The following is a 53,852-nucleotide window of genomic DNA, read 5'->3' as shown; positions in this document are numbered from 1 at the left end:
CTGGGCCAGCGCCTCGGGGTCTGCGTCGAACTCCTGCAGCAGCGCGAGCTCGTCCAGCGTCCAGTCGTACTCCATGACCTGAGCCGTGCGGCGGGTCTGCTCTGACAGCTTGCCCGCGGCGATGGCCTGGGAGACCTCCTCGCGGGTGCGGCCGGTGCGCCGGCGGATCTCGGTACGGGAAGCGCCGAGCTGGTGGGCCTTGAACAGGGCGCGGGACTGCTCGAACGGGGTGAGCCCGATGCGGAAGTCGTCGTCGTTTTCCACGACTTGGTCCACGAGCAGGCTCGCCTGGTCGTCGCCCTTGGTCAGGTCGATCAGGCACAGCAGCTTCGGCAGCTTGATCGTGATGGCGCCTTCCAGGCGGCGGTTGCCCTTGACCACCCACCAGCGGTGCTCTTGTTCTCCTTCGCCGCGCTGGTAGTCGTCCGGGATGGGGATGACCGTCACCGGGACCTGCAGCTCGGCCTTGAGGGAGGCGCAGAACTCCTGGGTGATGTGGTAGTCCTCCCGCACGTTGTCGGGAAAGTGGCCGAGCTGGCGCACGGGGATCCGCGCCAGGCGGAAGTCCTTGGGCGCTTCGAGGTCCGCGTCGGGGTCGGTTGGTGGGTGGGCTTCCGATGTGATGGACATGAAAACGGTGGCTCCCATCGAGGCTGAGGTACGAGAAGGGGTCGGACGCCCCCGCTGTCCGGGCCTCGGTGCGAGGCATGAGAGTCACCGGGCCTGCGACGAAGATCCGTATCCGAGCGACCCTGAGCACGGTGTTGAGCGAGGCCGTGCGGCAGGAGGTCATCAGCGTGAACAATGCCAAAGCGATCAAGCTTGACCCGGCGAAGCGGCCCAAGGCCTTGGTCTGGACCGCGCAGCGCGTAGCCGTATTCAACGAGAAGTTCGGCACGAAGCTCGACGACGTTCGGACCCAGAAGGGCGGTAAGAAGGTCAGCGCCGTACGGATTTGGGAGGCGGCCGAGCTACGGCCACCACCAGTTATGGTGTGGACGCCAGTCCAGCTCGGGAAATTTCTCGATCATGCCTACCAGCACCGGCTGTACGCCCTCTTCCACTTGATCGCGTTCCGGGGCTTGCGCCGAGGTGAGGCATGCGGAGCCAAGTGGGAGTTCCTCGACGTCGCGGAGCGCACCCTCGCTGTGGAGAAGCAGCTCGTACAGATCGGATGGGACTTCGAGGAGGGCGACCCCAAGACCGAGGCCACCGACGGCGTGACGGCCCTGGATACGGGCACGGTGGCGGTGCTGGAGGAGCATCGGGCGCGACAGCACGCCGAGCGCCTGGAGTGGGGTGAGGCGTGGCAGGACACGGGCCGGATCTTCACCCACGAGGACGGCTCGGAGCTGCATCCGGCATGGGTCAGCGAACAGTTCTCGATCCTGGCGTACGAAGCGGGGGTGCCGCCGATCCGGTTGCACGACCTCCGCCACTGCGCCGCGACGTTGGCGTACGCGGCCGGCGCCGACACCAAAATGGTCTCCACGATGCTGCGGCACAGCTCGACCTCGATCACGGAAGACACCTACACGACAGTGCTGCCGGAGCTTGCGCACGAGATGGCCGAAGCACTCGTGGCGATCGTTCCCAGAGAAGCGTCCGGAACTGGCGGTCTCCCCTCGGTCTCCCAAGAGGGCTCAGGCGGCCCTGTGGATTCCAGAACGGAGGCAAAGGCCCAGGTCAGAAGGGGAAAAAGTGGTAGGGCGCCCGGGGCTCGAACCCGGAACCTACGGATTAAAAGTCCGCAGCTCTGCCAATTGAGCTAACGCCCCCTAGCAACAGCCAAGCGTACCGAGGTTACCGCCAACCCCGCGACGCCCTTTACCGGTATGCCGCCAGCCCCGTCAGCGCCTCGCCCAGCACCAGGGTGTGGATCTCCTGGGTCCCCTCGTACGTGAGCACACTCTCCAGGTTGTTCATGTGCCTGATCACAGGGTACTCCAGCGTGATCCCGTTGCCGCCGAGAATGGACCGGGCCTGCCGGGCGATGTCCAGGGCGGAGCGCACGTTGGCCATCTTGCCGAAGCTGATCTGCCGGGCTTCAAGCTCACCCGCGTCCTTCAGGGCGCCCAGGTGCAGCGCGGTCAGCCCTGCCTGGGCCAGCCCCACGTACATCCACGCCAGCTTCTCCTGGGTCAGCTGGAAGGCGCCGATCGGCTTGCCGAACTGGACGCGGGTCTGGGCGTACTCGACGGCCGCCTCGACGCAGGCCCGCGCGGCGCCCACCGCCCCCCACAGGATCCCGAAGCGCGCCTCGGACAGGCACGACAACGGCCCTTTCAGCCCGCCGACCCCGGGCAGCACGGCCGACTCGGGCAGGCGCACGTCGTCGAAGTAGAGCGATGACGTGACCGATGCCCTGAGGGACAGCTTCTTGTGGATCTCAGGGGCGGAGAAGCCCGGGGTGTCGGTGGGGACGACGAAGCCGCGGACGCCGTCGTCAGTCTGCGCCCACACCACCGCGACGTCCGCGACGGATCCGTTCGTGATCCACATCTTGGAGCCGTTGAGCACCCAGTCGGAGCCGTCGCGCTTGGCGTACGTGCGCATGCTCGCGGGGTCGGATCCGTGGTCGGGCTCGGTCAGTCCGAAGCACCCGATCGCCTCACCGGCGGACATCCGCGGCAGCCATTCCGATTTCTGCTCGTCCGACCCGTACCGCCAGATGGGGAACATGGCCAGCGAGCCCTGCACCGACACGAACGACCGCAGCCCCGAGTCGCCGGCCTCCAGCTCGCGGCAGGCCACCCCGTACGAGGTCGCGTCCGTGCCGGCGCAGCCGTAGCCCTGCAGGTGCATGCCGAGCAGGCCGAGCGAGCCGAGTTCGGGCGCGAGCTCGCGCGCCGGGAACGTGGCCTCCTCGAACCAGTCGCCGACGTGCGGCAGGACGCGGTCGGCGACGAAGGAGCGGACGGTGTCGCGGATCAGCCTCTGGTCACCGTCGAGGCGGTCGTCCAGGCGCAGCAGATCGTCCATGACGTGCTCCTCTCCTCGTTATAGGGGGCTACCAGGGTTCTACCAGGGGCAATCCTGATGTGCGAATGCCAGGGTTGAGGGCAGTCTTGAGTCATGAGCGAATATCACAGCAGCAAGCAGTTGCGCAGGACCCACAAGGGCCGGATCCTCGGCGGCGTCTGCTCCGGCGTCGGCGAGTACGTCGGCATCGACCCCAACATCATCCGCATCGGCCTGGCGATCGTCACGCTCTTCGGCGGCCTCGGCATCGGCGTCTACGCGATCGGCTGGCTGCTCCTGCCCGAGGAGGGCAAGGACACCTCGATCGTGCAGGACCTGCTGGCCAAGCAGCAGCAGAAGAGCAGCAGCACCGGCAGCCCCTGGACCGAGGACGACCACAAGCCGCGGCAGTGATCAGACAGTGGCCTGCGCGCGCATCCTGGCGCCGCGCGCGTCGGCCCAGATCACGGTCAGCACGACGGCGGCCGTGAGGCCGGTGATGCCCGACAGGGCGACCACCGGCTCGGGGCCGAGCCGTTCGGCGGCGTAACCGCCGATCAGGATGGCGATCCCCTGCACCGCCATCAGGCCGGAATGCACCAGGCCGAACGCCTGCCCGCGCTGGCCGTCGGGCACCCGCTGGACGAACGCCGCGTTCGCCGCGAGCTGGTAGGCACCCCCGACCCCGGATAGAAACCATGCCGCCAGCACCACCTCCAACGGCGGCCGCATCGCGGTCACGACGAGGGGCGCGCAGCTCAGCATGGCCAGCCACCCCATCAGCCGCAGCCTGCCCGGCGGCGAGACGAACCGGCTGAACAGGAACGCGCCCACCACGGTGCCGGCCGGCATCGCCGCCATCAGCAGACCGGTGATCACCGGGACGGGCATGACGCCGGTGTAGAGCGCGACCGCGTACGGCACCGCGATGCCTTCGGGCAGCACGTAGAAGCCGCACAGCCAGGCGAAGAGCACGAGCGTGCGCAGCTTGCGGTCACCGAAGACGAGTCTGGCTCCGGCTCTGGTCATCGCCCACATGGACGGCCTGGCTCCGGGACGGCCCGGAGCGGGCCGCCGCCGCACGCCGGTGACCAGGATCAGCGCCGACGCCAGGAAGGTGGCGGCGTTCAGGGCCAGGGCGCGGTACGGGCCCATGGCGGCGATCATCGCGCCGCCCGCGGCGAAGCCGAGCATCTGCACGGCCTGGTTCGTCATGTTCTGCAATGCCGAGCCGACCACGTACCGGTCGCCTGCGAGCACCTCGGGCAGCACGGCCGCGCGCGCGGCCGAGAACGGCGCGCTGAGCAGCACGACGAGGAACACCAGCGCGCACAGCACAGGGAAGGGCATGAACGGCAGCGCCATCACGCACACCAGCCCGGCCCGCAGCAGGTCGCAGACCAGCATCACGCCCCGGCGCGCGAACCGGTCGGCCAGCCCTGCGAGCAGCGGCCCGCCCAGGATCGACGGCAGGTAGGTGAGCGCGTAGACGGCGGCGGTGGCCAGCGCCGACTTGGTGCGGTCGTAGACGAGCACGGCCAGCGCCACCTGAGCGAGCTGGTCACCGAGCAGCGACAGGCCCTGTGCGTACCAGAGCGCTCTGAACTCTTTGACGGCGATGACCTCGCCATAGGTGGCCTGGCGCTCAGTGGATCGCCTGTGCCGCCCCGTCAGCCGTCGCGCCCGCATGGCCCCCACTGGACTCCGCTGTGCCTGACTCACAGTGTTGAATATGTCACCTAAGGTGCCCGATCAATCGGCAACGTGCAACCCAAAGCAGCGCGTCCTGTGCAAAGAGTTACCAGCCCAGCTCGTGCAGGCGGGCGTCGTCGATGCCGAAGTGGTGGCCGATCTCGTGAACCACCGTGATCCGTACTTCCTCGATCACTTGCTCTTCGGTGTCACAGATCTGACAGATCGGATTGCGGTAGATCTCGATCCGGTCGGGCAAAACGGCTGAGTACCAGTCGCCGCGCTCGGTGAGAGGAATGCCGGTGTACAGGCCTAGCAGGTGGGGTTCTGGTGGATCGTCGACGACGGTCACGACGACGTTGCTCATGACCCGGGTCAGGTCGGGCGGGATCGTGTCCAGCGCCTCGGACACGAGCTCATCGAACCTCTCCGGCGAAACCTCGATCACAATTGTCATTCTGCCTCTCGGCTCGGGTATCCAAGAAAGCGTATGAACTTCTCGGACGTGCTCAAAAAGGTCATCCAGTCGAGAGTGACCAAGGCTGCGGCGGTGCTCCTGGTGGCCGCGGCCGGCGCCTGGCTGGGCATTTTCCTGAGCGGCACCGTACGAGCGCAGATCGGCCCGGTCGAGACCGGCATGACCGTCCGGCCGTCGTGGACCGGCGAGACGATCGTGGACGCCAGCCCGCTGGGCACGCTCACGTTCCGCAGCCACGACGCGCCCCTGACGCTCCGCATCACCCTGGAGAACATCGACCAGGAGCGCGCCCGCCTCCTCCTGGAGGACCCCAGGCTGACCGACCGGCTGCCCGGCATCATCGAACGCGACCTGATGGACGGCGTGGGCGAGCTCGCGATCCGCTCACTGCTGTGCGCGGGCGCCGGCGCGCTGCTCGCGGTCCTGATGGTGTTCAGGCGCCCGCTGGTGGCCCTGGCGGGCCTGATCGCGGCGTCGGTGGCCCTGGCCGGCACGGGGATGTTCGCGGTCCGTACGTTCCAGCCGAGCTCGCTCGTCGAGCCCCGCTACTCCGGCCTGATCGCCGCCGCGCCCTCCCTGGTGGGCAGCGCGGAGGCCATCGTGACCAGGTTCGAGTCGTACCGCGCGCAGCTCACCAAGCTTGTGACGAATGTCTCAAAGCTGTACGAAGCCGTCTCGACCCTTCCTCTGTACGACGCCGACGACCGGTCCATCCGGGTCCTGCACGTCTCCGACATCCACATCAATCCGATCGCCTGGAACGTGATCCGCTCCCTGAAGGACCAGTTCTCCGTCGACCTGATCATCGACACCGGCGACATCTCCGACCACGGCACGCAGGCGGAGAACAAGTTCGTCGAGGAGATCGGCACCCTAGGTGTCCCCTACGTGTTCGTCCGCGGCAACCACGACTCCAAGGCCACCCAGCGCGCGGTCGCGAAACAGAAGAACGCCATCGTCCTCGACGACAAGATGCGCAACGTGGAGGGCCTGGACATCTACGGCCTCGGCGACCCCCGCTTCACCCCCGACAAGACCACCGCGGTCAACCCGGACCCCGCCTCGATGGAACAGTTCGGCCGCGACCACCGGGCCGCCGTCGAGGACGCCGACCTCGTGGCCGTGCACGACGACATCGTCGCCCGCGGCTTCTCCGGCACCACCCCGCTCGTCCTGTCCGGCCACGCCCACGTCCGCAAGACCACCATGCTGCCCACCGGCACCCGCGTCATCGTCCAGGGCTCCACGGGCGGCGCCGGCCTGCGCGCACTCGAACACGAGGAACCCACCCCCGTCCAGGCCTCCGTCCTGTACTTCGACAAGGAGACGAAACGCCTGCAGGCCTGGGACGACATCACCCTCGGCGGCCTCGGCGAGCAATCGGTGTACGTCCAACGTCACGTGGAACCCGACCCGGCACGTACAATCTCCCCAGAGCCAACGAGCGCCCCGTCGCCATCGGGAACGGTCGACGGCCCGACCACGCCGGCCAACGGAATGCCGCTTTGGCATGAGGGGCGATCGTCCCCTATGCTTCAGAGGTCTCCGACGGAAGGCGACAGGGAATCCTGAGCCCCCATCGTCTAGCGGCCTAGGACACCGCCCTTTCAAGGCGGCGGCACGGGTTCGAATCCCGTTGGGGGCACTGCGAGCGCGAAGCGCACCGCGAAACGGATGGTCTGAGGCCACCGGGGAGCTGGTAAGCTAAGCGAGCGCAAAACGAACGAAGCAAGGTCCTGTAGAGCAGTTTGGAGTGCTCGCCACCCTGTCAAGGTGGAGGTCGCGGGTTCAAGTCCCGTCAGGACCGCTCTAGGTCAGGTAGCTCAGTTGGCACGAGCGTCCGCCTGAAAAGCGGAAGGTCGGCGGTTCGACCCCGCCCCTGACCACCTCAACTGACCAGCCAAGATGCCCCGGACGGATCACCGTTCGGGGCTTTTTGATCTCTGGTGACAGCAACAGTGACAGCAACGTCAGTCACTGCACTCTGGGATCTCGGGCGTCGGCAGATGCGGCACAGGGACGATAGCATCGTCCGGAAGCCACCCATCAGACGGCGAGATCACGTCGTACCAACGGTTTTGCCCGGGCAGGTCCACATAGCAACGGACGTGGACCTCCCGGCCACCCGGTATGGGTGAGTACGCAAAGCGATCAAGGGACTCTCCCGGCCCGATGGCGGGGCGCCAAACACCTGTATCTGGGCCGGTCGCGATGAGTCGGAAGATTTCATCTTTGTTGGCGTCATCGAACCATTGTTGGTAAGCAACTGAGCCGAGCGGGATGAGCAGAGAACAACCTAGGGCTAGCCAGAGCGCGTTCACCTTCTGCCGCAGGGTTCGAGTGCTGACCGTGCGCGTGATGAGAGCGACGACTGCTGCAATGACGAAGCACAGCATGAACATCCAGAACGGTGGGATGTCGACCAGCCCTACGACGGCCATTACGCCAGCGGCAAGAACTCCGATGCCGAAGACGACACCATCCTTGTGAGTCCAGAGTGCTGACGAACGTCGTTGCGCTCGCTGAGCCGGTTGTGCTACTTGCTGTGCGCCTTGGGCGGGTTCCCCTGTCTCCGTCATCTCGTTGCGACTCCTCAAGGTGTCACAAGACGTGAGGATGCCCCGACAGCATCGCCGGGGCATCCGTAACGGTCAATAGGCTGCCGACTATTCGAGTGCATCCCCGAGTCTGCGTAGCGCAGCACGCTTGTCGTCCAGGGAGGCATGGGCGTAGATGGTCATGGTGACCTCGATGTCGCTGTGACCGACGATGTCCCGGACGACCTGGGGTGGTACGCCGAGGTTGAGCAGGAGCGTCACACAGGTGTGGCGAAGGTCGTGGAACCTCATCTCGCCGAGGTCGGCGGCCTTGCGGATGGCTCCCCAGCTTCGCCGTAGGTTGTCCGGCTCCAGTGGGGTGCCACAGCGCGAGGGGAAGACGAGACCGTGCTCCGTCCACTCCTCCCAGCGGTCCGAGCGTTCGGCGAACTGCTTCCTCCGGTGCTCCCGCAGGGCCTCTACGCAGATGGGCGGCAGCGGGACAGTCCGCTCCGAGTCGGAGGTCTTCGGGCGGACGAACTGGAGGCGGCCCGCGACCCGCTGGAGGCTCTGGACCACTTCCAGCTTGCCGGCCTCAAGGTCGACGTCCACCCAGCGGAGCCCGAGGAGCTCCCCACGGCGCAGGCCGAGGCAGAGCGCCAAAACATACAGCGCGTAGAGCCGGTGATCCCGAGCAGCCTTGAGAACGGCACGAGCCTGCGGGACAGTCAGGCCACGATTGACCTTGTACTTGGGCACCGGGACCTTGACGAGCTTGGCGACGTTGCGAGCGATGATTTCCTCTCGTACGGCGCACTCCAGGGCGTTCCGAAGGACTGCATGGATGGACTGAACCATGCGCGTGGACAAGCGGGAATCGCAGCACTGACCGCCCTTGAGCGCACAGCACACCGGCTTCTCGCGGGAAGCGTCCCAGCCGTTCCTGCAGCACTGGCACTCGGAGCGGACGCGGTTGATGAAGAGGCGGACGTCCTGGGCGTTGAGCTTGCCCAGGCGCTTCTTACCCAGGCCGGGAATGAGGTGGAGCCGGACGACGCCCTCGTACCCCTGGTAGGTCTTGGGGCGCCGCTCTTGGCTGACGATGTTCTTCAGCCAGTAGTTCAGGAAGTCGGCCAGCGTCCAGTTCTCCGAGGAGACGGGGATACCCTCGTCGGCCTGGCGGAGAAGTTCGGTCAGCTTCTTCCGGGCGTCCTCATGCGTCCGTGCCGAACCCTGAACACGCTTCACGGTTCCGGCGGTGGTCTGGACGAAGGCCGCGTACCCATAGCGGCCATCCTTGCGGGGCCAGATGCTTCCCTCACCGTTGGAGCGCTTGCGGATGCGGCGGCCGGTCCGACGCTTCGGCTCTTCCTCTGGGGTGCCGAGCATGGTCTTCGTCATCGCGCCACCTCCACGAGGGTCCTGATGCAGTCGGCCAGGGCGTCAGCCGGAACGAGGCGGCGACGGCCGATCTTGATGGTCTGGAGCTGGTTGGAGCGGATGAGGGTGTAGAGGGTCCACCGGCTGACCCGGAGGCGCTGGGCGGCCTCATCGACGGTGAGCACTAGGTCATCCATGAGGACCGGCCTCCAGGTCCGTCGACCCGGTAAGGCTCGTGCCAGTCAGGGCAGCGACGAGGAGTTGGTCTCCCAGGGAATGGCCCTTGCCCGCGTACTCCCATGTGCTGATCACCAGGACGGTGTCCTCCTCGAAGAGGGGCAGGCGGCCGGTGGTGATCTCGTTGTCGCGGGCGTGTTGTTCGCGGGCTGCTCGGAGTTCGCCGAGAGTGGTGGAGTAGCGGCGGGAGCGGGTGGAGAAGTGGCCGCGGAATCCGAGCATGTGCGCCCACTCGGTAAGCCGCAGCTCCGCCAGTTCGGGCACGGTGCCCAGGTGTAGGGCGGTGGTGATGAGGCGGCGGGCGTGGTCGCGCAGGTTGAAGGCGTCCAGAGTGTCGAGGGGGTTGATGCGGCGATCGAGGGTGCCGACGCATTCGGCGGCCTTGGTGGCGTACTTGGCGATGTAACCGGCAACAGCTTGTTCGGTGAGATCGCCGTTCAGGGTGATGGGCCGGATGTCGAGCTGGGTACCCCAGCGCAGGACGCGTTCGGGTTGGTCGTCGTGAGCGGGTGCGGTGGCTGAGACCGCACGGGCGGCGTGCTGGACGGCCGGGGTGAGGGCGTCGGCGGTGGCCCAGGCCGGTGGCGGTGTGGTGGGTCCGTCCGGGCCGTCGAGGCGGATGACTGCGTGGAAGTGGACGACGCCGCGCCGCTGGTATTCGGCGACCTTGGCGAAGGAGAGGGTCAGGTGGTGGCGTAGGTCCTTGAGGGCCAGGCCGCCGGCCTTGGCGAGGGCGCGGCGGAGGGAGTCGGCGAAGCGCTTCCACAGCAGCGGCGCCAGGGCGTTGAACAGCACCGAGCCGTCATAGTCGTAGCAGTCGGGGCACAGCGGTTCGCCGAGGCGCGGGTCATCTTTGCTGTGCCGCTCGGTGCAGGACATCACCCGCCCGTGCGGGCAGGTCTCGGCGTCGCGGCGGGCGTGGCAGGGCTGCACTTTGCCGCTGTGCTCTCGGCGGGCGTGGACGGTGCCGAAGGACGGGGCGGTCAGGGTGACGAACAGCGTCGGGTGGCTCTTGACGGTCTCGGGGACGCCCTTGCCGCCAATGAGGCCCGCGCGGATGAGTTGGTAGGTATCGGCGCGGTAGACCTCCGCGCAGGCCGGGCAGCGGGAGGCGCGGCGGGTCTTGCACGGAACTCGCAGGACGCCGTCAGGTTCGGTGCGGGTGGTGTAGCGGTGGAGCAGTGCTCCGGTGGCGCGGTCGTAGTGTTCGACCTTGCCACGGAGGTGGATGGGCTGGCGGCAGCCGCCGGTGTGGCGGATCTGGGATGCCCAGCGGTCGTAGTCGTCGCGGTTGAGGCGCTTGATCATGCCGGTGATGGCGTGCGCGTTGGCATGGGTTGCGGGCAAGATGGAGACCTCCTCTCACTCGTTCGGGTGATGGGGATGGCCCCCGACCTGGCGTGTGTCTTGGCGGATGTACGGCCAGGCCGGGGGCGCTGCGCTTATGCGCCGTGGTTGTCGATGCCGGTGCCGTCGCAGTCGGCGCACCGGTCGCCTTCGGAGTGCAGGCCGGTGCCGCCGCAGGTGCAGCAGCGGTAGCGGATCACCGTCAGGTCATCGGGCATGGTCACCTCCTTTCGCTCGGGCGGGTGGTGAGGTAGACGCGCCAGTGGTGCGGGTGGGCGCGGTCGGGGTAGGCGCGGGAGACGGCGTAGACGGTGAAGTGCAGGCGCAGGCGGAACAGGGCGTCGACGATTTCGGCTCGGGTGCCGTCGATGCGGATGCGCATGGCTGTGGGGTCCTTTCTGGTCAGGCGGTGCGCACGGTGCGCAGCAGGTCTGAGGCGAGCTGGTTGGACACGCCCAGGTGGGCGCGGAGCGCGTCGCGGGTGATCGGTCGGCCGTGCTTGGCGTGGTGATCGTCGGCGACGCGGCGGGCGAAGTCGACCAGGGCGGGGGCGAGACCGCCGTCCCGGTCGGGCTGGGCCTCGTCCTGGTCCGGGCCGTCGTGCGGGACGAGGCGCGGGAGCGGGGAGGGAGCCAGGACGGGCGCGGATGAGACCGCCGGGACGGCGGACGGCTCCGGCCGGGTGGCGCGGCGTTCCAGCATCGAGACGGCGATGAGGAAGGCGGCGGCCGGGGTGGCGGCGGTGATCCAGCCCCACACGGTCGGCTTGGCTTGGGCGAGGTTGGCCGCCAGGGACAAGATGATGCCGCCGGTCAGGACGAGGACGGGCCAGGTGACGCGGCCCCGCTGGCTGCTGCCGGTCTTCTTGTCGCGCTGGCGTTCGCGGGCGGCCATGACGCAGGTCAGGTCGATGCAGACGGCGACGGCCCAGGCCATCCAGCCGGTCTGGCCGTGCTCGGTGGCGGTGTCGCGGATGTGGGTGAACGATCCGGCACCCGCGATGGCGGCCAGGATGAGGACCGGGCCGGTGTCGAGCAGCCAGCAGGCCAAGCGTCGCATCGTTCCTCCCTTCATGAGTTCAGGCGGGCTTCAGGCGGTGATGGGTTCGGGCAGGTGGGCGGTGATCTCGTCCCAGGCCGGGGTGAGGTGGGCGTGGGTGTGGGCGGCGTGTTCGGCGGCCTGCTCGGTGACGTAGAAGGAGCGTGCGCGGTACCACTGGCCGTCTTGTGAGGCGACGATCGCGACGCCCGGCGTCTCGGAGGCGATGGCGCGGGCGGAGACGAGGGCGGCCGGGTCGAGGTCGCCGAGGGTCATGGTCGCGGTCTCTGGGTCGTTGACCCGGTGGCAGATCCGGCCGGAGCACTGCGCGCGGAGGGCGGTCACCCCAGGTCCGAGGTCGGAGCCGATCCGTTGGCCGCAGCAGAACAGGTAGAGGCCGAAGGCCCGCCCGAGCTGCGCAACCCTCAGGAGCGCGGTAGAGGTCTTGGCGATCTCGTCCTTCTCGCTCTTGTCAGCCATCAGGTACAGCTCGGCCAGCTCGTCGACCAGGACCACGACCGGGACGGGGCGGATAGCGGGCGGCAGTTGCCAGATGTTGCGGGCACCGGCCTGACGGCACAGCCCCATCCGGTCGATCATCAACCCGACCAGGTCACCCAGCAGGTCGACGGACTCGGCGCGGGAGGTGGCCAGGGCCGACAGGCGTGGAGCGTAGGGGGTGAACTCGACGCCGCCCTTGAGGTCGAAGCCGACCAGCGCCACTGGTTGCGGCGCGAGGCCGACGATGAGCGCGTTGGCGAGGTTCGACTTGCCGGACTGGGTCGCACCCGCGTTGAGCCAGTGCGGGACCGTACGGAAGTCGATCACCCACGGCTGTCCGGTCTCCAAGCGGCCCACGGTGACCTTCAGCAGTTGCGGGGAGGCCGGGAGGTCGTTGACCTTGACCAGCGGGTCGCGAATGGTCGCCATCAGCACCACGCGGCCGGGCCGGGGCGAGGACACCCGAACGGCATGCACGCCCCAGGAATGCGCCAGGCGTTCGGCGGCGTCGGCGTAGTCGCCGGGAGTCTGGCCTTCCAGGGTGTGCAAGGTGACGCGCCAGCCGTGCCGGGTCGGCTTGGGCAGCCACATGAACGGTTTGGTGTCGACGGCGACCCGCTGGAACCGGCGGCGGACCTTCACCAGTCCGGTGGAGGCGATCGCGCCGGGCACGGTGGTGAACCACCAGCGTTGCCGCTTCTTGGTCAGCCCACAGCCGAGCGCCACCCGCCGCCACGAGGCGCGGACGGACAGGGCGACGAGCGGGAAGCCAAGGGCGAGCCAGAAGGAGGGGTAGTGCAAGCGGCGCCAGGCCCAGAGCCCGGCCGCGACGGCGGCCAGGACTCCGAGTGCCCACCAGTGCTGGTCAGACATCGGCGGCCTCCCGCACGGGGAGCAGGGCGGTGGCGCGGTAGGCGATGCCCCACCGGCCGGCGATCTCCCAGACGTAGCCGAGCAGGCCGACCGCGTTGACCTGGTCGCCCACGCCGATGGGCGGTTCGCCGGTGATGCCGATCTTGACGAGTTCGATCCGGCCGAACTCGTCTTCGACGGAGACGGTGACTTCGTAGACGGTGTTGCCGTTCTTGTCGGTCTTGATCTCGCCGGTGTCGCGGTTGAGCACCCTCGGGCGGGGGGCTTTGACGCAGGTGATGGCGAGTTTGCTGACATCCACGGGGATCGGGACGGAACGCATGGGTGGTGACCTCCTCTTTCATCGTGAGCAACATAGTTGACCTAGTTGGCTCGGTTGTCAATGTTCCCTCGGTTGGCCAGGTCGAACATTCGTGGTGAGATAGAAGGGCGATGGTCAAAAACACCGGGCAGCCCGCCTACCTCCAGATCGCCGACGACCTGCGCGCGCAGATCCGCGGCGGGTCCCTTGCGCCCGGAACCCCGCTGCCGTCCACCACTCGCCTTGCCGAGCAGTACGGCGCGTCCCTGTCGGTGGTGAAGCTCGCCGTCGGGGTCTTGCGTACTGAGGGCCTGGTGATCGGCCAGCAGGGCAAGGGCGTGTTCGTCCGCGACGCCGATGAACTCCCACCGCCGGCGAAGGCCGGCGACGTCGCCGAGGTTTCTGAGGAGGTGGCCGAGCTGCGCGCCACCGTCCAGGACCTGTCGAAGCGGTTGGCGAAGGTCGAAGAGCAGTTGGCTACGTCCACGACACGCCGCCCCGGACGTAGCAGCCGGTAACCCGCCGCGCCAGCGCCGCCGAAGCCCCATCCGGGCTCTGCCGCAGGCTCAGCCGCTTGTCCTCACGGCGGATGCCGACCAGCACCGCCACGTACCCGACCAGCAGCGCGACGCCGATGACTCCGGCGATGATCAGCGGGATCATGGTCATGACCAGATCACCCCCGCCGAGGCCAGGCCACGCGGAGCGCGCGGGGGACGACGGGTCTCCTCGCGCCGGGCGGTATGCCGGGTGCGCTTGGCCGCCTGCTTCTTGATCCACCGCTCCCGTGCGTGGCACTTGCGGCACCGGCTCTGGCCCTCGTCCAGGTGTGCGCCGCAGGCGCAGATGGGCTCGGGATAGATCTCGTGACTCATTCCGATCGCCTCCTTCTCGGTTGTGGTTCTTGCTTGCGAACCGAGAATGCGACGGAGTGTCAGGACGAGATCACTACACGACGGGACATGTTCAAGACGTCCGGCCTACGATGGCCAGGTCCCCGGACGTCCCACGGAGCGGGAGAGATGGCGAACGAACGGCTACGCGCGGCCCTGCTACGGAAAGGCGTGTCCATCGCCGATCTGGCCCAGGCCATCGAGGTCGACCCCAAGACGGTCGAGCGGTGGGTGACCAAGGGGCGTGAGCCGTACCGTAAGCACCGCTTTGCCACGGCTTCGTACCTGGGGGTGGACGAGGCGTACCTGTGGCCGGAAGCGCTCAGCCCCGAGCAGGTGACGTCCGCGTCGCGGAGCGAGATTATCGCGATCTACCCGCACCGCTGGTCGGTGCCCCGGGACATCTGGGGACGACTGTTCGGAGCCGCGTCGCAGGACATCGGCGTCCTTGTCTACAGCGGGTTGTTCCTGGCCGACGACGGCGGCATGGTGCGACTGTTCGGCGACAAGGCCCGCGCGGGAGTACGGGTGCGCATCCTGCTCGGCGATCCCGACAGCGCCGAGGTCGCCCAGCGCGGCGCCGACGAGGAGAGCGGCGACGGACTGGCCGCGCAGATCCGTAACGCTCTGGTGCTGTACCGGCCGATCAGCGGACTGGACAACGTCGAGATCCGAATGCACCGCACGGTGCTCTACAACTCGATCTACCGCGCCGACGATGAATTTCTGATCAACACCCACGTGTACGGCAGCCGTGCCGGCAACGCCCCCGTGCTGCACCTGCGACGGGTGGCGGGTGGCGACATGGTGGCCACCTACGCCGACAGCTTCGACAAGGTATGGGACCAGGCCAAGCCGGTGGAGCCGTGATGGCACGACGCATCGACTTCTACGACGACCCCGACGCGCCCAAGCCCAACAGCCTCGTGCCGTCCGTGAACGTCATCGTCACCAACGAGGCCGGCGACGTGCTGATGATCCGCCGTACCGACAACGACAACTGGGCCGTCCCCGGCGGCGCGATCGACCTGGGCGAGTCCATTCCTCAGGCCGCCGTACGGGAGACGCTGGAGGAGACCGGCATCCTGTGTGAGATCACCGGTCTGGTCGGCACCTACAGCGACCCCCGCCACGTCATCCTCTACACCAGCAACGGCGAGGCCCGCCAAGAGTTCTCCCTCGTGCTGACCGGCCGTGCCGTCAGCGGCGAACCGACGCCGAGCAGTGAGTCGCGCGAGGTCCGCTGGGTTTCCCGCGACCAGGTGGCGGGACTGACGATGGATCGGTCGATGCGGATGCGGATCGAGCACTACCTAGCCGGTACCGGCCTGCCGCACATCGGTTAGCGCCGCCTCCACCGCCCGCACCGACGACACGATGCACGGCGTCGCATCGGTGATCGACCGGCTCACCACGTGCTCGGGACCGTACCGGGAGTGGATCTCCGCCAGCCGGTCCCGTACGTCCAGATGCCGCCCGTCCGGATCGGTGGTCATGTCGCAGTAGGTGAGCGCCCGCGCCAGGTCGGGCCGTTCCTGGTTGAACTCCTTGGCCAGGACGTCGAGCAGGTCGCGTTGGCGGGCCTCGTTGTCCGCGCAGGAGTGGTAGGCCACCAGACGGCACAGCCGCTCATCGGCCCCGGCCACGTTGCGCAGGTAGCGGGCGCCGTCGAGCTGGTGCATGCCGGTGTCGACCAGGTCCGGGGCGTAGCCGATGTCATGCAGCAGGCACGCGGCGATCAGGATGTTGGTGGCCGCGCCGAGGATCGGGGCCAGCCTCTCGGCCTGCTCGGCTACCCCTTGGGTGTGCGCCCAGCGCCGGGGCAGCTCCGCCTTCAGCAGGTCCTTGGCCAGGCCGTATGCCCACTCAACTTGTCCCACGTGGTTCACGATAGGCGGCAAGGCCGCCCTCGCATCCAGAGGGCGAGGCGAGACGTCCCCGGACGTCTCGCCAGCGGGTGTGTCAATCTCGGACGAAACGGCCCCGGCCATGCTCGGCCACGATCAGCCCCTCGTGCTCCAGGACGGCCAGGGCTTGCCGCACGGTGTTGCGCGAGGTGGCGAAGCGGCGGCGTAGCTCGGCCTCACTCGGCAACGCCGCACCGGGGGCGAGGTCGCCGGACTGGATCTGCTCGCGCAGGGTCGCGGCGATCTCCTGGTACCGGTACGAGGTGGCTCCGGGCTGCCCGGCGACCACGTGGCCCTTGGACGGGACGGTGACCACCAGCCCTTCCTTCTCCAGGAGGGCCAGGCCGCGCCGGACGGTGTTGCGGGCCACGCCGAACGTCCGGCACAGCTCCGCCTCAGAGGGCAGGACCGTGCCGGGCGGGAACTGGCCCGTGTGGATCTGGTCGCGGATGCGGCTGGCGATCTGGGGGTAGGCGCGCCCGCCGGTCAGCCATCGGCGCTCGGCCATCGTCTCAGCCGCGGTGGGCATCGAGGATGTGGTCCAGGTTGATGCTGAGTTCGCCCTGCTCGCCGTCGTGCCAGCCGTCGCGGGCGGCCTGCTCGATGCGGTCGACCGCGCCGGCCATCTGGAGGAAGGAGACCCGTTCGTCGTTCTGGTCGCCCCAGTAGAACCAGCAGAACGACAGGTGCACGAACACCCGCCGCATCCGGCCTCGGCTGTCGGTCACGTCCAGGGCGGGGCGGCCGTCGGCGGTGATGATGAGCACCGCCGTGACGTCCCGCGCGGACAGCTGCTCGCGGAGGGCGGCCAGCAGCCGTTGTGCGTAGGCGCGTTGCTGGTCCTTGATGGTCTTGCTGGTCTGCATGCCGAGTCTCCCTGACGTCGGTGCGGGTGCGGGTGCGTGTGCTGTGGGTCGAGGTTCGCCCCAGCAGGTGGGGCGGGAACACCGCAACTTGGGGACGTCTAGGGACGTCTGATGTTAACGTCGCAGCACAGGGTCACCTTCCGGAAGGAGCAGGCCGGTCGTGAACGACAACCTCCGCTACGCACTGGCCGCCGCCCGGCTCAACACCATCGACGTCGCTGCCGCCCTGGCTGTCGACCCCAAGACCGTCAGCCGATGGCTTCAAGGCCGCATTCCCTACCCGCGTCACCGCTGGGCCGTCGCCGACCTCCTCCACGTCGACGAGGCCGACCTATGGCCGGAGGTCGCGCCACGACACCACGCACTCGCCGCAGGCGTCGAGGCGATCTATCCGCACCGCTGGGCCGTCCCTCAAACGGTCTGGCGCAATCACTTCAGCGCTGCCCGACAGGACATCGGCATCCTGGCCTACAGCGCGTTGTTCCTGGCCGAGGACCGGGCGGTTCTCGACAGCCTCACGGCCCGCGCGAAGGCCGGCGTCAAGGTCTGCATCCTCCTGGGCGATCCCGAGGGGGAGGCCGTTGCCCAGCGCGGAGCCGACGAGGGCATCGGCGCCGAGGTGATGGCAGCCAGGGTTAAGAACGCGCTGGCGCTGTACCGGCCCCTGCTCCGAGTCCAAGGCGTCCAGATCCGCCTTCACCGCACCGTGCTCTATAACTCCATCTACCAGGCCGACAACGAACTGCTCGTCAACACCCACGCCTACGGCACGCCCGCAGCCAACGCCCCGGTCATGCACCTCACCGGTGGCGACGACGAAGGGCCAGCAGCGACTTACCTCACGAGCATGACCCGCATCTGGTCCATCGCTCAGCCCTGCCACCAGTAGCTCAAGCACCATCAGACACAGCTACGGGCAACCCAGAAAGCAACTTATCTGCTCGTCATCAAGGCCAGCCCGCCTGCGGCGGCCTGGCGCGCGTTGGGCGGTCGCTGGCCGCGCTGCGGCTCTCCGGCCGATCGCGGCCAGCACCGCCACGCGTTGGACTTCAACGAGTCCACTGGGCAGGCCTGCGCATAAGCCGTCAGGTGATCAAGATCTTGACAGTGAAGCCATGATTACATACAACAAGATCAGGTACGCGAGAGAAAGGAAAACATGCACAGATTACAGTGTTTCCGGCGATTACTGGTCCCGTTCATGGCTGCACTGACTGTGGGCGCGATTATCGCGCCGGTTTCGGCAGCTGAAACGGTCGGCGACGACCCGGAGTCGAAACTGTCCATCGAAGGAAAGCCCTTCAGTCACCTACCTCCAGGCACTCTGGATCTGATGAAGGAGCAGGAGCCGCGTAAACGGGCCGCGAACAAGATACAAGAAGCCCTGGTGCAGCTCGTCGGTGACGTCCGGAATCCGCAGGGGAGCGGCTTCGCCGGTATTCACATCAACAACGAAGGCGTGCAGGTCTGGTGGAAGGGCAAAGTGCCCTCTGACATCTCCGCCGCCATTGAAAGCGCACGAGTCGACGCCCCGGTGACCGTCACGCAGGCCCCATACTCCCGCGCCGAACTGCACGCCGAGGCGGACAAGCTCAAAGAGCAGATGTTCAAGGACCCCAAGGGGTCCATCCACCGGGTGGAGGTCAAGGGCGACGGCTCGGGCATAGTCGCCGTAACCGAGGTCACCACGGCACCGTCACAACTGCAGGCCAGTTACTCGGCCTTGGCCGACATACGCGTCCCCCTGACGATCAAGCAGGAACCCCGGGCTAGGACCGCTGGCCGTCTCAACGACACCAATCCCTTCTTCGCAGGCGCGAGAATCTGGGACGGCGGAAGCGCCTTCTGCACTGCGGGCTGGCCCGTGCAGGGGCGCACCAGCGGCTACTCGTATCTCGTGACGGCGAGCCACTGTGGCTACGAAGGCCAGTACTGGTGGAACAGTGCAGGATCGGCGAACATCGGCTACGCCACCAGTGAGAGGGTCAACTACGACCTCATGCTGATCGGGATGCCGGGCCCCGCATCCAAGTACATGTGGGACGGGGGCGTCCCTGGCGGCGCCAACACCAGCCCCGAGTACACCAAGTGGGTCGCCGGATGGAGTCACGTCACCCCGGGCGAATGGCTTTGCACCTCGGGATCGTACAGCGGCGCCGTGTGCCTGTGGCAGGTCAGGAACGACTTCCCGGTCGGATACTGCGACACCGACCTGTGGGGTACTTACGAGTGCTATGGCGACATGTTTCACGCCGACCAGGTCAACGGGGAGCGCGGATGCCGCGGCGGCGACAGTGGAGGCCCGGTATTCTCGCTCAGCGGCGATTACTCCTACGTCTTCGCTGAGGGCATCATCAGCGGCTGTAACCAGAACGGTGACGGCGACTACTTGGTGTTCCAGGACTTCTACACGGCCATACAGTCGCTTGACATAGTCCTCTAGCGAGGCGGCTTGCCGGGTATCGGCGCCACGTCCTCGTGGTGGACGACCGGAAGATGGCCGGCCTCGTCGAGCAACCCTCTGTTCCCCAGGGGGCTGCTCAATACGTAGGTGAACGGCCGAGCCCGGAAATCGGCGGTCGAGACGCACATCCTGTCCAGGGACGCCGGAGGCTTGGCCGTACTGACGATGACCACGTCCGAAGTTTCCATGATATGCACGGTCGGCCGCTCGTCCCCCTGTTCTCCGCAGCCGTGCCCCGAGTCCATCCATACGGTGATCTCGGGTTTCGTGCGGTCTGCGCTCACCCGCATGATCTTCGAGGACGAGGAGACCGACCCGAGGCGCCAGAATGCCTGAGGGGAAAGCGCCGGCCACGTCAACGATCCGCCGCCCGCGATCTGAAATCTCCAGGCCGGTAGTCGTATCAGGCCGCGATCGGAGAGGAATTCGTGAGTAACGTGTTCAGCGTTCAGAACGGTGCCCTCGCGTCCCGGTGCCGCACGTCGCTCCATATGTCGCCTCACTTCTTCATACGCCGCGATGGGGGAGATCTGCGGAAGGCTCGCGGTGCCGTCCGCCAACAGGACGTCGGCTGGTTTCGGAGCTTGTGAAGACAAATTCGCGCCAAGCCGCACTCGGGTGATGTAGCCGCCGGACTTGTTCACTTCCGGAAGGGCTCCGATCAGCACGACCGGCCGCGGCTGCCGGGATTCCGGGAATGCTGCCCACTGCTGCGCAAGTAACGCCGGGTCCCGCAACTCCGACCGGCCTTCTCCGGTGACTGCGAACGATGCGATGGCCAGGAGAAGCGCGGAGTACACCGCTCTTTTCATGGGGCGATTCCTTTCGTTTGGCAAATCTCCGGCCGTGGCGTACGCACACGGGCCTCACATCCCTTAAACGAAATTCCGTGCGGTGATGGCGGGTCGCGGCAATGTGATGTGCATCACATTATCGTCCTGGCGAGACGTTGCGATCTCGTCACGCCGCATGCCCCTGCTCTCGTCCTGACGTGGGCAGTTCGGGGCCTTCGCACCCCGTGAACAGGGCGGAAGCAGGTCGTTTCCTAGACAGTGGCTAGTACTACCAGCCCGACGACGGCGCAGCGCCAGCGCAGATCCATACTGAAGGCACACCTGCAGTGATCCCGACGGCGCATCCTGGGCCTCGCTCGCGCACTCGCGACCTGCTGGGCAAATTATACGGCCCAGGCATGAGCCGCTGCGAGCAAGCAAAGCGACCCGCTAACGACGATCGCGGACTTCGGTGCCCGTCGTACGGGCTGGGGCGATCGGTGGCAAGGCCCTCCTCCGTCGGGCCTTGCCACCGGGTGACCATGGATGAGGTGACAGCAGCACTGACAGCAACGTCCCCTCATGCCGACGCATCTGCGCCATCGTCCACACGCGCCTGACCACAACCTCGATCATCCGAGCAGGGTGATTGCTCCGCCTGAAAAGCGGAAGGTCGGCGGTTCGACCCCGCCCCTGACCACCTTAGATGACCAGCAAGAATGCCCCGTAGCGATCACCGCTCCGGGGCGTTTCTGTGTCTGCTGACGGCAACCCTGACGGCAACGTCCTCTACCTGTAGCGTCGCGAGCAGTTGAGAGATCCCCAGAGCTTCCCGCGCGACTTGCGGGACATGTGGGCATAATGTGATCCATGGGAGGGCGCGCGCGCCGCCGGAACCGGCGGCCCACACAGCCGCGGCCTGTCGATGCCCTCATACCGGGTCTGGCTGCGATGGGGGCCGCAGCCGCTGGCTTCGATGAAGCGCCCACGCCATCCCAAGTAGGGTTCATGCTCCTCTCCGGTGGCATGACCAGTTGGATCGCCTGGCGCGGGGCACGGTGGAGACACGACGATAAATCGTCGCCCAAGCGTGGTGTTGCCCTAAAAAGTCCTAACAAGCTAAGTCGCGCTAGCCTGCCCGAAAGCAGGAGGTTGACAGCTCTGGCGGCTTAAAGTCCCAGGTCACAGAGCTAAGGGGCCTTCCCGAGTGAGGGAAAACCCCTTAAGACTTCTATTGGAGTGAATCTCCGAGCCGTCGAAGTGCTTTTCGTTTCTCATCGAGAGAAGCGTGGGCACAGATCGTCATGGTGACCTCAATGTCGCTGTGGCCGATGATCTCCCGGACGATGTGCGGCGGGACGCCGAGGTCCAGGAGGAGGCTCACGCAGGTGTGCCTCATGTCGTGGAGGCGTATCTCGCCGAGGCCGGCGGCCTGACGGACGGCTCCCCAGCTTCGGTGGGGATTGTCGGGTTCCATCGGCGTTCCCCGCCGAGACGGGAAGACGAGTCCATGATCGTCCCAGTCAGGCCAGACGTCTGACCGCTCGACGAACCGCCGCCTGCGGTGCTCCGTGAGAGCATCGACACAGATCTCGGGCAGCGGGATCGTGCGCTCGGAGTTCTCCGTCTTGGGACGGACGAACCGGAGCTCGCCACCGACGCGCTGGAGAGTCTGGACCACCTCCAAAGTGCCCGAGTCGAGGTCGACGTCCTCCCAGCGAAGGCCGAGCAGTTCCCCGCGCCGGAGACCGAGGCAGAGGACGTACAGCGAGTGGAACCGATCCTCACGAGATACCCTCAGCACGCGTCGACGAGGGCACGGAGACCGTGACGAGCTTCGCGATGTTCCGCGGAATGATCTCCTCACGTACGGCCCGTTCGAGCGCGTTCCGAAGGACCGCGTGGATGGACTGGATCATCCGTGTGGACAGATACGACCCGCAGCATTTCGGAGCCTCAAGGGCGCAGCAGGTGGGCCGCTCACGGGAGGCGTCCCATCCGTGCTCGCAGCACTGGCATTCCTTCCGGACGCGGTTGATGAAGACCCGAACGTCTCGCTACCCGTCGGCGGAATCAGGCCGGGCGCTCAGGGCATCAAGCGGCCCGCCGACCGGTGATGGCGTCGACCGAGTCGTGCACCTGGGTGCGCAGGTCGTCCACGTCGACGCCGACGAGGCGCCCGGCCCACTTGCGGACGCGACCGGCGACCCAGACCGAGGTGATGTTGCCACGGTCGGCACCGAGCACGAGAGTCCCGACCGGGTCGTGCAGCGGCATGGTGTTGAGGTCCTCCGCGTCGACGACGATGAGATCCGCCTGCTTGCCGGGTGTGATGGTCCCGGTGGTGTCGTCGAGCCGGAGCGTTCGGGCGCCGGACAGCGTCGCGAAGTCCAGGACGTCACGTGTCGTGATGCGTACGGGCTCGTTGTCGGTGCCGTAGGCGGCGTGGACGGCGCGCATGCGTTGGACGGCGAGCAGGGTGCGCATCTGCGTGAACATGTCCGACGCGAGCGCGACCTCGACATCCACCGACAGACCGGGCCGGATGCCATATTCGAGCGCCTCGTCGACCGGTGGGACGGCGTCTTCGAGGCCGATCTGCATGTCGGAGGTCGGCGCGAGCGACACGGTGACGCCCGTGTCGCGCATCGCGGACCACGCGTCGCCGGACAGGGCCGTCGAGTGGATCGACTCGATGTGCGGTCCGAGCAGTCCTTCTCGCTCCCACCGCACGATCGCCTCGGACGCCGCCGCCCCGAACATGACGTCGAGGCTCACTCCGATGTCGAGGTCAGCCGCGACCCGGGCCAGGTCGTGGCCGTAGGCGAGGCGCGCCCCGGCGATATCAGGGGTGGCGAGAGCGGCGAGTCTCAGCGTGACCAGCTGGTCGTCGGTGGAGAAGTAGGTCGTCCGAAGTCGTGCCAGGTCGTGCGGCCACTGCTGGTCCCAGTCGCCGAAATGCGGGCTCATCGACGCGTGTACGCCGCGGATGCCGGATTCGAGCAACGCGTGGATCGCGGCGTCGGAGTGCTCGCCGGTTCGGGAGTTGTGGGAGAAGTCGAGCATCGTGGTGATCCCGCAGTCCAGCGCCGTGAGCGCCGCCAGGCGGGTTCCGACGTACATGTCGTGCGGCTGGTACAGCGGCGCGACCTGCATGAGCGTGGACTGGAGATAGCCCGCGAGGTCGTTGACGTCGGGAATGGTGCGCCGCATCTGGGCCTGCCAGGAGTGACGGTGCGTGTCGACGAACCCGGGGGCGACGATGGAACCCGACACGTCGATGACGATCGCGTTCGCCGCCGTCAGGCCGCGGCCGACCTCCGCGATCCGATCGCCGCGCAGGAGCACGTCGGCGTCTTCGAGCGTCCCCAGTACAGGGTCCACGGTCACCACGGTACCGCCGGTGAGCAGGACCAGACGGTCCGGATCACGCTCGGCAATGGTGAGCGTTTCGAGGGTGGGCAGGAGGTTCTCTGTCATCGGACGTCCTTACGGCGCATCGTGTAGCCGGCGTGGTGCAGGGTGTCCCCGTCGAATTGGCCGAAGGCCCAGAATCCGAGGTCGTCGAGATAGTCGATGCGGTCGCCGTCGATCCAGTAGCGGCCTTGGTACGCGTGCGCGCGTCCGCCGCGGGTCTCGTCGTAGCGGCCGTCGGCGGTCAGCTCCTGGTGCAGGAAGTCCTCGGTGTCGATCCAGACGCCGACCCGGTCCGGGTCGACGCGGCCCGCGACGCCTCCGTCGGCGTCCGTCGTCGCGGGGTGCCGCGACGACGGGGCGAGCACGGTCCCGCCCCATGCGATCGGCACGCCGTCACGCAGGACCGCGCGCAGCCGCCCCGGATCGGTCAGCGAGGTACGCAGCGCCGTGGGCAGGTCCGGCGCGTCGGCGTCGTCCAGGACGGCGAGGTGCGCCGGGACACCCGGGGTGAGCGTGCCCGGACCCGCTGTGCCCGGACCCTCTGGGTGCGGGGCGTACGCGAGCATGGCGCTGATGTCCAGGACGGCGGGGATGATCGTGGTACCCGTGGCACGGATCACCACGGCGTCGTCGTCTTCGGCGGCGGTGATGATGCCCGGGCCGACGCCGACGACGAGTCCCGCGCCGATCAGCACGTCGGCGTGCTCCATGGTCCCGATGACCGGGTTGAGGGTGTGCACGGTGGCATCGGTCAGCAGCAGTGGACGAGCGGCGCCCGTGAGGACGGCGTCAAGGTCAGCGGAAGTGAAGATTTCGGTCATGCGTTTGATTGTTGACAGGGCCTGGTCTGGGGAGAAGGCCGTGTTCGTCCTGGGTGCACTGGGACCAGGCTCCCGGCCGCGGGGAAAACTAGCCTGGTCGGCATGACAACCTCAAGACTGGGTGACTACCTACAGGCCCGGCGCGCGCAGGTGGCGCCGCCCGATGTCGGTCTGCCCGAGGACGGGCGGCGGCGCGTCCCCGGCCTGCGCCGCGAAGAGGTCGCGATGCTGGCCCGCATCAGCGTGGACTACTACCTGCGGCTGGAGCAGGGGCGTGAGCGGCGGCCATCGCCGCAGGTCCTGGACGCGCTGAGTGACGCGCTGCTGCTGGACGACGACGGCCGGCTGCACCTGTACCGGATCGGGGGGGTGATCCCGCCCCCACGCCGGCAGGGCAGCATCGAGCAGGCGGCCCCCCAGTTGCTGGCATTGGCCGAGCTGTGGGACCGCACGCCGGCCCTGCTCCTGGGACGGGCCTACGACGTCCTGGCCGCGAACACGCTGGGGCGCGCGGTCTTCGACCACCTCCAACCCGGCACGAACCTGCTGCTCACGATTTTCCTCGACCCGTCGGTTCGCTCGTTCTACATCGACTGGGAGAAGGCCGCGGCCAATGTGGTCGCGGGATTCCGTTTCCTCGAAGGCGCCTGGCCGCACGACCCGAGGATCCAGGAGGTGCTGCGGACTGCCATGGAGAACAGCCGCGAGTTCGCCGACCTCTGGCGGCGGCGGGACGCACGCGGCAAGAGTGACGCCGCGAAGGTCCTGCTGCATCCCGATGTCGGCGAGCTGACCCTGCAGCTACAGGCCTTCGACGTACGCTCCGCTCCAGGGCAGCAGTTGATCGTCTACCACGCTCAGGAGGGCACTCGGACCGCGAACGCGCTGCGTCTGCTCGGCTCGCTGACGGTGACTCGCTCCGGAGACCGGGACGATATGCGAGGGAGAACCTCGTGAAGACCCGCCTCGAAACCATGGTCGGCTGCATGGGCGTCGCCGTGTTCCTCGCCGGAGGTCTCGCCGCGTGCTCCGCGGGGCCGGACAGCGAAAGACTCGCAGGCCCTGACAACGCGGCGCAGCACGGCCGGCAGGAGACGCCGTCACCCGCCACGGCGACACCACGGACACGCCCGGACGAGAACGGAGAGGCGTCACCGCACCCGTACGTCGGAATGTGGGTGACGGCCGACGGGCACATCCGCCAGGAGCTGCTCGCGAACGGCCGCTACGACGAGGCCCGCGGAGAGCGGGAGAGCGCCTACACGGGTTCCTATGTGGTCTCCGGGACCCGGATCGAGTACGCCGACGACACCGGATTCAGCGCGGACGGGACGTTCGACGGAGACGTACTGCACCACGGGGGCTACCTCTTCTACCGAGAGGGCAGCGACGCGCACCGACGAGCCAAGGAGGAACAACGGTGACGAACGGGGCACGGGCGGCGTCGACGACGATCGGCACACCTGTCCTGCTCATCACCACACCCGACGGTTTTCAAAGAGCGTTCTTCGGTCCCGCCCGCGTACCCGTTCGGCCTCTCGTCAGGTCGAGGCGTCAGCCGGTCATGATGGCGATTCCCGGGAATGCGGAGGTCGCGTTGCTCCACGGCGCGTAGTACAGCCGCCAGGAGCAGACCCGGCCGGTGACGACGTAGCCGGTGCAGGGCACCTGAGCACTGGTGTCGATGAGGGAGATGACCCCTACCGCGTACTGCTGGATGATGCCGGACGGTTCCGGAGTCTCCACCGGGCCGCCGCTGTCGCCCTGGCCGGCCGCGTTCTTGTACGTCGGACTCTCGACGCGGACCAGGCCACGGAATGTGTCTCTGGGACCGAAGATCGTGACGTTGATCGCCTTCACCTGGCAGAGGCAGACGGTGCCCGAGTAGGCGCCGGAGGTGCAGAGCCACATGCCCACGTAGGAGGCCGAGGTGCCGACGACCGGGTTGCTGAACTCCTGGGGTGTGGCGGCGGGGTCGTTGTTGTAGACACGACCGGCGGTGTTCGCGCGGATCAGCATCACGTCGCGGCTGGTGTTGGCGTAGGCGATCGGGCCGATCACCTGGCCGGTCGGGTCGGTGGCCGTCTGCCCGACGCTACCGCAGTGGGCCGCGGACAGCATCCAGCTCACCCCGCCGAGAGTGACGGCGAAGCCCGTCGAGCAGCCGAGCCCGGTGCCGGCGTTGCGCCAGGCCGCGCCGCCCAGCCAGGGTGCGTCGTCGTTCCAGCGGCTGGCCGGGGCCGGCGTGACGCCGGCCTCCACGGTGACCGGCACCGCCGAGCCGGCGACCTTCGAGCGGGTCAGGCCGTGGTCGGCGCCCGAGACCGTCAGGCCCGAGCCGTCGACGTTCGGCGCGATCGAGGTGATCGCGCCGCCGGAGGCGCGGACCAGGCGGTTCATCTCGCTCTCCAGTTCCCGGGCCGAGTAGGCCGCGGGCAGGACACTGACCGGGACGTCCCGGCGCAGTCGGCCGACCAGGTCGTCGATGCGCTCGGGGGTGTCTCCCTTCCAGTAGACGCGCAGTTCACGGTTCTCCGGCGCCGCGACGATGCCGGCGAACCCGGTGTCGCCCCGCGTCTTGACGGCGGCGGTGACGCGGTCGGCGGCCTTGACCAGCTTCTCCTGGGTGGCCACCAGATCCTTCCAGGAGGCGAAACCGCCCGGGACCTCGGCGGTGTCGCCGGTGTCGGCGGCGTCCTTGACGGCGGCGGGGGCCGCGGTGGCCTGGACGGCGCCCACTGCGACCATGGCGAAGGCGACTCCCAGCGCCACTGCCAGGCGTGCGGTGATTGGGGGGATTTTCACCGGATGCTCCTCTGTGTCTTACTTGAGGGGATGCCTCCGATATTTCATGTGTTTACGGGGCAATCAATATCTTGACATCGGTTTATAGGGTGGTAAATCAATATAGTCAGACAGCTTTGTGATCCCGAGGAGTTCCCCACGGCGCAGGCCGAGGCGGAGCGCGGTGTCGACGCTTTAGCTGCGTGGGGGGAAGAGCGGTTCCTGCTGGGCGCGGCGGTATCGGACGTTCGGACTGCGATGGCTACCACCGACGGTCTCGATGACGTTCTCTTCACGTAGGACGCGAAGCCATCTGCGGACGATCTGGTCTCCGAGACCGGTGCGCGAGGACAGTTCGGCACGGGAGAGTGTTTCGTGGCCCAGAGCGTCGAGGATCGTCTGCCGGCGGTCGGCGCGCTGCGGGTGCGGTGTGGATCGATGCTCCGCCAGGTGATAGCGCGTCCACCGGCCGGTTCCTTCCGGAAGGATCAATTCGCGGGAGACCAGATCCCGGAGCTCGAGTGTCGCGACGCGTGAGTCGACGCCGGTGTGCTCGCGATAGGACCTATTGTCCATGGGCTCGTCTTCGCCTTGCCGTAGGAGGGCGAGGAAGAGCCCTTGGCTGGGCGGGATCCGCCAATCCCGTGGCCTTGAATCCGCGCCCTCTTCGAGGCCGAGGATGATCACTCCGCCGTTCCTGTTGGCGAACGCGGACAGTGTCTCCCGCAACGACTTCGGCAGCCCACCCTCCGCCTTCTTGACCTCGACGTCGCTGATGTCCGCACCCACCGCCCGCAGGTTCTGGACGATCTCCCCGAGATCGGCGGTCAGCACCATGAACTCCCGAGCTTGCTCGCCAACATGTTTGTAACCATGCTAACGAACAAGTTGTTCTGACGAACGGTTTCGCCGAGGTGACGGGTCGGGAAGCGGTGCTGGACAAGGGTGACCGGGCTTGTCTCGGATGATGAGGAGACGGCCCGCCGAACAACGCCGCACCCGCGATCGTGGCGATCGCTGTGGCTGAGTTGCTTGTCGGCGTGGAGATGGCCTCGATGTGGCCGACGGCCCAACGAGCAGGCTTTTGGGGACGCTTTTTCACTGAGGTTCGTCCGCGTCACCACGTAAGGGCTTCTCACGAAGGTGAACGAGGAGATTGTCAGAGCAACGCGGCGAGGTCCGCCGGTCGCGTGAACATCGGCCAGTGACCGGTCGGCAGCTCGACGAAGGTCCATTGGGGTGTGCCGAGCTCGGCGAACGCCGGATTCCCCGAGGCGATCAGCTCGCGAATCACCGCCGCCGGCATCGTCGAGGCGACCATGGTCTTCGGCGTCGCTGGGAGCCGCCCCGGCCGCTGAACCGACTGGGTGACCGCGCCCCACGGCTCCGCCGTCGCCTTCGCGCTGATCTGCGCCCAATACTCCTGGGTCAGTCCGGCGAACATCCGCTCTCCCTCTTCGAAGGCGGGCGCGTCGAGCGCACAGCCGTCCCCGACCTGAGCGCGCCAGGCCTTCTGCGTGGCCTCGTCATTGAAGTCGATCACCGCCACACCGGACGGCAGCGGCGCGGTGTCGACATAGACCACCCGGCTGAGCCGCTCGGGATGCCGGTCGGCGACCGCGGTCACCGGGACATTCGCCCCGCTGTGCCCGACCAGGACCACCTCCTCCCATCCGTCCATCGCCGCGAGGATGTCCAGGACATGGGTCTCCACGCCGACCTCCGGCGACAGCTCCCCGGCCCGCTCCGCCAACCCCGTCAGGGTGACCGCCCGCACCTGGTGTCCCGCGGTGCGCAGCTCTTGCGCCACCTCGTCCCAGGCCCAGGCGCCGAGCCAGAAGCCGGGAACCAGCACGTAGTTCGCCATCTCATCGTCCTTCCAGTGAGCCGACGTCGCTACGCTAAAGCTGATAGCGGACAGAATCCGCCCGGATTAAGAGGTGACCTGTGTCATATCCGGCGACCCGGATGCTGGCGATGCTCGAACTGCTTCAGGCACACCACGAGCTGGGCGGCCGCGACCTGGCGCAGCGCCTCGGTGTGGACGAGCGGACCGTCCGGCGCTACGCCGCCCGGCTCGCCGAACTGGGTATCCCGGTCACCGCCGAGCGCGGCCGCTACGGCGGCTACCACCTGATGCCCGGCTACAAGCTGCCCCCGCTGATGCTCACCGACGACGAGGCCACCGCCGTGGTTCTCGGCCTGCTCGCCGGACGCCGCCTCGGCCTCGCCGCCGAGGCCACCGAGGCCGCCCTGGCCAAGATCCGGCGGGTGCTGCCGATCACGCTACGGGAACAGGTCAGCGCGCTGGAGGAGACCTTGGGCTTCACCCTCGCCGAACGTGCGGCGCCGACACCCGCGAGCCGGGCCGTGCTGACCCTGGCCGCCGCGATCCGCGACCGCCGCCGGGTCACCCTGCGCTACCGCTCCTGGAAGGGCGACCAGACCGAACGCGAACTGGACGGCCACGGCCTGGTCTTCCACTCCGGCCGCTGGTACGTGACCGGTCACGACCACTGGTCCGGCGAGACCCGCACCTTTCGGCTCGACCGGATCTCCACCGTCGTGCCGGGGGCTGCCTCCTACGAGATTCCCGAGGAGTCCGACCCGGTGCGGCAGGTGACCGCGTCGCTGGCCCAGGTGCCGTACGCGCACGTCGTCGAGGTCGTCCTGCACGTTCCCCTCGCCGAGGCCGCCCGCCGCGTCCCGCCGTCGGTGGCCACCCTCACCGAGGCCCCGGACGGAGTCCTCCTGCGGATGCGGGCCGAGTCCCTGGACGGCATGGCCGCCATGCTCGCCGGGCTCGGCTTCCGGTTCACGATCGTGTCGCCGAGGGAACTGCGGACCGCCGTCCAGCGCCTGGCCGAGCGCCTGCTGACCTTCGGCGCCGACGGCGACCGTCAGCCGGCATGCCACTGAGGTGCGACCCGGGACGGAGCCGAGTCGCACCGCGCTGAACGGCACCGACCACCGCAGTCATGACGAGCGGAACACAGCGATCGGCGCCTACGTACGCCGGCGCAACGCCCAAGCCCAGCCCAGGACGAACAGCCGCTCGCCGTGGCTGGTCATCCGGTGACCATGGCTACGGTGACACAGCGCTGACAGCAACGTCCCCACACACCGACGCATCCGCGCCACCGTCCCCACGCGCCCTGCCCGCGGGCACGCAGTGCTGGTTGATCGATCGTGCCCCATGCTGGTCCGTCGGTCGTCGAGCCTGCGGGAACATTCGTCCAAGACTGATGGTCTAGCGTTTGTGCATAGTCCCATGCATGAGTAAGTACGAGTTCGAGCGCTCGCATCGGATGCACGTGGTCCACAACGGCCCGCGACAGGCGCCGCCACTGCTGCTCATCCACGGATCGGGGGCTTCGGGCGCCTCCTGGAGCCCGATGGTCCCGGAACTCGCCGGCCACCATCACCTCATCCGGGTCGACCTCCCAGGCTGCGGCCAGTCCCCGCCCGCGCCGTCGTACGAGGTGCCCGACCAAGCAGTCCGGGTGGCGGCCGTGCTCGACGGCCTCGGCCTTGGTCCCGTCGCCGCGGTGGGGCACTCCAGCGGCGGCTACGTCGCCACCGCGCTGGCAGAACAGCGCCCCGACCTGGTGAGGTCGCTCGTGCTGATCAGCACCGGCCCGAGTCCCGATGCGCTGCTTCCGCAGCCGTTCATCCTCCGGGTCCTGTTGGGCCCGCCTCTCGGCCCCTTGTTGTGGTCGAGGCGTTCGGACGCGATGATCCGCAGAGGGCTCAGCGCGACGGCCGCTCGCCCGGTGCAGATCCCGGACGACATGGTCGCCGAACTGCGCGGGACCTCCTACCGCGCGTTCAGGACGACGCTGCGCCGAAACAGCGCGTACATCGCTGAGCGAAGCGTGCCCGAGCGTCTGGCCGCCCTCCAGGTACCGGTTATGGTGATCTTCGGCGCCGCCGACCCCCGCTGGGAGCCGTCGTCGGCGCACCAGTACGACGCGGTGCCCAGCTCCCGGGTCGAACTGCTGCCCGGCGTCGGGCACCTACCCATGTTGGAAGCCCCTGAGACGACCAGCGAACTGCTGCTGGGCTTCACGGGAACATGCCACTGACACCAGGCCCGCGATCCCTGACGCCTAGAGTGGTCGTGTGCTGTCGACAGGGGCACCACCCGACTGGGCGCAGGTGGAGGTCGCCGTCCCGCGCTCATCCGGTCGGCTGCCGGGGATCAGCATGGCCGGGTTCTGTCACCGTTCCCCCGCACCCGTCGACATCGCCATGGTCGCGCACCCGTCTGTCACCTTGCTCGTCGATCTGAGCGACGGAGAAGGCATCGTCTACGACATCCACGGCCGACGCGAGCGCGGCAGTGTCGTCGTCGGGCTCCTCCCAGGCGATTTTCGAGCAACCGGCCGAGGGGTCGGACAGTGCCTCCAGATCCGGTTCGAGCCGGTGGCGGCGGCCGCGGTGTTCGGCGCATCGATCGAGCTCACCGGGACGCTGGCAGCCCTTGAGGATGTCTGGGGTCGCGACGCCGAGCAAGCCGAGGACAGGCTGCGCGCCGCTGCGTCATGGGACGAACGGTTCACGATCGTGGCGGATGTCCTCGGCCGGCGGCTGCGCGCCCGCCCGCCGGTTCATCCGGAAGTCGCCTACACCTGGCGGCGGACGCTCACCAGCCGGGGGCGGGTGCGAGTCGACGGCCTGGCGGACGAGGTCGGCTGGAGCCGCAAACGCCTGTGGTCCCGATTCCGGTCCCAGCTCGGCATCAGCCCCAAACGCGCCGCCCAACTGGTGCGCTTCGACCACGCCGCCCACCTTCTCGCAGCGGGTAACGCCGCCGCCGGCGTCGCCGCCGAGAGCGGCTATGTCGACCAATCCCACCTCCACCGTGAGGTCAAGACGTTCGCCGGGCTCACGCCCACGGCCGTGGCCACCGCGCCGTGGCTCGCGATCGACGACGTTGCGTGGCCGGCTTCATCGCCGAACCGGAGCCCTGCGAAGAATGGCGAACGCAGCCCCTACCTTCGTTGAACAGCCTGCCTACGAAGATGCGGCTTCCACGTGCTGCGTGGACGGCACTGAGGCGTCTCCCAGCTTGCCGAGAGCCTATTGGCTGAGGCGGAAGTTCGGCCTGGGATAAGCCGAGCTGGCAGGACAAACTGCGCAGGTCCGTGGGCCGGTCAAGATGCGGCTTCGAGCAGCTTCTTGACCGTCGCCACCCGGTCCGGCAGCGGGCCTGGAGCGATCGGCACGCACTCGTAGCCGAGTGAGGTGTAGGTGTCCTGGTGGATCTGCTCGAATCGCAGGGACTCCTCGAAGGTGATCGATCGCGCGTCGGTCGGCGTGACGAACCCGAGGCTCTGAACGAAGAACACCTTCTTGGCGTAGATCTGCTGAGCTTGGATGCGCTCCAATTCGTGGGACAGAGCCGGAGAGACAGGATGGCCGAGGTAAGTGGCCAGGGCGTAGGTGCAGACGGGCGATCGATCGTAGATCTGTACATCTCCGGGAAGGGCCGCGGCCTGTTCCTGCCGTCGGCACTGCAAGGCGGCGATCGCCCCCACGAAGGACGGCTTCGTCCACGGCTCGGGTTCACCCCGAGCCTGCTCCAGGGCGATGACGTCCGTCGCCGCCTCTTCGACGACGGTGTAGCCGTCACACTCCAGCCAACGCAGGATCGTCGTCTTCCCGGCTCCAGGGGTGCCGGTCAGGATGTAGCGCTTCATCGACCGCCTTCGTACGTCTCGGACATGGACGCGGCCCAGCCCGCTTTGTCAGATGGTGTGATCGGCGGTCATCCGGAGGAGGAGATCCCGAGTTCCGGCCCGCGACAGGAGCGAGGGCCTCAATGATCCGTACATGAGGACAAGCCTCTGGACCCTCTTGATCGCACTCTACGTGAAGATCGACCAGGAGATCGCAGGAAACCGGTCGGGTGGGTTGACCGCCACAGCTCAGCGACTCCCGACCGACTTCCGATACAGGCCCCGGGCAGCACCATGAACCACCGAGCTTGAGGGCGTCCGCGCATTAGCTGCCCGCCGTTCCACTTGCCCCGCATGACTTCCAACGGCGGATGAAACTTACATCATCGGGTGCGGAAACCGGCCCGTACGAACAATCGAAGACTGACTCCCCAGAGTGCCCTTGGCCATGCGTTTCGGAGAAGCATGCAGAAAGTCAGTTGGCTCCGCCGGCTCGGTCTCGTCTCAGCGGTGGTGGCGGTCGGCCTGGCGACCGCGCCCTTGGCCGCGCACGCCGATGGCTATGACACCCCCCGCAGCGCCACTGGTCGGGGGGCGGGCAACACCTACGCGGCCGGGTTAGCGGCGGCCGAACAGCGGGCTCGACAAGACGTCCTCGCGGTCGGCCACGACTGCACCCCTGGGACCTATAGCACGCTGTTGATCTATTCCTCTCCAGGTGGCGGCACATGGGTCTTCGAGTCCACCCATAACGCGATGTGCGTCGACTGATCACGTTGCCGCGGATCGGCGGTTCGGCCCCGCCCCTGACCACCTCGTCTGAACAGCAAGAATGCCCCGTAGCGATTGTCGCTCCCGGGGCGTTTGCCGGCAACAGGTGGTGGCATGTGCATCTGTGCGGCTGCCAGAATTCCCGGTGTGAGCCGGACCGATAACACCATGCCGTTACGCATTCAGGAGCAGGACGGCCGCCGCTTCAGGCATGACGTCGGCGGGTCCTATGAGGGCATCGGGAAAGACGCGAACATCGCTGAGCGGAAGGCCCGGCAGCGCGTGCGGCTGACCCTGCTGCGGGGCGAGGAGCCGGAGCCGACCAGGCACCGCCGAAATGAGAAGTGGCAGTACTGAAAAGCGCTCCAGGAGTGCTTTCGCTGTAAGGTCCGATCAACGGCAGCGGGCTGATCAGCTTGCGGCGCGCGTGACGGGGTCGCAGTGGACCAACTGCGACTGCTTCCGCCTGAGGCGGATCGGCGTCTCTTGCAGTCTGTGTCAGTGCTGAGGGCCCGTCGGGGATGCCTTGCGCTGCCGAAGCGCAAGGAGCGGATCTGATCAGCCGCCCTCGCCGGGGCGGACCAGCCCGGACTCGTAGCCGAGGACCACGGCGTGCACCCGGTCGCGCAGACCGAGTTTGGCGAGTATGCGGGTGATATGCGTCCGTACGGTCGTGGCGGAGATCACCAGCCGGTCGGCGACCTCCTGGTTGTCCAGGCCCCGAGCCATCAGCGTGAACACCTCGAGCTCGCGCGCCGTCAGCCGGGAGAACGCGGCCGGCGGGCGGCCCGGAGGCGGGGTGGCGAGGAACCGTTCGATGAGCCTGCGGGTGATGGCCGGCGCGAGCAGCGCCTCGTCACGGACGACGGTCCGGCAGGCATGGACGAGGTCGGGAGGGTCCACGTCCTTGAGGAGGAACCCGCTGGCGCCGGCGCGCAGCGCGTCGTGGACGAGGGCGTCGTCGTCGAAGGTGGTGAGTATCAGGACCTTGGCGCCCCGTGGCGTGCCGCATGACGTTCGTGAGGGACTCCTGAGCGATCCGGTAGGCGGCCAGGTTGACCGCCGGCGGCAGTCCGCCGACCGAGCCTGTGACCGTCAGCTCGACCAGCACGCCGGCGGCACGCATGTCGCCGAGCCGGGCCAGGGAAGGACGGGGCCCCGGCCGCGGGAACTCCATCGAGGCCCGGCAGGAACCGCAGCTCCGCGGTCCGCGAGCCAGGGCGCGAGCGTGATCAGCCCGGTGAACGCGAAGTCGACCACCGTCTGTGACGCGGCGAACGGGATGGCGCCCCGCACCAGGGCCAGAGCCGCGACCAGGCCGGCGAGCGCCTGTTCGTGCTGGAGACGGCCGCCGGGGCTCCTGTGCCACGCGGGCGTGATGCGGCCGGCCGTACTGGCCCTGATCAACCGGACGCGGCCGGCCGTACTGGCTCTGATCAACCGGACAGTGTGATCGGGATCCACACGCCGAACCACTGCTCGGCGTCGTACTCCTCGAACCGTGCCACCTCGGTGAACCCCAGCTTCGCCGCGAGGCGCATCGAGCGGTCGTTGGCGGTCTGGGTGGTGAGCACCACCGGCTCGCGGGGAAGCGCGTCGGCGACCCAGTCGAGTGCCGCCGCGCACGCCTCGGCGGCGTACCCGTGTCCCCACGCCTCCGGCAGGAACATGTAACCGAGCTCGACCTCACCGCCGTCCGGACGGACGCGACCCGGACGGTCGGCGTCGCGCCGTTTGATGTCGACGATGCCGATCATCGACTCGTCGAGATCAGCCACGAAAAGGCCGGGGCGGCGCCGGGGCACGGCAGGCAACGCGCGCTCGAACTCGTCACGCGGTCGAGGGCCACCGATGTAGGTGCCCACCTCGGGCGAGGTGAACAGCTCGATGATCGCTGTACGGTCCCGGGCCTCGGGCTCACGGAGGACGAGCCGCTCGGTCTTGATGGGGGCGGGCGGCCAGGCGACGGGTCCGAGTTCGGTCATGCGGTCAATTTAGTGGCGGCGTGACCGGTGAGGGGCGGGAGCGGGCCAGGGCCAGCCCGCCGAGGGCCGCGCCGGCCAGCCCCAGCGCCAGGGCCATGGCCGCCCCGAACACTCCGTTGCCGGTGCCGAGACCGCCGTCGGCGACGGCCAGTTTCACCGCGCCGTTGAGCCCGCCGACGAGCCCCATCACCAGGGCCGCGATGGCTCTCCTCCTCCCGCCGCTGCCTGCCCGGCGGACGGAGCGCCACGCCGGCCAGCCGATGACCACACCGCCCACCGCCACCAGTGCGGCCACGCTGGCCCAGACGCGTTCAGGGGTTCCGAGGAACGTATCGACACCCTGGTCCGCGCATTCCGCCGGTGTCGTACACACGGGCGAGGCCACCTGTGCGGCGAGGTCGAGTAGGACGGACATGAGGCGCTCCTCCGCTTCCCGCTTGGACGCCAAGAACTATGTCCGCTGGACCCGCCGCCGGTCATCCCGCTGACGGAGACATCTCTCCCTACCGCGGACGCCGCACGAACGGCGAATCTACTGCGTCCGCGGTAGGCGTGACCGCTCCGTACGGTGAGGATTGCAGACTGGTGCGGTGAGTGACGTGGCGGAACTGCTGGACCGGATCTGGCGGACGGACGCGGCCGGCATGCTCGGCGCGCTCAGCCGGCGGCTCGGCGACTTCGACCGGGCCGAAGAGGGGTTGTCGGACGCGCTGGCCGAGGCGCTCAGGCGCTGGCCCGACGAGGGTGTGCCGGACAGCCCCACCGGCTGGCTGGTCACCACGGGCTGGCGCAGGGCGCTGGACCGGCTGCGCCGTGACGCCGTCGGCCGGGAGAAGATGGCGCGGCTGGCGGCGGAAGCGCCGCCTGAACCGGGCGTGGACGATCGGCTGGCGATGGTGTTCGCGTGTTGCCATCCAGACCTCCCCGAGCCGGCCCGGGTCGCGCTGACGCTGTACGCCGCCGGTGGCCTGAGTACGGCCGAGATCGCGGCCGCGTTCCTGGTGCCGCTGCCGACGATGGCGCAGCGGCTCTCCCGGGCCAAGCGTCAGCTGCGGAAGCGCGGCATCCGGTTCGAGGTGCCCCAGCCGCATGAGTACGTCGACCGGCTGCCGACCGTGCTCGCGGTGATCTATCTCGTGTTCAACGAGGGCTATCTGCCCAGTGGCCGGTCCGCCCAGCGGCGCGAGCTGGCCCGCGAGGGGGTCGAGCTGGCGCGCCAGCTCGCCGGGCTGCTGCCCCGTGAGCCGGAGGCCGCGGGTCTGGCGGCGTTGCTGGAGCTGCACCAAGCCCGCGTCGACGCGCGGTTCGACTCGCGGGGCCGCATCGTGCTGCTCGGCCGGCAGGACCGGCGACTGTGGGACAGGGCGGCGATCGGACGGGCGGCGCTGCGGCTGCGGGCGGCGGTGCGCCAGGGCCGGCCCGGGCCGTACCAGGTGCAGGCGGGCATCGCCGCGCTCCACGCCCTGGCCGTCTCGTACGAGGCCACCGACTGGGCCGGCGTGCGGGGGTTGTACGACCGGCTGTACGCGTTGGACCCGTCTCCGGTGGTGCTGCTGAACCGGGCGGTGGCCACGCGGTTCGCGGTGGGCCCGGCTCCGGCGCTGGACGAGGTCGACGCGCTCGGGGCCCGGCTCGCCGGCTATCACCTGTGGCACGCCGCCCGGGCCGACCTGCTGGCCGCGCTCGACCGTACGGCCGAGGCGCTGACGGCGGCGGAGCGGGCTCTGGAGCTGGCGACGAACCCGGCCGAACGGGAGCTGATGTCGCGTCGAGTGGGTGAGCTGGGGCGCCGGCTGTGAGACCGGCGCCCAGCGTCAGAGCTGTTCGCGGCTCATCACCGGACGGACCTCCAGCGCGCTCATGCCGGCCGTGAGCGGCCAGGTGGCCGCGATCCGCGCGGCCTCGTCGACGTCGTCGCACTCCAGCATGACGACCGCGCCGATGACCTCCTTGAGTTCCAGGTACGGCCCGTCGCTGATCATCGGCTGACCGGTCCCGTCGGCGCGCACGGTCTTCGCCGTCTCCCGGGGCTGCAGCTCGGCGCCGCCGTCAGCGATCTTGCCGGTCGGCTGCCACCGCTCGTACCAGTCGTAGACCTGCTTCATCGCGTCCTGCTCCTCGGCCGGGGACAGCCCGCTCCACTCGCGGTCGTCGCCGAAGATCAGCATCGCGTACTTCATCGTCACTCCTCGTGGTCGACAGAACTGCGTCGTCCGGGTGACGAACGGGCGGCACCGATCCTCGACAGGTTCCGCGAGAATTCTCGCCGCAGAATCGGCGTCAGGGGTTCAGGTGCCGATGGCGCGTACGACGACGCCGACGAGCTGCTCCTGGGTGACCAGGCCGTAGTCCCGCGAGTCGCGGCTGGCGTCGGGGTTGTCTCCCAGGATCGCCATCCGGCCCGGTGGGATGCGTTCGTGCGCGGGCGACGGTACGTGATCCGGTACGGGGTCCCCCGGTACGGCGGCCAGCCGTTTGATCACGTACCCCGCGGGGTGGCGCGGGTCCGCCATCCGGGCGTCCGGCACGACCACCACGATGTCGCCCACGCTCAGGCGTGACAGGGGCGCGCGGCGTACGAGGAGACGGTCGCCGGGACGCAAGGTGGGCGCCATGCTGAAGCCCGCGACCGTGGCCAGCACGAACCTGCGCCGCAGCACCGCGGCGAGGGCCGCCACGCCGGCACCGGCCAGGAGCACTGCGATCACGACCTGCACGGAAGGCGCCTCACTCATCGGTGCGGGGTTCAGGGAGCGCTGACGCGGAAGCGGCCACCGGCTCCGGGCCGGCGGCCACTCGCGCCCTACGTGTCGGCTAGCAGCTGTACTTGGCCCCTCTTACGTTGCAGGGCCCGCAGGTCGTCTGGCTGCTGTCGCAACCGCGGTCGCACCACCGGGAGATGGAATAGACGCCGCTGCAGTAGCAGAATTCCTTCCAGGTCGTGCAGGCGGCTTGAGCGGTGACCTTGGGCACGAAAGCCGACAACATACGGTCGCCGAGGGTGTTGAAGAGTCGCAGCATGCTCTACTCCCTTGTGAGGTTCACGGGCCGTTTCCTTGACGCCGGTAGGCGTCGCCCGATCTTGACCCGTTTCGACCTACAGTAAAGATCCATTCAGGTCCGGGTCAATCCCGATATCCGGCGGCTTGGAGGGAGAACAGCTCGGCGTAGAGCCCTCCTGCCTCGACCAGCTCGTCGTGCCGTCCGGCTTGCGCCACGGTGCCGCCGTCGAGCACCAGGATCAGGTCCGCGTCCCGGATCGTGCCGAGCCGGTGCGACACCAGCAGGCTGGTGCCGCCGTCGCGCAACCGCCGGAAGCCCTGGTGGATCTCGTGTTCGGCCTCGGCGTCGAGGCGGGCGCTCGGCTCGTCGAGGATGAGCAGGTCACGGCCGCCGCGCAGGAAGCTGCGGGCGATGGCGACCCGTTGCCACTGCCCGCCGGAGAGCGTGGTGCCCGGGGTCGTCCCGTTGAGCTCGTCGCCGGCGAAGTAGATGCGGCTGAGCAGCGTGTCGTACCCGTGCGGGAGCCCGCTGAGGATGTCGTGCACCCCCGCGTCCCGCGCGGCGGCCTCGATGCGTGGCCGGTCCGTCAGGGCCTCCGCGTCACCGATGCCGATGTTCTCGGCGGCCGACAGCTCGTAGGAGACGAAGTCCTGGAAGACGCCCGCGATCCGGGCGCGCAGCTGCGCCGGGTCGAGGTCGCGCAGGTTGACGCCGTCCCAGAGGATCTCGCCGCGGTCCGGGTCGTAGAAGCGGCACAGGAGCTTGATGATCGTGCTCTTGCCGGCGCCGTTGTATCCGGCGAGGGCCACCGCCCGGCCCTTCGGGATCGTCACGGTGACGCCGCGCAGCACCCACGGGAGGTCCTCCCGGTAGCGGAACCAGACGTCCCGCAGCTCGATGCCGTGCCGCAACGGTTCCACCGGACGGGGACGGGCCGGCACCGGCAGGTCCTGCTCCGCTTCCACGACGGCGAGGTAGTGACCGAACATCAGCAGCTGGGTGTGCGCTCCGGCCAGGTCGCGCACGACGCCGAGCAGCGCCGCCTGCACCGCGGCCACCGCGGCGACCAGCATGGCCACGTCACCGACGGTGACCGTTCCGGCGGCCGCGGCGTTGACCACCCAGACCAGGCAGCCGCCCGCCACCCCGGTCGAGAGCATGGTCAGCAGCGCCTCCGTGCTCAGGGCCCGCCGGTCCATGGCCCGCTCCACCCGGTTCGCGGTACGGCGTTCGCCGAGCATCCGTCCCCGGAGGAAGGAGCCGACGCCGAACAGCCGCACCTCGGTGGCCGCCTCGACGTCGGACAGCAGCTGGCCGTAGAACAGCTCGCGCCGTTCGTGCGGCCCCACGGTGTTCATGGTCTCGGCCCGCCGGCGGGCGAGCGCGAACTCGGCGCCGACCGCGGGGAGCGCGCCGACCAGGACGACGACCGCCAGAACGGGGCTGACGGTGACCAGTGAGACGACGAACCCGGCGGTCACCAGGACTTGCTGCAGCAGGTTCAGGCTCACGGCCACGATCTCGGCCGGTCCTGAGCCGCCGGCGTGACGGGCGAAGCGCAACCGGTCCGCGAACTGCGGGTCCTCGAACCGTCCCAGACCGACCAGCCGGTTGACCGCCGCGTAGAGCTGGTCGAGGGCGGCGAGTGCGACGATCCGTCCCTGTTCGGCCCGCAGGTAGCGCAGCACCTGCGCCAGCAGGGCCGTCAGGATGCCCGCGGCGACCAGGCCGGCGATCGGCCCCGTCAGGTCCGCGGGCCCGCCGGGGGCGCTCAGCTGATCGAAGACGATCTTCGTCAGCCAGGCGACGGCGACCGGCGCACCCGCGCCCAGCACCGTGAGCACGAGCTGGGCGATGGTCGTACGCGCCGCGAACCGCCAGGCCAGCCGCCAGGCGGCGAGAGCCACCCGCCTGCCGGTCGTCACAGGGCCACGGAGTCGGGAAGGACGTCGACCTTGAAACCGGTCACCTGGAGGACGCCGTCCTGGCCCATGAGGCAGAAGGCCGGGTATCCGCGCAGGCCGAACGCCGCGGCCATGGCGCCGTCGACGTCCCCTTCGATGACGATCTGCGCGATCCCGCCCAGCTCCTCGCGCAGCCCGCCCAGTTCCTCGGGCGAGCCGAGGAGCACCGCGATCACCTGGTCGCGCCCGCCCGGCAGGCCGGACGCGTACCGGATGAAGGCGGGTTTCTGCTCCTCGCAGGTCGGGCAGCGCGGCGAGAAGAAGGCCACGAGCATCCCCGGCCGCAGATCGTCACGGGTCACCGTCCGGTCGTCGCCCGTGACGGCGCTGAACTCGCCGACGCGGGCGCCGGCGGGCAGGGTGATCTCTTCCTGTCCGGGGGGATGCCCGCCCCCTCGGTTGATCAGCTCGGTGTGCTCGCGCAGGCGCCGGATCACCGCGACGGTGAGCACCAGGTTGAGCAGGCAGATGATGAAGACGATCGCTAACGCGGCCCACAAGACTGACACGGCGTAATCCTCCGAGTTGATCGTTTTCGGAGCGGCCAGGATAGTACAGGTCTAGTCAGGCGAAGCGGTCCATGATTATCGACAGGGCATTCTCTGCGCATAACACGACATAGGGATCAAACCGGCTGTTATCTCGCCGTCGGCCTGAACAACGCGACGAGGTCCTCGAACGCCGTGATCAGGATGCCGGCGACCAGTCCGGCGACACCGGCGAGCAGGGCGTACGGCACCTCGAACGCGCCCGGCGCGGAGGCGCCGGCCAGCCCGAGGACGGCGACGCAGACGAGGATCAGGTTGCGCACGATGTGGATCGGGCCCAGGGGCGTGCTCGACGCTCCGAAGCACCGGCAGGGGGCGCGGTTGCCGCGCGACAGCGCCCGCCCGATCACCAGGGTGAAGGACAGCAGGAGGCAGCCTGCCAGGGCGAAGCCGATCCACCCCGCCACCCGCACGGGGACGAGCAGCAGCACGGCGACGACGATCTCGGTCGCGACCACGGCGAACGCCGCCGGCCGCAGGAGGGGGCCGGGCACCTGGTCCAGTTGGCGCAGCGAACCGACGAAGGCGGCCCAGCCGGCCTTCCCCGAGACCTTGGTCCAGGCCGCCGTGACGAAGACCGCCGCGAGCAGCAGCCGACAGGCCACGTCCAAATAGTGCACGGTGGGCCAACCTATCCACCGCGCCCAGCCACCACAACGGCGTAACCGGAGGGCGGGCGCCCGAGAACTGTCGGGGCCGGCCGCTAGCCTGCGGTGCGGCGGGCTGGTCGGCGAAAGGTGTGGGCCGGTGGGCGACAGCGAGAAGAAGTCCCTGTTGACATTCCTGGAGGCGCAGCGCGCCGCCGTGCTGGCGATCATCGACGGTCTCGGCGACGACGCCCTGACGACCGCCGTCCTGCCCTCGGGGTGGACGCCGCTGGGTCTCGTCGAGCATCTCGGTCACGCCGAGCGGCACTGGTTCCAGGAGGTCGCCCTGGGTTCGGCCGAGCCCCTGCCCTGGCCGGCCGACGACCACGAGCCGCTCACGACCCCGCGCTCACCGTCGACGGTGCTGGCCTTCTACCGCGACCAGTGCGAGCGGTCCGACGCCGTCCTCGCCGCCATGCCGCTGTCGATGCGGCCCCGTGGGCGCCATCCCCATCCGCCGGGAGATCGGATCACCGACTTGCGGCAGATCGCGCTGCACATGATCGAGGAGACCGCCCGTCATGCCGGACACCTCGACGTCGTGCGCGAGTTGATCGACGGGAAGACGGGGCTCGGGCCTCGCTAGCGCCCGGCCCTCTTCACTTTCATGGCCGAGCGGCCGGCGATAGGTGAAGGGCTGCACGCTCGTCGGCGTCGAAGAGTTCCCGGATGCAGCGTGAAAAGGGCGTCTTAAACGGGGCTTCAGAGGGCAGGCAACATAAAGTCGCTTTCGGGCAACATTATTGCGGAATCTGGATGTCGGCGACCCGAACTGCCACACTGAAAAAGCCGCACTTCGGATGATCCACCGCCGCCAAGGCGCTGTCGAACGCTTCACGACTGGTGGAAACTGCCTGACGGACGAGGTAGAAGCGCTAGTGTGGGGCGCCGGCCGTGTCGCGACCGGCGTTCAGGCGTTCCCACTCGGCAAAGGTGAAGTCTATGGTGGACCGGCTCTTGGGCGGCCTGACAGAGGCTGATCTGGCGAATGAGGAAAAAGTGCGCATCGTCGTCGCGCAGAAAGCCTTCATGGCCGACAGGAACCGCCTGTTGCTCGTCCGCAAATCGCCATCCGACCCCTACAACCCCGGTTTGTGGGAGGTTCCCGGCGGGCGAATGCGGGGCGCGGACGAAGGGCTCGACGAGCACATCGTGCGCGAGGTCCGCGAGGAGGCGGGCATCGAGATCGAGCCCGGCCCTCCCTTTCACATGTGGGACTGGGCCATGCCGGCCGACGACGGCGGTTGTGTCCGGGTCATCGCCGTGGCCCGGCAGTGCCGGGCGTTGTCGCACGAGGTGACCACCTCCGGCCAGATCTCCGGCGACCACATCGACGAGGTGCGGTGGGTGCGGCTCGACGCCGTCGCCCGCTATCCGCTCATCCCCGGGATCGATGGGGCGGTGGAGCGCTTCCTGCGGCTGCGCGGCGCGCATCCGTCCGAAGCCGTCTGCCGCCGCTGACCATGATTCCCGCCGACGGAGAGCGCCGGTTCAGTCTGGTCGCGATCGGTGAGATCCGGATCGACGTCCGCGTGCGGGTCGACTCCCTGCGCTTTCGCGAGGTGCGCGGCGACCAGTTCCATTACGCGCCGGTGCGCATCACTCCGGCGGGCGTCGCGCTGCAGATGGCCCGCCAGGCGATCGGCCTCTTCGCCACCGTCACGCTGGTGTCGAGGATCGGGGGTGACGAGTTCGCCGATCCGATACGGGCCCAGGTGACCGCCATGGGGGTGACGCCGCGGCTGACCGTGGTGGAAGGCGCCTCGACCGCGAGGGTGCTCGTCATACGTGACACCTCGGAGGGGCACGGGGTCCGCCTGATGGTCGCCGAACCGCTGTCGGACCTCCAGATGCTGGGCGTGTCGGACGTGCGGGCGGCGATCCGGGAGATCGCCGCGGCGGACGCCCTCTTCCTGACGGGATACGAGTTGCTGCACGCCCGGTCGGCCGAAGCCGTGCTGGAAGCCGCGGCCGTCGCCCGGTCGCACTCCACGGTGATCTGCCTCGACCTGGTGCCGCACGACATCCACCGCAGGATCCCCCCGGCACGGCTGCTGCCGCTCCTGGAGGCGGCGGACGTCGTGGTGGGCGAGCTGGAAACGCTGCGCGGCGTGGTGGGCGCCCCTGAGGGCGGCCCCGAGCTTCTGTTTCCCCTGCTCGACGCGGTGCACAAGGCCGCACCGGTGTGGATGATCCGCTCGGGGGCCGGTGGTGCGAGCCGGTCGACGATCTACCAGCAGGACCGCCTGCACGTCGACTACCCCACCGGCTACGAGCGCGTCTCCGATCCCATGGGCTTCGGCGACCTGCTCACCGCGCGTGAGCTGCGCTGGCTGCTGTCAACGGGGCTCGCCCCGGCCTCCGCGGACGGGAGCAGCTTCCGGAGCGTCGCCATGAACCGCTCGCGCGTCTCCGGCAGCCCGTAGATGTCCTGCCAGCGCCACCGCTCGCCGGGCGGCGCGGCGCACATCCTGAGGAACTGCGTGGGCAACGACCCCGGGCAGGGGTAGGTGGTCGTTCCCTCGGCGTCCTCCAGGTAGAGGTAGGAGACGCCGCTCCGGAACAGCTCCGCCGGGCCGGCGTCGGCGCCGGACAGGGCCTCGCGCTCGATCCCGGCGCGGACCGGACCGGCACCGGGCAGGAAGTGCAGGTGCGCGTGGTCGATGCAGGAGCCGGCGCCGTGCGGGCCGGCCGGGCCGTGTTCGAAGACCGTCACGGGACGGCCGTAGACCGCCTCCAGCCACCGGGTGACCTCCCGCTTCCGCCGGGCGACCTCCCGCGCCAGGCCGGGCGGGCACGCGCCGAAACACGGGAAGTGGCGGGTGGAGACCAGCAGGAGATGGCCCTCGGTGAGAGGAGCCAGATCCGGCGCGCACCACAGGAACTCGTCACCCCACAGCAGGGCGGCCGCACCGGGAACACCGGCGTCCTGGTTCATCCGAAATCGGAAACGACCGCAAAATACACAATCCTCCTCTTGGCCGGTTTTTGACACGTTTTCAGAAAGCATGACGGCGCCGTCTCGATTTTCGGGCGTGCCGTACCGTGGAATGAGGACTCCACCGGGCGGGAGAAGTTCGAAGGCTTCCGGCAGCAGATGACCGGCCGTCTCCATGTCGCAGTGAATGCGCCGGTAGAAACCCGCTGGATACGGCAGGGCGCCCGGGATCGGGCGGGTAACAATGCCCTCCTCCGCGGCCCAGGTCCCGGTGGCGGCGGTGAGATGGGCCAGGGAAGCCCGCCGGGGAAGGGATCGGGCCCACTCGGTCGTGCCGCCGAGCGCGAGGATATCGCCGTCCTCAATATGAAAGCCAGAAACCACCGATCTGCACCGTCCCGAATGAGGTATGGCGACCGGACACTTCGGCTATATCAAAGCGTGACGTTAGTTGCAATGGGGGGAACGGTACGCTCCGGGAAAAGCGGCGACGGGGGAACGGCCTTGTTGCACGAGATCGATCTGTCACAGTCCGAGAGCGCGTTGAACAAGTCGATGGACTTGTTGCGCCACATGTACAACGAAAGTCCCGCGGGTGGGGGCGGCTGGTACCACCTGCTCGACACCGTCCCGCCGGGGGCGACCGCGACCGCCGTGGCGTTGCTGACCTTCCACGTCGCCGGTGAGTCTCCGCCCCACCTGGAGGACGCGCTCAACTTCCTCAGGGTCCGCCAGATCAAGGACGAGGACCCGAAGGTCGACGGCGGCTGGTGGACCAACACCAGCAAGGACAAGCCGGTGGTCGAGGCGACCGCCTGGGTGGTGCGGTGCCTGGCCGCGCTGCGGTGCGACGACCAGCCGACGACTCCCGACCTCTCACGGGCGGTGTCCTGGTTGCGCAACAACCAGGACAGGTCCGGCGGCTGGGGCTCCTTCCACGGCTGCCCGCCCCGCGTCTGGCTGACGTGCCTGGCCCTGCGGGCCCTGCTGGAGGCGGCTCCCCAGGACCCGGCGGTCGACAAGGGGGTGGCGTGGCTGATCGAGCAGCAGCTGCCCTCCGGCGGCTGGGCCCCGGAGCCCCGCCAGAACCAGGCACGCGTCGCCCACACCGCGTCGGCGCTCACCACGCTGGTGAAGGCCGGCGTCGACCCGGCGTCCGAGAAGGTGGCCAAGGGCTTCGACTGGCTCCTCGCCAACCTGGACACCTCCTCCCTGGTGGAGATCGGCAACCGGGAGGAACGGTCCAACGTCCTCTTCCTGCGTACGGACAAGGGTGAGGAATACTGGCTCCCGCCGTCGCTGACGCACTACGCGCTGCCGGTGGCGACCACGGCGCTGATGCACCATCCGCGGTTCCAGAGCATCGACGTGGCGGGGAAGCTGGCGCAGTCCTTCGACACGATCGTCACCGAGCAGTGTCAGGACGGGTCCTGGCCCAACAGCATGAGCACGCACATCACTCTGTGGGGGGTGTGGCCGTGCGTGGAGGCTCTGGCGTCGCTCAGGAGCGTCAGGCTCGCTCGTGCCGGGGATCAGATCGTCTGGATGGAAGGCGCGATCGTGATCCGGCAGAAGGACGGGAAGAACCTGCCGGTCGAGAAGGTCCTGCGTCCTCTGCTGCCGCGGCGCCGGTGGGCCGGGTCCCTGCGGTGGTTGCGGCGGCACTGGGCCTGGGTGTCGCTGGCGCTCTTCGTGGCGGGAGGAGCCGTGGGGCTGGCGACGCGGCTGATCCAGCTGACGGAGTTCGCCTTCGGGCTGATCCTGCCGATCGTCCTCCTGGTGCTCCAGCGCTTCATCGATCGCAAACGCCAGTGACGCGGCCGGCCGGCCACTGACATGGCCGGCCGGGCGGTTCCTGTCTACCGGGGCCGGATGTTGTGGTTGCCGGTGAACAGGTTGCCGGGGTCGTACTGACGCTTGACCGCGGCGAGCCGCTCGTAGGTCGGCGCCGGGTAGACGGCGGCGACGTCCTCCTCGGTGGCGGTTGCGAGGAAGTTGGCGTAGGCGCCGCCGGCGTGCGGCGCGAGTTTCGCCCAGAGCGCTTCCAGGGCGGGACGCGCGGCCTCGACGACCGGCTCGGGGCCCGCGACGGTGGTCGTGAACATCAGCTCCGCCTGACGGTGCGCGTAGGCGGTGGCGTCGGGGGCCACGCGGGACACGGCGCCGCCGACGCTGCGGACGGCGATGAACGGCGGCCGTTCCGACGCCCCGGCCTCGGCCAGGACCTTGAGCGCGGCGGGCGCCGCGTCACCGCCGGTGAAGGCGCTCCGGGTGAACACGCGGAAACCCGGCGGCGGGGTGGCGCCGTCCACGAGCGTGTCCGCGAAGGGCCGCGGCGCGACGTCGTCGTCGATGACGGTGCCGAGGCGGCGGATCGGGCCGATGGCTCCGGCCGCGCGCTCCGGGTCGTCGCCGTCGAAGGCGACGCGGATCTCGACGGGTGCTTCGGGGCCGCCCGCGAAGGGGTTGGCGAACTCCGCGACGGAGGTGAGCTCTTCAGGGGCGGTGCGGAGGAGGTCCGCCCAGCCCTGGAGCACGGCCGCCGCCTCCCGCGCGGGGAAGGCGATCCGGCCGAAGAAGACGTCCGTCGTCGGGTGTGCCGCGAACGCGAAGGCGGTCACGATCCCGAAGTTGCCGCCGCCGCCGCGGATCGCCCAGAACAGCTCCGGGTTCTCCCGCGCGGAGGCCCGCACGGTCTCCCCATCGGCGGTGACCAGCTCCGCGGCGACCAGGTTGTCCAGGGCCAGGCCGTGCTTCCTGACCTTCCAGCCGATGCCCCCGCTCAAGGTCAGCCCGCCGACCCCGACACCCTTGGTGTCACCCGAGGAGATCGCCAGGCCGTGCGGGGCCAGCGCGGTCGCGACCTGGCCCCAGGTGGCGCCGCCGCCGATCCGTACGAGGTGACGCTCCTTGTCGGTGACCTCCACGCTCGCGAGCGCGCCGAGGTCGATCACCACGCCGCCGTCGTTGGTGCCGAAGCCCGCGAAGGCGTGGCCGCCTCCTCGTACGGACAGCCGGAGGCCGGCGCCGGCGGCGAATCTCACGCCCGCCCGCACGTCCCCGACGCTCCTGGGCCGCAGGACCCAGGCAGGACTGCCCGTCACCAGCACGGAACGACTGGCCGACGCGTACTCGGCCGATCCCGGTTCGACGATGTCGCCGCCGAAGTCGCGGCGCAGGGCTTCCAGTGCTGAACTCATGATGTTCCTTCCGTACGCGGTCTGACGAGCAAGAGATCCCGGCGGCGCGACGCTTGTGACAGCACGGCGGGTGTGACGTATGTCACCGAGTCCGGGTGTCACACGGCGGCGGCGGGCGGGATCGTATGCGTGGCACGGTCGGGAACGGACAGGCGAGGAGCAGTGATGGGCGAAGGCAGCGAGCATCCGGCGACCGAGGCGTTCCTCGCCCACCGCAACCTGCTGTTCACGGTCGCCTACGAGATGCTGAGCTCGGCCGCCGACGCGGAGGACGTCCTGCAGGAAACCTGGCTGCGGTGGGCGGGCGTCGATCTCGGTACGGTGCGGGATCAGCGTGCTTATCTGGTACGGATCGTCACGCGGCAGGCGCTGAAACGACTGCGCACGCTCGGCCGGCGCAAGGAGTCCTACGTCGGCCCGTGGCTGCCCGAGCCGCTGCTGACCGCGCCCGACGTGGCCGAGGACGTCGAGCTGGCCGAGAGCGTCTCGATGGCGATGCTGCTGGTGCTGGAGACGCTGACGCCGACCGAGCGGGCGGTGTTCGTGCTGCGTGAGGTGTTCGACCTGGCCTACGACGAGATCGCGGAAGCCGTCGGCAAGAGCGTGGCCGCGGTCCGCCAGATCGCCCACCGGGCGCGGTCCCACGTCGCCGCCCGCCGGCCGCGCGGGGCGGCCTCACCGGCCGAGACCCGCGACGTGCTGGAGGCGTTCCGGCGGGCGGTCGAGACGGGCGACCTGCGGCGGCTCCTCGACGTCCTCGCGCCCGACGTCGTCCTGCTGGCGGACGGCGGCGGGCTCGTGCCGGCCGCGCCCGCGCCCGTCGTGGGAGCCGGTCAGGTGGCCGCGCTGCTGAAAAGGGTCGCCCGCACGGCGTCGCCGCAGCCGGCGCTGGTCAACGGCTGCCCCGCGCTGGTCATCCGTGCCGATGGCGAGGTCGAGACCGTCATGACGGTGCGCGTCGAGGACGGCCTCATCACCGGGCTCTACGCCGTGCGCAATCCCGAGAAGCTGTCGCGCATGGAGCGGGAGACCGCGGTGAGCCGCTGAGCCGCCGTCAGCCGGGGCTGATCGTGGCGGCGACCGTGGCGCCGAGCTCCCAGCAGGCTTCGAGGTCGTCCTTGCCGGGGGCGCCCGTCACCGACGCCGGGTGCCGGACCCGCTCCCAGCCGAGTCCGGTGGCGATCGACTCCACCGCGCGGACGGCGCCGGTCGTGTCGTTGTTGCCGTGCACGTACAGGGCGTACGGCAGGCGGCGGGTCTCCTCCAGGCAGGGGTAGTAGATCGTGTCGAAGAAGTGCTTGAGCGCGCCGCTCATGTAGCCGATGTTGGCCGGGGTGCCCAGGATGAGGCCGTCGGCCGCGAACACGTCGACGGCGGTGGCGGCCAGCGCCGGGCGGGTGACGACCTCCACGCCCTCGACCTCGTCGGTGGTGGCGCCCTCCCGGACGGCCTCGAAGAGCTCGCGGAGCGTGGGCGAGGTGGTGTGGTGCACGATCAGCAGGCGCGTCACGCTGTCGATCCTTTCACGGCGAGGTTATCCGCGCCGCGAGCGGGGATGCCGCTCGTCATGGGTGAAACCATGATCTTCCTGCGGCGGGCGACCAACGTCGCCGTGCTCACTCTCCTCGTCCTCCCGATCACCGCCGTTCTCACTGCCCCGCCCGCGGCGGCCGAATCCCGCAAGCAGGCCGCCGCCCGGGCCCGGAGCATGCTGGCGCAGCTCAAGGTCGCCAGGCCGTTGTCCATCCGCGGTTACAGCCGCGAGAAGTTCCGCCCCCACTGGGCGGACCGCAAGGGGAGGTGCAGTACGCGGGAGCTCGTCCTGGCCCGCGACGGGCGGCGCGTCCGCCGGAACGCGGCCTGCCACCCGGTCAGGGGAGTCTGGTTCAGCCCGTACGACGGCAAGAAGCTGAAGAGCGAGAGGTACGTGGACGTCGACCACGTGGTGCCGCTCGCGTACGCCTGGCGATCGGGCGCCAAGCGGTGGAGCCCGGCCAAGCGGCGCGCGTTCGCCAACGACATCAGGCGGCCCGAACTGCTCACCGTGAGCCATTCCGCCAACATCGCCAAGGGGGCCAAGGGCCCGCAAAGCTGGCGTCCGCCGCGCCGCGCCCACTGGTGCCGGTACGCGACGTCGTGGATCACCGTGAAGCGTCACTACCGGCTCTTCGTCACCCGCAAGGAGAAGACGGCCCTGCTCAACATGCTGCGCACCTGTTGACATGCAGCCGTTTGGCTGCCTATCGTTCATAGGCAGCCAAACGGCTGCGCAATCGAGGTGGTAGCTGTGGACGACGTGTTCAAGGCGCTGGCCGACGCCAGCCGCCGCATGCTCCTGGACAGTCTCAACGCCCGTGACGGCCAGACCCTGAGCGAGCTCTGCGACGGGCTGGACATGGCCCGCCAGTCGGTCAGCAAGCACCTGGCCGTCCTGGAGGCCGCCGAGCTGATCACCACGGTCAGGCACGGCCGGGAGAAGCTCCACTACCTCAACGCCGCCCCGATCAACGACATCGCCGAGCGCTGGATCCGCCGCTACGACCGGCGGCGCGTCCAGTCGCTGTCGGCGCTGAAGCGAGCCCTTGAGGAGACGGCTGTGTCCAAGCCCGAGTTCGTCTACACGTCCTACATCGTCACCACGCCGGAGCGCCTGTGGCGCGCGCTGACCGAGCCGGAGTTCACCCGGTCCTACTGGGGTCTCACCCTGGAGTCGGCCTGGACCAAGGGCGCCCCCGTCGTCTGGCGCACCGAGGGCTCGGTCGTCGACGACGGCGGCAGCGTGGTCCTGGAGTCCGACCCCTACCGGCGGCTCTCGTACAGCTGGCACACCTTCACCCGGGAGTGGGCCGACGACGCCGGCGTCGCCCCGGACGTCCTCGCCGAGATCGCCGCCGAACCCCGCTCTCGCGTGACCTTCGATCTCGAACCGGCCGGGGAGCGGGTCAAGCTCACCGTCGTCCACGACGGGTTCGAGCCGGGCAGCACCGTTCTGGAGATGATCAAGGGGGGATGGCCGGACCTGCTGTCCGAACTCAAGACCCTGCTCGAACGGCAGCCGGCCGGTGTTGAGGACGGATCACGGCGACCTAACGCCGAGCGTTGACCGTCGCGATCCGTCAGATCGGGACTGCGGTCACCACCAGTAGCCCCAGTCGTCGTCCCAGTCCCAGTCGTTCCAGTAGCCCCACCACCTTCTGCGGCGGCAGCGACGGTATCGACGGCGGCGGCAGCCGCCATATCCGCTACTCACGACGTCTCCCCCTTTTCGATTGATCCTTCAATTAGGACGCTAGCACCCAAATGGGGATCAATCACTACAAATCCACCGGTTTCAAAAAGACTTGAAGGGCATCGAAGGCCGTCGATCGAATGGCGGCCTTCGATGCCCTTTCATGACGCGTCAGCCGGTGCCGCAGACCCTTCCGTTGAAGGTGAAGACCGACGGCAGGACGTTCGGGCCGGTGTAGTTGCCGACGAAGCCGATCGTGGTCGTCGCGCCCGTGCCCAGCGCGCCGTTCCCTGGCTCGCTGACGGCCTTGACGTCCTGGCCGTTCTGGGTCCAGGTCGCGCTCCAGCCGCTGCCGAGGCTCTGCCAGGCTCTCGGCCAGGCGAAGTTCAGCGTCCAGCCGTTGACCGGGGCGCCGGTGTTGGTGATCTCGATGCTGCCGACGTAGCCGCTGGCCCAGTCCGACTGCACGGTCAGCTTCGCCGTGCAGGAACTCGTGGCGGGGGCCTTGGTGGTGAAGGTCAGCGGCGGGGAGGACCAGGAGAGGCCGCCGCCGCTGTCGCGGGCGATCACGTTGACGGTGTAGCGGGTGCCGGGCCTGAGGTTGGCGGCCGTGAACGAGGTGCCGCCAGTCTCGCCGAGCTGCTCGGTGACGGCGCCGTGCTGGCGGTGGATCTCGTACTTGGCGACCGGGCGGGCGCCCGGGGTGGCGCGCGGCCAGGTGATGGTGGCGGTGGTGTCGGTCACGGCGGTGGCGGCGGGCTGACCGGGGGCGCCGGGGCCGGACGGCGGGGCGGCGGGACGCAGGACGATCGTGGTGAGCGACAGCGGCGGCAGGAGCCGGCCGGCGGGAGTGCCCGCGGTCTCGGTGGTGATCGCGGTGGCGCCGTTGGTGTGGGTGAGCACGGTGGGCGCGCCCGCGGCGGGGGTGTAGCCCTCGTAGTCGAGGGCGGCCGCGTACGAGGTGTCGCGCGAGGTGTTGATCAGCATGACCGCCAGCTCGCCGTTGGGGCGGCGGGCGGCGTGCGCGGAGACCGCGGGCTGGTCGGCCGCCGCCCGGACGAACTGGTCGCCGGGACGGGCGAAGCGGCTGACCATCTGGAGCGCGTAGTAGGGCGCGAAGGGGGTGTTCAGCGCGGGCTCGCAGACCGAGCCGTCGGACGTGCAGGCCGCGCTCGACAGCAGGCCGAAGTCGCCGTAGTCGGTGTGCCCCTCGACCTCGGTGACGGCGCCGATGCCGTTGCGCACGTTCCACCAGTCGACCGTGAACACACCGTTGGCCAGCAGCGTCGCGTACGCGTCGGCGGCGGCCAGGGCGCCCGGCTGGGTGTTGGTGCCGTTGCTGCTCGAGCCGGTGTTGAACTCCGTCATCGCGATGCCGATCCGCTCGGCGCCGGGGCCGGCGTACCGGGCGATCTGCTCGCGGGCGAGCTGGACCATGTCGGGTACGTGTCCCGTACGGTCGAGGGCCCCCGGATACCAGTGCAGGACCACGAAGTCGATCTTGGATCCGGCGGCCGACAGGACGACCTGGTTCCAGCTTCCCGCGTCGCCCTCGGCCACGATCGCGTCGGGCCAGTTGGCGGGGGTGGTGAGCACGGCGCCGATCTTGATGGTGGGGTCGACGGCCTTCATGGCGTCCGCGTAGGCGACGACGTGGCGGGCGTACTCGGCCGGGCTCTTGTCGGGGTGGTCGTCGGCCTCCCAGGCGGCGCCGTAGTGGCCGTTGCCGTAGTTCTCGTTGCCGATCTCCCAGTACTTCACGCCGTAGCCCTTGGTGACGTTGGCGTACCTGACCCAGGCGGCGGCCTCCTCGGCCGTGCCGGTGCCGTAGTTGGCGGTCACCATCGCCTTCGCCCCGGTGCGGCGCACGCCGGCCATGTAGGTGTCGAAGTCGGTGTTCGGCGCGACGTAGCCGCCGGGGGCGGTGTGGTCGGCCCAGTGGTAGATGTCGGAGTACGAGCCGCCGGGGTAGCGCAGCAGCTTCACGCCCGCCTCCTTGAGGAGGTCGGCGGTCTGGTCCGAGCCCAGGTGGGTGTCCCAGATGGCATGGTTGGTGCCGATGCCTGTCTCGGGTACGGCCGCGAGGGCGGCACGCGTGTTGACGGTCACCTCGACAGGGGCGGCGTCCTGGGCATGGGCGGCAGGGATGTTCAGGGCGGCCAGCGTCAGCACGATCGCGGACGCGGCCCGGAGCAGGGTTCTCGGCATCGGTGCACCTCGCCGTGGCAGTGGTCATCACTGGACGGTCATCACTCGACGGTCATCACTCGACGCCTCCTCCTGACCAGGAGACAAGCGTGATCATGTGCGGCGGGCGGTGCGTTCGTCAACCGCCGGTGAAACTTTCAGCTCCGGATTCGGCCGCGCATCAACCGATCGGTTGATTTCCGCGCCAGCCGGATCCGCGGCGGATCATGGCCGGCGGGTCGATTCGCCGGAGCCGCCGGCGGACGACGCTTGAGCCATGGCAGTCATCGAAGTCAACGGCCTCCGCAAGTCGTACGGGGAGCTGACGGTTCTGGACGGGGTGTCGTTCTCCGTGGAAGAGGGCGAGATCTTCGGCATCCTCGGCCCCAACGGCACCGGCAAGACCACCACCGTGGAGTGCGTGGAAGG

60 protein-coding genes, 5 tRNA genes and 2 pseudogenes (2 of these 67 running past the window's edge) are annotated in these 53,852 nt (G+C 68.8%); 28 read left to right on the top strand and 39 right to left on the bottom strand.

Going from position 1 to position 53,852, the window contains the following annotated elements:
* A protein-coding gene (locus KME79_RS01935; protein ID WP_219543031.1) for a ParB/RepB/Spo0J family partition protein crosses the window boundary here: on the bottom strand, positions 1-630 show its start. Its footprint begins 960 nt before the window's first position; 630 of the gene's 1,590 nt are visible here — the first part of the coding sequence; the start codon lies at positions 628-630; its stop codon lies beyond the left edge, outside the window.
* A gap of 77 nt (positions 631-707) precedes the next feature.
* Here KME79_RS01935 and KME79_RS47350 point away from each other — a divergent pair.
* Positions 708-1,484 (top strand): annotated as a pseudogene (locus KME79_RS47350) (tyrosine-type recombinase/integrase); the annotation flags it as partial.
* Between the two features lie 218 nt (positions 1,485-1,702).
* On the opposite strand, the gene KME79_RS01925 reads toward KME79_RS47350, so the two are convergent.
* Both KME79_RS01925 and KME79_RS01920 read right to left on the bottom strand, forming a co-directional pair.
* Positions 1,703-1,778, bottom strand: a tRNA-Lys gene (locus tag KME79_RS01925).
* 49 nt (positions 1,779-1,827) lie between these two features.
* Positions 1,828-2,982, bottom strand: a complete 1,155-nt coding sequence (locus KME79_RS01920) for an acyl-CoA dehydrogenase family protein (RefSeq protein ID WP_219543030.1) — start codon at positions 2,980-2,982, stop codon at positions 1,828-1,830.
* A 93-nt stretch (positions 2,983-3,075) separates the two neighbouring features.
* Between KME79_RS01920 and KME79_RS01915 the strand changes: the two genes are divergently transcribed.
* Entirely contained in the window at positions 3,076-3,375 is a 300-nt protein-coding gene (locus tag KME79_RS01915; RefSeq protein ID WP_148035278.1) for a PspC domain-containing protein, read from the top strand.
* Here the strand turns inward: KME79_RS01915 and KME79_RS01910 are convergent, their stop codons facing one another.
* Both KME79_RS01910 and KME79_RS01905 read right to left on the bottom strand, forming a co-directional pair.
* On the bottom strand, positions 3,376-4,650 hold the full coding sequence (locus KME79_RS01910; RefSeq protein ID WP_219543029.1) for an MFS transporter: 1,275 nt from the start codon (positions 4,648-4,650) through the stop codon (positions 3,376-3,378).
* 109 nt (positions 4,651-4,759) lie between these two features.
* Positions 4,760-5,110: a metallopeptidase family protein gene (locus KME79_RS01905; RefSeq protein ID WP_246639066.1), complete on the bottom strand. Its 351-nt coding sequence runs from the start codon at positions 5,108-5,110 to the stop codon at positions 4,760-4,762.
* Positions 5,111-5,158: 48 nt separating this feature from the next.
* On the opposite strand from KME79_RS01905, the gene KME79_RS01900 reads away from it, so the two are divergent.
* The 4 genes from KME79_RS01900 (at position 5,159) to KME79_RS01885 (ending at position 7,017) form a co-directional block, all read left to right on the top strand.
* A complete protein-coding gene (locus KME79_RS01900) occupies positions 5,159-6,703 on the top strand; it encodes a metallophosphoesterase family protein (protein WP_308248747.1) in 1,545 nt (514 codons plus the stop codon).
* Positions 6,704-6,776 (top strand) — tRNA-Glu (locus tag KME79_RS01895).
* Positions 6,777-6,863: 87 nt separating this feature from the next.
* Positions 6,864-6,938 (top strand) — tRNA-Asp (locus tag KME79_RS01890).
* Positions 6,939-6,943: 5 nt separating this feature from the next.
* Positions 6,944-7,017 (top strand) — tRNA-Phe (locus KME79_RS01885).
* 84 nt (positions 7,018-7,101) lie between these two features.
* Here KME79_RS01885 and KME79_RS01880 read toward each other — a convergent pair.
* The 9 genes from KME79_RS01880 to KME79_RS01845 form a co-directional block, all read right to left on the bottom strand.
* Entirely contained in the window at positions 7,102-7,710 is a 609-nt protein-coding gene (locus KME79_RS01880) for a hypothetical protein (RefSeq protein WP_219543026.1), read from the bottom strand.
* An 87-nt stretch (positions 7,711-7,797) separates the two neighbouring features.
* Positions 7,798-9,069 carry a tyrosine-type recombinase/integrase gene (locus KME79_RS01875; protein ID WP_219543025.1) on the bottom strand — a complete coding sequence of 424 codons (1,272 nt, stop codon included), beginning with the start codon at positions 9,067-9,069 and terminating at the stop codon, positions 7,798-7,800.
* The gene (locus tag KME79_RS01870; RefSeq protein WP_148035283.1) at positions 9,066-9,245 is read right to left on the bottom strand and encodes a helix-turn-helix domain-containing protein; all 180 of its coding nucleotides are present in this window, start codon (positions 9,243-9,245) and stop codon (positions 9,066-9,068) included. Before KME79_RS01870 ends, KME79_RS01875 begins: the two co-directional genes overlap by 4 nt.
* Entirely contained in the window at positions 9,238-10,593 is a 1,356-nt protein-coding gene (locus KME79_RS01865) for a replication initiator (RefSeq protein WP_219543075.1), read from the bottom strand. The genes KME79_RS01870 and KME79_RS01865 overlap by 8 nt, the downstream gene beginning before the upstream one ends.
* 134 nt (positions 10,594-10,727) lie before the next feature.
* Positions 10,728-10,850: a hypothetical protein gene (locus KME79_RS46085; protein WP_281429241.1), complete on the bottom strand. Its 123-nt coding sequence runs from the start codon at positions 10,848-10,850 to the stop codon at positions 10,728-10,730.
* Positions 10,851-10,852: 2 nt separating this feature from the next.
* On the bottom strand, positions 10,853-11,014 hold the full coding sequence (locus KME79_RS01860; RefSeq protein WP_219543024.1) for a hypothetical protein: 162 nt from the start codon (positions 11,012-11,014) through the stop codon (positions 10,853-10,855).
* Positions 11,015-11,034: 20 nt separating this feature from the next.
* Entirely contained in the window at positions 11,035-11,691 is a 657-nt protein-coding gene (locus KME79_RS01855) for a DUF2637 domain-containing protein (RefSeq protein WP_219543023.1), read from the bottom strand.
* A gap of 30 nt (positions 11,692-11,721) precedes the next feature.
* Positions 11,722-13,044, bottom strand: coding sequence for an FtsK/SpoIIIE domain-containing protein (locus KME79_RS01850; RefSeq protein ID WP_219543022.1), 1,323 nt, complete (start codon positions 13,042-13,044; stop codon positions 11,722-11,724).
* Positions 13,037-13,366 carry an SCO3933 family regulatory protein gene (locus tag KME79_RS01845; RefSeq protein WP_219543021.1) on the bottom strand — a complete coding sequence of 110 codons (330 nt, stop codon included), beginning with the start codon at positions 13,364-13,366 and terminating at the stop codon, positions 13,037-13,039. The genes KME79_RS01850 and KME79_RS01845 overlap by 8 nt, the downstream gene beginning before the upstream one ends.
* A 110-nt stretch (positions 13,367-13,476) precedes the next feature.
* On the opposite strand from KME79_RS01845, the gene KME79_RS01840 reads away from it, so the two are divergent.
* Complete coding sequence (locus tag KME79_RS01840) at positions 13,477-13,863, top strand: GntR family transcriptional regulator (protein ID WP_219543020.1); 387 nt, start codon at positions 13,477-13,479, stop codon at positions 13,861-13,863.
* Here KME79_RS01840 and KME79_RS01835 read toward each other — a convergent pair.
* Positions 13,823-14,014, bottom strand: coding sequence for a hypothetical protein (locus tag KME79_RS01835; protein ID WP_219543019.1), 192 nt, complete (start codon positions 14,012-14,014; stop codon positions 13,823-13,825). The two genes, KME79_RS01840 and KME79_RS01835, sit on opposite strands and share 41 nt — an antisense overlap.
* On the bottom strand, positions 14,011-14,220 hold the full coding sequence (locus KME79_RS01830) for a hypothetical protein (protein ID WP_219543018.1): 210 nt from the start codon (positions 14,218-14,220) through the stop codon (positions 14,011-14,013). The genes KME79_RS01835 and KME79_RS01830 overlap by 4 nt, the downstream gene beginning before the upstream one ends.
* Positions 14,221-14,367: 147 nt before the next feature.
* Between KME79_RS01830 and KME79_RS01825 the strand changes: the two genes are divergently transcribed.
* Both KME79_RS01825 and KME79_RS01820 read left to right on the top strand, forming a co-directional pair.
* The gene (locus tag KME79_RS01825) at positions 14,368-15,108 is read left to right on the top strand and encodes a helix-turn-helix domain-containing protein (RefSeq protein ID WP_219543017.1); all 741 of its coding nucleotides are present in this window, start codon (positions 14,368-14,370) and stop codon (positions 15,106-15,108) included.
* Entirely contained in the window at positions 15,108-15,584 is a 477-nt protein-coding gene (locus tag KME79_RS01820) for an NUDIX hydrolase (protein WP_219543016.1), read from the top strand. Before KME79_RS01825 ends, KME79_RS01820 begins: the two co-directional genes overlap by 1 nt.
* On the opposite strand, the gene KME79_RS01815 is transcribed toward KME79_RS01820, so the two are convergent.
* From KME79_RS01815 to KME79_RS01805, 3 genes are all read right to left on the bottom strand, one after another.
* Entirely contained in the window at positions 15,552-16,118 is a 567-nt protein-coding gene (locus KME79_RS01815; RefSeq protein ID WP_308248745.1) for an HD domain-containing protein, read from the bottom strand. The genes KME79_RS01820 and KME79_RS01815 overlap by 33 nt on opposite strands.
* A gap of 82 nt (positions 16,119-16,200) precedes the next feature.
* Entirely contained in the window at positions 16,201-16,674 is a 474-nt protein-coding gene (locus tag KME79_RS01810; protein ID WP_246639064.1) for a GntR family transcriptional regulator, read from the bottom strand.
* On the bottom strand, positions 16,658-17,011 hold the full coding sequence (locus tag KME79_RS01805) for a hypothetical protein (protein ID WP_219543014.1): 354 nt from the start codon (positions 17,009-17,011) through the stop codon (positions 16,658-16,660). Before KME79_RS01805 ends, KME79_RS01810 begins: the two co-directional genes overlap by 17 nt.
* A 160-nt stretch (positions 17,012-17,171) precedes the next feature.
* Between KME79_RS01805 and KME79_RS01800 the strand changes: the two genes are divergently transcribed.
* Both KME79_RS01800 and KME79_RS01795 read left to right on the top strand, forming a co-directional pair.
* Positions 17,172-17,900: an XRE family transcriptional regulator gene (locus KME79_RS01800; RefSeq protein WP_219543013.1), complete on the top strand. Its 729-nt coding sequence runs from the start codon at positions 17,172-17,174 to the stop codon at positions 17,898-17,900.
* A gap of 312 nt (positions 17,901-18,212) precedes the next feature.
* Positions 18,213-19,454, top strand: coding sequence for a trypsin-like serine protease (locus KME79_RS01795; RefSeq protein WP_219543012.1), 1,242 nt, complete (start codon positions 18,213-18,215; stop codon positions 19,452-19,454).
* Here KME79_RS01795 and KME79_RS01790 read toward each other — a convergent pair.
* Entirely contained in the window at positions 19,451-20,287 is an 837-nt protein-coding gene (locus KME79_RS01790; RefSeq protein ID WP_219543011.1) for a hypothetical protein, read from the bottom strand. The two genes, KME79_RS01795 and KME79_RS01790, sit on opposite strands and share 4 nt — an antisense overlap.
* A gap of 600 nt (positions 20,288-20,887) precedes the next feature.
* On the opposite strand from KME79_RS01790, the gene KME79_RS01785 reads away from it, so the two are divergent.
* Positions 20,888-20,948 (top strand) — tRNA-Phe (locus tag KME79_RS01785).
* Positions 20,949-21,479: 531 nt separating this feature from the next.
* Here KME79_RS01785 and KME79_RS01780 read toward each other — a convergent pair.
* From KME79_RS01780 to KME79_RS01770, 3 genes and pseudogenes are all read right to left on the bottom strand, one after another.
* Positions 21,480-22,305: pseudogene (locus KME79_RS01780) on the bottom strand (tyrosine-type recombinase/integrase); the annotation flags it as partial.
* A 37-nt stretch (positions 22,306-22,342) separates the two neighbouring features.
* A complete protein-coding gene (locus tag KME79_RS01775; RefSeq protein ID WP_219543010.1) occupies positions 22,343-23,728 on the bottom strand; it encodes an amidohydrolase family protein in 1,386 nt (461 codons plus the stop codon).
* The gene (locus KME79_RS01770; protein ID WP_246639063.1) at positions 23,725-24,486 is read right to left on the bottom strand and encodes an Atu4866 domain-containing protein; all 762 of its coding nucleotides are present in this window, start codon (positions 24,484-24,486) and stop codon (positions 23,725-23,727) included. The genes KME79_RS01775 and KME79_RS01770 overlap by 4 nt, the downstream gene beginning before the upstream one ends.
* Positions 24,487-24,588: 102 nt before the next feature.
* On the opposite strand from KME79_RS01770, the gene KME79_RS01765 reads away from it, so the two are divergent.
* Together KME79_RS01765 and KME79_RS46080 are read left to right on the top strand one after the other, a co-directional pair.
* Entirely contained in the window at positions 24,589-25,443 is an 855-nt protein-coding gene (locus tag KME79_RS01765; protein WP_219543009.1) for a helix-turn-helix transcriptional regulator, read from the top strand.
* A complete protein-coding gene (locus KME79_RS46080; RefSeq protein ID WP_308248743.1) occupies positions 25,440-25,910 on the top strand; it encodes an Atu4866 domain-containing protein in 471 nt (156 codons plus the stop codon). Before KME79_RS01765 ends, KME79_RS46080 begins: the two co-directional genes overlap by 4 nt.
* 130 nt (positions 25,911-26,040) lie before the next feature.
* Here KME79_RS46080 and KME79_RS01755 read toward each other — a convergent pair whose 3' ends face one another.
* The 3 genes from KME79_RS01755 to KME79_RS01745 form a co-directional block, all read right to left on the bottom strand.
* Positions 26,041-27,291: a trypsin-like serine protease gene (locus KME79_RS01755; protein WP_219543008.1), complete on the bottom strand. Its 1,251-nt coding sequence runs from the start codon at positions 27,289-27,291 to the stop codon at positions 26,041-26,043.
* Between the two features lie 174 nt (positions 27,292-27,465).
* Complete coding sequence (locus KME79_RS01750; RefSeq protein WP_219543007.1) at positions 27,466-28,107, bottom strand: AlbA family DNA-binding domain-containing protein; 642 nt, start codon at positions 28,105-28,107, stop codon at positions 27,466-27,468.
* Between the two features lie 322 nt (positions 28,108-28,429).
* Positions 28,430-29,137: an alpha/beta fold hydrolase gene (locus KME79_RS01745; RefSeq protein WP_219543006.1), complete on the bottom strand. Its 708-nt coding sequence runs from the start codon at positions 29,135-29,137 to the stop codon at positions 28,430-28,432.
* Between the two features lie 80 nt (positions 29,138-29,217).
* On the opposite strand from KME79_RS01745, the gene KME79_RS01740 reads away from it, so the two are divergent.
* The 3 genes from KME79_RS01740 (at position 29,218) to KME79_RS01730 (ending at position 32,277) form a co-directional block, all read left to right on the top strand.
* The gene (locus tag KME79_RS01740; protein WP_308248742.1) at positions 29,218-30,189 is read left to right on the top strand and encodes a helix-turn-helix transcriptional regulator; all 972 of its coding nucleotides are present in this window, start codon (positions 29,218-29,220) and stop codon (positions 30,187-30,189) included.
* A 356-nt stretch (positions 30,190-30,545) separates the two neighbouring features.
* Positions 30,546-31,355: an alpha/beta fold hydrolase gene (locus tag KME79_RS01735; protein WP_246639062.1), complete on the top strand. Its 810-nt coding sequence runs from the start codon at positions 30,546-30,548 to the stop codon at positions 31,353-31,355.
* A gap of 37 nt (positions 31,356-31,392) precedes the next feature.
* Positions 31,393-32,277 carry a helix-turn-helix domain-containing protein gene (locus KME79_RS01730; RefSeq protein WP_308248741.1) on the top strand — a complete coding sequence of 295 codons (885 nt, stop codon included), beginning with the start codon at positions 31,393-31,395 and terminating at the stop codon, positions 32,275-32,277.
* Positions 32,278-32,426: 149 nt separating this feature from the next.
* Here KME79_RS01730 and KME79_RS01725 read toward each other — a convergent pair whose 3' ends face one another.
* Complete coding sequence (locus tag KME79_RS01725; RefSeq protein ID WP_219543005.1) at positions 32,427-32,972, bottom strand: AAA family ATPase; 546 nt, start codon at positions 32,970-32,972, stop codon at positions 32,427-32,429.
* A gap of 444 nt (positions 32,973-33,416) precedes the next feature.
* On the opposite strand from KME79_RS01725, the gene KME79_RS01720 reads away from it, so the two are divergent.
* Complete coding sequence (locus KME79_RS01720) at positions 33,417-33,722, top strand: hypothetical protein (RefSeq protein WP_219543004.1); 306 nt, start codon at positions 33,417-33,419, stop codon at positions 33,720-33,722.
* A gap of 147 nt (positions 33,723-33,869) precedes the next feature.
* Positions 33,870-34,079: a hypothetical protein gene (locus tag KME79_RS01715; RefSeq protein ID WP_219543003.1), complete on the top strand. Its 210-nt coding sequence runs from the start codon at positions 33,870-33,872 to the stop codon at positions 34,077-34,079.
* Between the two features lie 201 nt (positions 34,080-34,280).
* On the opposite strand, the gene KME79_RS46795 is transcribed toward KME79_RS01715, so the two are convergent.
* The 4 genes from KME79_RS46795 to KME79_RS01695 all read right to left on the bottom strand — a co-directional run bounded on the left by KME79_RS46795 (position 34,281) and on the right by KME79_RS01695 (position 36,122).
* Positions 34,281-34,625, bottom strand: coding sequence for a response regulator transcription factor (locus KME79_RS46795; RefSeq protein ID WP_308248740.1), 345 nt, complete (start codon positions 34,623-34,625; stop codon positions 34,281-34,283).
* 192 nt (positions 34,626-34,817) lie between these two features.
* Positions 34,818-35,162, bottom strand: a complete 345-nt coding sequence (locus KME79_RS01705) for a hypothetical protein (RefSeq protein WP_219543002.1) — start codon at positions 35,160-35,162, stop codon at positions 34,818-34,820.
* Positions 35,159-35,707, bottom strand: coding sequence for a GNAT family N-acetyltransferase (locus KME79_RS01700; RefSeq protein WP_219543001.1), 549 nt, complete (start codon positions 35,705-35,707; stop codon positions 35,159-35,161). Before KME79_RS01700 ends, KME79_RS01705 begins: the two co-directional genes overlap by 4 nt.
* A gap of 4 nt (positions 35,708-35,711) precedes the next feature.
* On the bottom strand, positions 35,712-36,122 hold the full coding sequence (locus KME79_RS01695; RefSeq protein ID WP_219543000.1) for a DUF6223 family protein: 411 nt from the start codon (positions 36,120-36,122) through the stop codon (positions 35,712-35,714).
* 175 nt (positions 36,123-36,297) lie between these two features.
* Between KME79_RS01695 and KME79_RS01690 the strand changes: the two genes are divergently transcribed.
* Complete coding sequence (locus KME79_RS01690; protein WP_308248739.1) at positions 36,298-37,506, top strand: RNA polymerase sigma factor; 1,209 nt, start codon at positions 36,298-36,300, stop codon at positions 37,504-37,506.
* Positions 37,507-37,521: 15 nt separating this feature from the next.
* Here KME79_RS01690 and KME79_RS01685 read toward each other — a convergent pair whose 3' ends face one another.
* The 5 genes from KME79_RS01685 to KME79_RS01665 all read right to left on the bottom strand — a co-directional run bounded on the left by KME79_RS01685 (position 37,522) and on the right by KME79_RS01665 (position 41,842).
* Complete coding sequence (locus KME79_RS01685; RefSeq protein WP_219542999.1) at positions 37,522-37,887, bottom strand: YciI family protein; 366 nt, start codon at positions 37,885-37,887, stop codon at positions 37,522-37,524.
* Between the two features lie 108 nt (positions 37,888-37,995).
* Positions 37,996-38,415, bottom strand: coding sequence for a S26 family signal peptidase (locus KME79_RS01680; protein ID WP_219542998.1), 420 nt, complete (start codon positions 38,413-38,415; stop codon positions 37,996-37,998).
* Between the two features lie 417 nt (positions 38,416-38,832).
* A complete protein-coding gene (locus tag KME79_RS01675; protein WP_308248738.1) occupies positions 38,833-40,635 on the bottom strand; it encodes an ABC transporter ATP-binding protein in 1,803 nt (600 codons plus the stop codon).
* Positions 40,632-41,183 (bottom strand): redoxin domain-containing protein, encoded by a 552-nt coding sequence (locus KME79_RS01670; RefSeq protein ID WP_187281486.1) that lies wholly within the window; start codon positions 41,181-41,183, stop codon positions 40,632-40,634. Before KME79_RS01670 ends, KME79_RS01675 begins: the two co-directional genes overlap by 4 nt.
* Positions 41,184-41,311: 128 nt before the next feature.
* Complete coding sequence (locus KME79_RS01665; protein ID WP_187281487.1) at positions 41,312-41,842, bottom strand: MauE/DoxX family redox-associated membrane protein; 531 nt, start codon at positions 41,840-41,842, stop codon at positions 41,312-41,314.
* Positions 41,843-41,969: 127 nt separating this feature from the next.
* Here KME79_RS01665 and KME79_RS01660 point away from each other — a divergent pair, with 127 nt between their 5' ends.
* The 4 genes from KME79_RS01660 to KME79_RS01645 all read left to right on the top strand — a co-directional run bounded on the left by KME79_RS01660 (position 41,970) and on the right by KME79_RS01645 (position 46,622).
* Positions 41,970-42,455 carry a DinB family protein gene (locus tag KME79_RS01660; RefSeq protein WP_219542997.1) on the top strand — a complete coding sequence of 162 codons (486 nt, stop codon included), beginning with the start codon at positions 41,970-41,972 and terminating at the stop codon, positions 42,453-42,455.
* A 356-nt stretch (positions 42,456-42,811) separates the two neighbouring features.
* Positions 42,812-43,330, top strand: a complete 519-nt coding sequence (locus KME79_RS01655; RefSeq protein WP_148035316.1) for an NUDIX domain-containing protein — start codon at positions 42,812-42,814, stop codon at positions 43,328-43,330.
* Positions 43,331-43,332: 2 nt separating this feature from the next.
* On the top strand, positions 43,333-44,295 hold the full coding sequence (locus tag KME79_RS01650; protein WP_219542996.1) for a carbohydrate kinase family protein: 963 nt from the start codon (positions 43,333-43,335) through the stop codon (positions 44,293-44,295).
* A gap of 1,085 nt (positions 44,296-45,380) precedes the next feature.
* Positions 45,381-46,622 carry a prenyltransferase/squalene oxidase repeat-containing protein gene (locus KME79_RS01645; RefSeq protein WP_219542995.1) on the top strand — a complete coding sequence of 414 codons (1,242 nt, stop codon included), beginning with the start codon at positions 45,381-45,383 and terminating at the stop codon, positions 46,620-46,622.
* A gap of 44 nt (positions 46,623-46,666) precedes the next feature.
* Here KME79_RS01645 and KME79_RS01640 read toward each other — a convergent pair whose 3' ends face one another.
* Positions 46,667-48,007: an FAD-binding oxidoreductase gene (locus KME79_RS01640; RefSeq protein WP_219542994.1), complete on the bottom strand. Its 1,341-nt coding sequence runs from the start codon at positions 48,005-48,007 to the stop codon at positions 46,667-46,669.
* A 165-nt stretch (positions 48,008-48,172) separates the two neighbouring features.
* Between KME79_RS01640 and KME79_RS01635 the strand changes: the two genes are divergently transcribed.
* Entirely contained in the window at positions 48,173-49,054 is an 882-nt protein-coding gene (locus KME79_RS01635; RefSeq protein WP_219542993.1) for an RNA polymerase sigma-70 factor, read from the top strand.
* Between the two features lie 7 nt (positions 49,055-49,061).
* Here the strand turns inward: KME79_RS01635 and KME79_RS01630 are convergent, their stop codons facing one another.
* On the bottom strand, positions 49,062-49,517 hold the full coding sequence (locus tag KME79_RS01630) for a flavodoxin family protein (protein ID WP_219542992.1): 456 nt from the start codon (positions 49,515-49,517) through the stop codon (positions 49,062-49,064).
* Positions 49,518-49,574: 57 nt separating this feature from the next.
* On the opposite strand from KME79_RS01630, the gene KME79_RS01625 reads away from it, so the two are divergent.
* The gene (locus KME79_RS01625; RefSeq protein ID WP_246639060.1) at positions 49,575-50,228 is read left to right on the top strand and encodes an HNH endonuclease family protein; all 654 of its coding nucleotides are present in this window, start codon (positions 49,575-49,577) and stop codon (positions 50,226-50,228) included.
* A gap of 66 nt (positions 50,229-50,294) precedes the next feature.
* On the top strand, positions 50,295-51,110 hold the full coding sequence (locus tag KME79_RS01620) for an ArsR/SmtB family transcription factor (RefSeq protein ID WP_219542991.1): 816 nt from the start codon (positions 50,295-50,297) through the stop codon (positions 51,108-51,110).
* Positions 51,111-51,407: 297 nt separating this feature from the next.
* On the opposite strand, the gene KME79_RS01615 is transcribed toward KME79_RS01620, so the two are convergent.
* Positions 51,408-53,444: a cellulose binding domain-containing protein gene (locus tag KME79_RS01615; RefSeq protein WP_219542990.1), complete on the bottom strand. Its 2,037-nt coding sequence runs from the start codon at positions 53,442-53,444 to the stop codon at positions 51,408-51,410.
* Positions 53,445-53,700: 256 nt separating this feature from the next.
* Here KME79_RS01615 and KME79_RS01610 point away from each other — a divergent pair, with 256 nt between their 5' ends.
* On the top strand, positions 53,701-53,852 hold the beginning of the coding sequence (locus KME79_RS01610; protein ID WP_219542989.1) for an ABC transporter ATP-binding protein. 760 nt of this gene lie beyond the right edge of the window; 152 of the gene's 912 nt are visible here — the first part of the coding sequence; the start codon lies at positions 53,701-53,703; the stop codon falls past the right edge of the window.

Source organism: Nonomuraea harbinensis (assembly GCF_019396385.1).
Lineage (GTDB): Bacteria > Actinomycetota > Actinomycetes > Streptosporangiales > Streptosporangiaceae > Nonomuraea > Nonomuraea ferruginea.
This window is presented reverse-complemented; position numbering and strand designations above follow the sequence as displayed.

What these genes read in the sequence shown, in the direction of transcription:
- KME79_RS01625 (WP_246639060.1), top strand. Translation starts at nt 49,575, where the DNA reads ATGGGTGAAACCATGATCTTCCTGCGGCGGGCGACCAACGTCGCCGTG.
- KME79_RS01790 (WP_219543011.1), bottom strand. Translation starts at nt 20,287, where the DNA reads ATGAAAAGAGCGGTGTACTCCGCGCTTCTCCTGGCCATCGCATCGTTC.
- KME79_RS01640 (WP_219542994.1), bottom strand. Translation starts at nt 48,007, where the DNA reads ATGAGTTCAGCACTGGAAGCCCTGCGCCGCGACTTCGGCGGCGACATC.
- KME79_RS01840 (WP_219543020.1), top strand. Translation starts at nt 13,477, where the DNA reads ATGGTCAAAAACACCGGGCAGCCCGCCTACCTCCAGATCGCCGACGAC.
- KME79_RS01775 (WP_219543010.1), bottom strand. Translation starts at nt 23,728, where the DNA reads ATGACAGAGAACCTCCTGCCCACCCTCGAAACGCTCACCATTGCCGAG.
- KME79_RS01835 (WP_219543019.1), bottom strand. Translation starts at nt 14,014, where the DNA reads ATGACCATGATCCCGCTGATCATCGCCGGAGTCATCGGCGTCGCGCTG.
- KME79_RS01700 (WP_219543001.1), bottom strand. Translation starts at nt 35,707, where the DNA reads ATGACCGAACTCGGACCCGTCGCCTGGCCGCCCGCCCCCATCAAGACC.
- KME79_RS01910 (WP_219543029.1), bottom strand. Translation starts at nt 4,650, where the DNA reads ATGCGGGCGCGACGGCTGACGGGGCGGCACAGGCGATCCACTGAGCGC.
- KME79_RS01615 (WP_219542990.1), bottom strand. Translation starts at nt 53,444, where the DNA reads ATGCCGAGAACCCTGCTCCGGGCCGCGTCCGCGATCGTGCTGACGCTG.
- KME79_RS46085 (WP_281429241.1), bottom strand. Translation starts at nt 10,850, where the DNA reads ATGCCCGATGACCTGACGGTGATCCGCTACCGCTGCTGCACCTGCGGC.
- KME79_RS01735 (WP_246639062.1), top strand. Translation starts at nt 30,546, where the DNA reads ATGAGTAAGTACGAGTTCGAGCGCTCGCATCGGATGCACGTGGTCCAC.
- KME79_RS01870 (WP_148035283.1), bottom strand. Translation starts at nt 9,245, where the DNA reads ATGGATGACCTAGTGCTCACCGTCGATGAGGCCGCCCAGCGCCTCCGG.
- KME79_RS01810 (WP_246639064.1), bottom strand. Translation starts at nt 16,674, where the DNA reads ATGCCCACCGCGGCTGAGACGATGGCCGAGCGCCGATGGCTGACCGGC.
- KME79_RS01880 (WP_219543026.1), bottom strand. Translation starts at nt 7,710, where the DNA reads ATGACGGAGACAGGGGAACCCGCCCAAGGCGCACAGCAAGTAGCACAA.
- KME79_RS01915 (WP_148035278.1), top strand. Translation starts at nt 3,076, where the DNA reads ATGAGCGAATATCACAGCAGCAAGCAGTTGCGCAGGACCCACAAGGGC.
- KME79_RS01650 (WP_219542996.1), top strand. Translation starts at nt 43,333, where the DNA reads ATGATTCCCGCCGACGGAGAGCGCCGGTTCAGTCTGGTCGCGATCGGT.
- KME79_RS01765 (WP_219543009.1), top strand. Translation starts at nt 24,589, where the DNA reads ATGACAACCTCAAGACTGGGTGACTACCTACAGGCCCGGCGCGCGCAG.
- KME79_RS01825 (WP_219543017.1), top strand. Translation starts at nt 14,368, where the DNA reads ATGGCGAACGAACGGCTACGCGCGGCCCTGCTACGGAAAGGCGTGTCC.
- KME79_RS01860 (WP_219543024.1), bottom strand. Translation starts at nt 11,014, where the DNA reads ATGCGCATCCGCATCGACGGCACCCGAGCCGAAATCGTCGACGCCCTG.
- KME79_RS01855 (WP_219543023.1), bottom strand. Translation starts at nt 11,691, where the DNA reads ATGCGACGCTTGGCCTGCTGGCTGCTCGACACCGGCCCGGTCCTCATC.
- KME79_RS01850 (WP_219543022.1), bottom strand. Translation starts at nt 13,044, where the DNA reads ATGTCTGACCAGCACTGGTGGGCACTCGGAGTCCTGGCCGCCGTCGCG.
- KME79_RS01655 (WP_148035316.1), top strand. Translation starts at nt 42,812, where the DNA reads ATGGTGGACCGGCTCTTGGGCGGCCTGACAGAGGCTGATCTGGCGAAT.
- KME79_RS01805 (WP_219543014.1), bottom strand. Translation starts at nt 17,011, where the DNA reads ATGCAGACCAGCAAGACCATCAAGGACCAGCAACGCGCCTACGCACAA.
- KME79_RS01725 (WP_219543005.1), bottom strand. Translation starts at nt 32,972, where the DNA reads ATGAAGCGCTACATCCTGACCGGCACCCCTGGAGCCGGGAAGACGACG.
- KME79_RS01905 (WP_246639066.1), bottom strand. Translation starts at nt 5,110, where the DNA reads ATGACAATTGTGATCGAGGTTTCGCCGGAGAGGTTCGATGAGCTCGTG.
- KME79_RS01865 (WP_219543075.1), bottom strand. Translation starts at nt 10,593, where the DNA reads ATGATCAAGCGCCTCAACCGCGACGACTACGACCGCTGGGCATCCCAG.
- KME79_RS01750 (WP_219543007.1), bottom strand. Translation starts at nt 28,107, where the DNA reads ATGGTGCTGACCGCCGATCTCGGGGAGATCGTCCAGAACCTGCGGGCG.
- KME79_RS01745 (WP_219543006.1), bottom strand. Translation starts at nt 29,137, where the DNA reads ATGGCGAACTACGTGCTGGTTCCCGGCTTCTGGCTCGGCGCCTGGGCC.
- KME79_RS01635 (WP_219542993.1), top strand. Translation starts at nt 48,173, where the DNA reads ATGGGCGAAGGCAGCGAGCATCCGGCGACCGAGGCGTTCCTCGCCCAC.
- KME79_RS01695 (WP_219543000.1), bottom strand. Translation starts at nt 36,122, where the DNA reads ATGTCCGTCCTACTCGACCTCGCCGCACAGGTGGCCTCGCCCGTGTGT.
- KME79_RS01845 (WP_219543021.1), bottom strand. Translation starts at nt 13,366, where the DNA reads ATGCGTTCCGTCCCGATCCCCGTGGATGTCAGCAAACTCGCCATCACC.
- KME79_RS01685 (WP_219542999.1), bottom strand. Translation starts at nt 37,887, where the DNA reads ATGAAGTACGCGATGCTGATCTTCGGCGACGACCGCGAGTGGAGCGGG.
- KME79_RS01770 (WP_246639063.1), bottom strand. Translation starts at nt 24,486, where the DNA reads ATGACCGAAATCTTCACTTCCGCTGACCTTGACGCCGTCCTCACGGGC.
- KME79_RS01720 (WP_219543004.1), top strand. Translation starts at nt 33,417, where the DNA reads ATGCAGAAAGTCAGTTGGCTCCGCCGGCTCGGTCTCGTCTCAGCGGTG.
- KME79_RS01795 (WP_219543012.1), top strand. Translation starts at nt 18,213, where the DNA reads ATGGCTGCACTGACTGTGGGCGCGATTATCGCGCCGGTTTCGGCAGCT.
- KME79_RS01920 (WP_219543030.1), bottom strand. Translation starts at nt 2,982, where the DNA reads ATGGACGATCTGCTGCGCCTGGACGACCGCCTCGACGGTGACCAGAGG.
- KME79_RS01830 (WP_219543018.1), bottom strand. Translation starts at nt 14,220, where the DNA reads ATGAGTCACGAGATCTATCCCGAGCCCATCTGCGCCTGCGGCGCACAC.
- KME79_RS01645 (WP_219542995.1), top strand. Translation starts at nt 45,381, where the DNA reads ATGTACAACGAAAGTCCCGCGGGTGGGGGCGGCTGGTACCACCTGCTC.
- KME79_RS01875 (WP_219543025.1), bottom strand. Translation starts at nt 9,069, where the DNA reads ATGACGAAGACCATGCTCGGCACCCCAGAGGAAGAGCCGAAGCGTCGG.
- KME79_RS01820 (WP_219543016.1), top strand. Translation starts at nt 15,108, where the DNA reads ATGGCACGACGCATCGACTTCTACGACGACCCCGACGCGCCCAAGCCC.